This window comes from Streptomyces sp. NPDC005566 (assembly GCF_040605575.1).
Classification (GTDB): Bacteria; Actinomycetota; Actinomycetes; order Streptomycetales; family Streptomycetaceae; genus Streptomyces.
Window position 1 is genome coordinate 1 of sequence record NZ_JBEXDB010000021.1, and the last position, 56815, is coordinate 56815.

Here is a 56815-nt window from a genome sequence, read left to right on the forward strand (position 1 = left end):
GCGCCGGATACGGGCTGGGGGTTCCAGCCCGTATCCGGCGCCCATGCACTGCCCGGTCGGTTACGCCCAGAGCTGGCCGTGGAGGGTTTCGATGGCGGCTTCCGTCGTGGGGGCGGTGTAGACGCCCGTCGACAGGTACTTCCAGCCGCCGTCCGCGACGACGAACGCGATGTCGGCCTGCTCGCCCGCCTTGACGGCCTTGTTGCCGACGCCGATGGCCGCGTGGAGGGCGGCGCCGGTGGAGACGCCCGCGAAGATGCCCTCCTGCTGGAGGAGTTCGCGGGTGCGGGTGACGGCGTCGGCGGAGCCGACGGAGAAGCGGGTGGTGAGGACGGACGCGTCGTAGAGCTCGGGGACGAAGCCTTCGTCGAGGTTGCGCAGTCCGTACACGAGGTCGTCGTAGCGCGGCTCGGCGGCGACGATCTTGACGTCCGGCTTGTGTTCCCGCAGGTAGCGGCCGACTCCCATGAGCGTGCCGGTGGTGCCGAGGCCTGCCACGAAGTGCGTGATGGACGGGAGGTCGGTGAGGATCTCCGGGCCGGTGGTGGCGTAGTGGGCGCCTGCGTTGTCCGGGTTGCCGTACTGGTAGAGCATCACCCAGTCGGGGTGTTCGGCCGCGAGTCGCTTGGCGACGCGGACGGCTGTGTTGGAGCCGCCGGCCGCCGGGGAGGAGATGATTTCGGCACCCCACATGGCGAGGAGGTCCCGCCGTTCCTGCGAGGTGTTCTCCGGCATGACGCAGACGATGCGGTAGCCCTTGAGCTTGGCCGCCATGGCGAGCGAGATGCCGGTGTTGCCGCTGGTCGGCTCCAGGATGGTGCAGCCGGGCGTCAGGCGGCCGTCCTTCTCCGCCTGCTCGACCATGTGGAGCGCGGGGCGGTCCTTGATCGAGCCGGTCGGGTTCCGGTCCTCCAGCTTGGCCCAGATGCGGACGTCCTCGGACGGGGACAGCCGCGGGAGGCGGACCAGGGGCGTGTTGCCCACGGCCGCCAGCGGGGAGTCGTACCTCATCAGCGCATGCCGCCGGCGACGGCCGGGAGGATGGTGACGTTGTCGCCGTCGGTGAGCTTGGTGGAGATGCCGTCGAGGAAACGGACGTCCTCGTCGTTGAGGTAGACGTTCACGAAGCGGCGGAGCTGGCCGCCGTCGACGATGCGCTCACGGATGCCGTTGTGGCGGCTCTCCAGGTCGGCGAAGAGGTCGGCGAGGGTCTCCCCGCTGCCTTCGACGGCCTTGGCGCCGTCGGTGTAGGTGCGGAGGATGGTCGGGATGCGGACCTCGATGGCCATGGCGTGGGCTCCTGTCGGAAGCGGGGAGTGGCGTGGGGCGCGCGTCTGTGCCCCCGCGCTGGGGGTGGTGCGTCTGTGGTGGCGCTCGGGGCCGCGGCTCAGGCGGTCGGGCGGCTCACGGGCAGGCTGCAGCGGGACAGATCGCGCTGGACAGCCTGCACAGGTCGACGTGCAGCCGCGCGACGAGCAGCATGCCCGGCGTCTTGTCGCTCACGTCATGGGGAACCATGCGGTCATCGTATCGATTCCCGACCGGGAATCCGGAGTGTGATCCCACATCGTGGATGGTCAGCGTTCGCCATGTGGACAACAGCCTGGGGCGGCGCTCCTGGCGCCGCCCCAGCAGGGCTCAGGAGGCCGGGGCGTACGCCTCGACGACCTCGACGTCCTCCTCCGTGATCTCGCCTTCCACGATGCGGTACGAGCGGAACTGGAAGGGGCCCGACTCGTCGGTGTCCGCGGTGGAGACCAGGACGTAGTGGGCGCCCGGTTCGTTGGCGTACGTGACGTCGGTACGGGAGGGGTAGGCCTCGGTCGCCGTGTGCGAGTGGTAGATGATCACCGGTTCCTCGTCCCGGTCGTCCATCTCGCGGTAGAGCTTCAGCAGGTCCGTCGAGTCGAACTCGTAGAACGTGGGCGAGCGTGCGGCGTTGAGCATGGGGATGAAGCGTTCCGCGCGGCCCGTTCCGGCCGGTCCCGCGACCACGCCGCACGCCTCGTCGGGGTGGTCGGCGCGGGAGTGCGCGACGATCTGGTCGTAGAGCGCCTGGGTAAGGGTCAGCATGGCGCCAGGATAAGCAGACGGGCCCCTGCGTACCGAGGAGCGGTACGCAGGGGCCCGGATGCTGGACGGGCCGTTGGGGCAGCCGATGTCCTGAGGGCGCCTTCGCGCAGGTCAGCGCTTGGCGAAGGAGGTGTTCTCGGGGTTGCGGGACTTGAGCACCAGATACGAGACGCCCAGGATGAGGCCCCACAGCGGTGCGCAGTACAGCGAGATCCGGGCGTCCTTGTCGACGGCCATCATCACGATCACCAGGCCGATGAAGGCGAGTGCGAACCAGCTGCTGAACGGGGCGCCGGGAGCCTTGAACGTGGACTGGGGCAGTTCACCGCGGTCGGCCTTGGCGCGGTAGCGGAGCTGGCAGACGAGGATCATGATCCAGGCCCACATGCCGGAGATGGTCGCGAAGGAGACGACGTAGTTGAACGCCTCGCCGGGCCACTGGTAGTTGATCCACACGCCGACGAGCATCAGCCCGGCCGAGAAGGTGGTCCCGACGAGCGGGAGGCCGTTCTTCGTCAGCTTGGTGAAGGACTTCGGTCCCTGCCCGTTGAGTGCGAGGTCCCGCAGCATGCGTCCGGTGGAGTACATGCCGGAGTTGCAGGAGGAGAGCGCGGCGGTGAGGACGACGAAGTTGACGATCGCGGCGCCGACGCCGAGGCCCATCTGCTCGAACGCGGCGACGAACGGGGAGACGCCCGGCTTGAACGTGCTCCACGGCACCACGGACAGGATCATGATCAGCGCGCCGACGTAGAAGACGGCGATGCGCCACGGCACGGTGTTGATGGCCTTGGGGAGAACGGTCTTGGGGTCCTTGGACTCGCCGGCGGTGACACCGACCAGCTCGACCGCGAGGAAGGCGAACATGACGATCTGGAGGGTCATCAGCGTGCCGCCGATGCCTTCGGGGAAGAAGCCGCCGTCGTTCCACAGGTTGGCCACGGTCGCGGTGTCACCGGCGTCGGAGAAGCCGATCGTGAGGACTCCGGCGCAGATGAGGATCATGCCGACGATCGCGGTGACCTTGACCATCGAGAACCAGAACTCGAGCTCACCGAAGAGCTTCACCGAGATCAGGTTCGCGCCGTACAGGATGACGGTGAACACCAGCGCGGACAGCCATTGCGGGATATCCCACCAGTACGTCATATAGGTGGCCGCTGCGGTGACTTCGGTGATTCCGGTGACGACCCAGAAGAGCCAGTACGTCCAGCCGGTCACGAATCCGAAGAACGGGCCGAGGAATTCACGTGCGTACTCCGAGAAGGAGCCGGATACCGGGCGGTACATGAGGAGTTCGCCCAGGGCCCGCATGATGAAGAAGATGACCAGACCCGCGATGGCGTACGCCAGGATCAGACTGGGCCCTGCCCGGTCGATGGCCTTGCCGGCACCGAGGAAGAGCCCCGTGCCGATGGCGCCGCCGATGGCGATCATCTGGATCTGCCGGGCTCCCAGGCCACGCTGGTAGCCCTCACCCGTCGTACCCGTGTCCACGGCCTGGCGGCCGGGCTGTCCCTTGTCGTCGACCTGCGCCGATGTCATGGTGTTGCGCCTTTCTCCACGCCGATCCGCGCCCTCGTAGGCGTCGGATCAGGTCCTGATCCCCCCGGATATGGATGGAGTGCCGCCGGCGTTCGGCCGGCTTGTAGCGCCCCCGGGGACAGGGGTGGCGTCCCCGGGCGGTCGTGAAGATCTATCACGGGCGCCCGGGCGGGCCATCGGACATTATGTGGCGCACACCACAGGAAAAAGCGGACAAGGGTTTCCAGCCGCTGCAAAGAAGGCTATTCAGGTGACGGGATCGTTATTCGGATTTGAGCATCCGTTGAGCGAACGGAGCACGGCCGGAACACGGCTGCCGGAAGGCGGCCGTCCGAACAGGACGGCGCGCACGCGACCGGCCGGAACGCAGCCGGACACGACTCCGGCACGTGACACGTCAGTGGGGCATCAGTGTTTCGACGAGCGTTTCCTGGAGGGCGCCCAGCCAGAGATAGGCCATCACCATCGGCTTGCGCGGATCGCTGTCGGGAAGCCGGTAGAGCGAGCCGTCCTGCCCCTCGTCCTCGTCGGACACCTCGAGACGGGTACCGATCGTCAGCCTCAGGTCGTTGAGGGAGCCCAGCCAGCTGCGGCACTCGTCGGCGGTGAGGGTGAGCACCGCGCCGCCGTCCTCGGCCGGCGTGAGCGCGTCGAGCGTCCGCACGACCAGGAGGGCGTCGTCGCGCTTGCGGGTGCGCAGGTCGTTCTCGGTGAAGCGGCGGAACTCCGCGGACGCCTCGCGCAGTTCCTTGTCCTCGTTCCCGTACGCCTCGGGAAAGAGCCTGGCGAGAGCCGGGTCGGTGGGCGGTTCGCTCGGACCCTCGGCGAAGAGGGAGGCGAGCGGGTCCTCGCCGTCGGCGGGTTCGTCGCCGGGGCCGACCAGTTCCAGGAGCTGGACGGCGAGGGAGCGCAGGATCGCGATCTCGACCTCGTCGAGAGCGACGGCCGCGCCGCCGCCGGGGGTGGCCTCGAAATGGCCGGCCATGGATTCTCCGATGGATGGGTCGGGCGGAGGGACAGCGGTCAGGTCAGTTGCGGTCCTGGGTCAGCGTGGCCCAGAGCCCGTAGCCGTGCATGGCCTGGACGTCGCGTTCCATCTCCTCGCGGCTTCCGCTGGAGACGACCGCGCGGCCCTTCTGATGGACGTCCAGCATCAACTTGTGCGCCTTGTCCTTCGAGTAGCCGAAGTAGGCCTGGAAGACATACGTCACATAGCTCATGAGGTTGACCGGGTCGTTGTGCACCAGCGTCACCCAGGGGACATCGGGCTCGGGGACGGCGAAGGTCTCCTCGGCCGATTCGGGACGTTCGATCTCTACGGGGGCAGCAACGCTCACCTACCCCATGCTGCCACCAGGAGGGGCCCCGCGCACAAACGGAGCCCCTTCGCCGCCCCGGCAGCGCTAGATCTCGTCACTTTGACGAATAGGGGGTAGCATCCCTGCCATGAACTCAGCGGACCTTGGGCGACGGGTCGGTGTGCCGTCGACCGCACTCTTCACCGACCAGTACGAGCTCACGATGGTGCAGGCCGCACTGAAGGCGGGCACCGCCGACCGGCGCTCCGTCTTCGAGGCCTTCACCCGGCGGCTGCCCGAGGGGCGGCGCTACGGCGTCGTCGCGGGCACCGGCCGGGTGCTGGACGCCGTGGAGAACTTCCACTTCGACGACGAGATGCTCGGCTTCCTGCGCGACCAGAACATCGTCGACGCCCCCACGATCGACTGGCTGGCCGACTACCGGTTCAGCGGTGACATCTGGGGCTACCCGGAGGGCGAGGTGTACTTCCCGGGCTCGCCGCTCCTGCGGGTCGAGGGCTCCTTCGCCGAGTGCGTGCTGCTGGAGACCGTGATCCTCTCGATCCTCAACCACGACTCGGCGATCGCCGCGGCCGCTTCCCGGATGTCGGCCGCGGCCGGTGGCCGCCGGCTCATCGAGATGGGCGCCCGGCGCACCCATGAGCTGTCCGCGGTGGCGGCGGCCCGTGCCGCGTACATCGGCGGCTTCCACACCACCTCGGACCTGGCGGCCGGCTTCCGGTACAACATCCCGACCGTCGGGACGAGCGCGCACGCCTTCACACTGCTGCACGACAGCGAGCGGGACGCGTTCCGGGCGCAGGTGGACTCGCTCGGCCGTGGGACGTCACTGCTGGTCGACACGTACGACGTGACCGAAGCGGTGCGTACCGCGGTGGAGATCGCGGGGCCGGAGCTCGGGGCCGTGCGGATCGACTCGGGGGACCTGCTGCTGGTCGCCCACCGGGTACGGCAGCAGCTGGACGAGCTGGGCGCCACGCAGACGAAGATCGTGGTGACGTCGGACCTCGACGAGTACGCGATCGCCTCGCTGGCCGCCGCGCCCGTCGACGCGTACGGGGTCGGCACGCAGCTGGTCACCGGGAGCGGGCACCCGACGTGCTCGATGGTCTACAAGCTGGTGGCCCGTGCCGGCTCCGCCGATCCTTCCGACCCGCTGCTGCCCGTCGTGAAGAAGTCGCTGGGCGCGAAGTCGTCGAGGGGCGGCCGCAAGTGGGCGGCGCGCCGGCTGGACGAGTACGGGGCGGCCGAGGCCGAGGTGATCGGCACGGGGCCCGTTCCGGCGGAGCTGGCGGACCGGCAGCTGCTGGTGGAGCTGGTCAGGGGCGGCGAGGTGGTCGCCCGCGAGCCGCTGGAGGCCGCGCGTGAGCGGCACGTCGCGGCGCGCAAGGGGCTGCCGATGTCGGCGATCCAGCTGTCCCGGGGGGAGCCGGTGATCCCCACGGAGTACGTGTGAGGCGAGGCGGACGGGGGCCCGGTGGCGGCTTCGTTCCGGCCGTGCGGGGTACGGGGCGCAGACCCGCCGGGTGCGACCCCTCCCGCACGCTCCGTGGAGTCTCTAGGCTCGTCGGCGTCCCCACTGTCCCGTTTCGCCCGCCGCATCCCCGCCGGATCCCCGTCGAACCCCCACCGAAGGACACCCGTCATGCATCGCGCCTTGATCGTCGTTGACGTTCAGAACGACTTCTGCGAGGGCGGCAGCCTCGCGGTGGCGGGCGGCGCCGATGTCGCCGCCGCCATCACCGACCTGATCGGTGCCGCCCAGCCCGGGTACCAGCACGTGGTGGCCACCCGCGACCACCACGTCGACCCGGGTGACCACTTCTCCGCGCAGCCCGATTTCGAGCACTCCTGGCCGGTGCACTGCGTCGCCGGTACGGAGGGTGTGGGCTTCCACCCGAACTTCGCTCCCGCCGTCGCCTCCGGCGCGATCGACACCGTCTTCGACAAGGGGGCGTACGCCGCGGCGTACAGCGGGTTCGAGGGCCTCGACGAGAACGGCGTCGGGCTCGCCCAGTGGCTGCGGGACCGCTCCGTGACCGCTGTCGACGTCGTCGGCATCGCCACGGACCACTGTGTGCGCGCCACCGCGCTGGACGCCGTCCGTGAGGGCTTCACCACGCACGTGCTGCTGGACCTGACGGCCGGTGTCGCCGAGGGGACCACTGAGCGGGCCCTGGAGGAGCTCCGCACCGCGGGCGTGGAACTGTCCGGCAAGCCGGTCGTCTGACCGCTCCCGGGGCCTTCAGGCGGCCGGGCGGACCGGTCCCGCGTATCCGGTGGGTCCCAGCAGGGCCCGGATGGGGTGCCAGAGCTCCTGGCCGGTCTGCGGCGCGGTCCGCCAGAGCAGCCCGTCCGGGTGGTGCAGCACCGCCGTGACCTCGTCCTCGGTCGGCGGCTGGGAGTTGCCGCGGAGGTAGACGGCGCGCAGTCCCAGGTTCCGCAGCCTGGTCAGGGCACGCGCCCGGGTGGCCGCGTGCACCAGTACGCGCACCGGGCCTCCGGGCCCCGTTCCGTCCGCCGGCCGGTTGAGGGCGACCGCCACCACCACCGTGCCGTTGGGCAACCTGCAGAAACCTCCGCCTGCCATGCTTTGCGCTCCCCCGTGAGACATCGCGTCAATAAGGATCGAACAAGACGCACCTAAACACGATCGGCCGCCGCCCGCTAGAGGGCGACGGCCGATCATGTTCTGACCTGCGGTGTTGCTGACTACTTGGTCGAGGGTCCGACCTTCACGGTCATCGTGGAGCCGCTGATCGGCTCGCTGATGATCGAGATCCGGGTGTTGGTGTCAGAAACCTTGACACTTCCCGTCGGGTTCTCCGCGTACCAGTAGGTGCCCTTGCGGTCGTCGAAGACCGGGACGCCCAGCGAGGGCTTGATCTTGAGCGCCACGTCCGCGTTGTGCAGCGTGAAGCCCTTGTTCGGGTACCAGCTGAACGGTGCGTCGAAGGGCTGGATCTTGTTGCGCAGGAGCGAGCCGTTGGCCCACTTCAGCGGCTTGGCGTGCGAGTCCACCGGCAGGATCAGGCCCTGTCCGTGGTGGGCGGAGGTGTTGTTGTCCTTCTGGGAGGTGTCCCAGAGCCACACCATCAGACCGTTCTGGTACGAGTAGTGCTCGACCCAGTCGGGGCGGGTGGCGGAGAAGCCGAAGTTGTACGGCCCGACCTCGAGGGTCTTGTCGTACGACACGTACTGGCGGTTCTCGGCGATGTAGTACTGCGGGTAGTCGTTGGTGAACGACTCACCGATCCGCGAAAAGCCCTTGGCGGTCCAGCCGTTGTCGTCGCCCTCGGCGTTGTCCGTGAAGAGCGCGGCACCGTCGGCGTTGACCGTGATGGCGTCGGCCGCGAAGCCCTTGCCGCCCGCGCCGCCGTCCGTCTGGTAACGGAAGCGGAGGTCGAACTTCTTGCCCGCGTAGGCGTCCAGCGAGTACGTGAGCTTCTTGTACGCGCCCGAGACGTCGGTCAGGGCCGGCTTGTCGCTGGCGTCGCGCGGGATGGCCACGCCGTCGGCCTTGCCGTCGAGCGCGGTCCAGCTGGAGCCGCCGTTCTCGGACACCTCGGTGTAGAGGTAGTCGTAGTCGGCCTCGATGTCGTACCAGCCGGACAGGTCCAGCGAGGCGGACGTCTTGCCGGTCAGGTCGACCGAGCGGGTCAGGGTGTTCGACAGGTCGTCACCCATGTCGCTCCACCACTGCTTCGAGCCCTCGGCGGGCTTCGTGACAGTCGTGGTGACGGCCTTCTCGGGCAGCTCGACGACGAGCGCCTGCTTGTTCTTGGTGTTGTACTCCGAGACACCCAGCTTGTGGACGGAGTTCGTCGCGGCCTTGGCCGTGGCGTAGTCGAGCCAGCCCAGCTGCAGCTTGTCCCAGGCGGTCATGTCGCCCGGCAGGTTGCCGATCTCGCCCGTGCCGGTGCCGAGCCAGGAGCCCGCCGACATCAGGGACCAGAAGCCGACCGAGTTCTCGCCGCCACCGGAGGTGTCGTACAGGTCCGGCAGACCGAGGTCGTGGGCGTACTCGTGGGCGAAGACACCCAGGCCGCCGTTCTCGGGCTGCGCGGTGTAGTCGCCGACCCAGATGCCCGTGTCGCCGATCTCGGCGCCACCGGCCTTGTTGCCGGCCGGGCCGGTCGCGCCGGCGTTGGTGCCGTACGCGTACCAGCGGTGCGCCCAGAGAGCGTCGGTGCCCTGTGCGCCGCCGCCCGCCGACTCGTCCTCACCGGCGTGGACCAGCTGGAAGTGGTCGATGTAGCCGTCGGCCTCGTTGAAGTTGCCGTCGCCGTCGAAGTCGTAGCGGTCCCACAGGTCGTACTGGGCGAGGTCCGCCTTGATCTGCTCCAGCGTGCGGCCCTTGGCCTTCTGGTCGGCGACCCAGGCGTTGACGCCGTCGCGGACCGTGTCCCACACGTTGGCGCAGTTGGAGGAACCGCAGTAGTTGGAACCGTAACGGGCCTCGTTGTACGGGACCTTGACCCAGTCCGAGACCTCGCCGTCGACCGAGTAGCGCCCGGAGGACGTCTTCTCGTAGTACGTCTTCAGCGATTCCTTGCCCTTGCCCTCACCGAAGTAGAGGTCCTGGAAGTGCGCCTGGTCGTAGTCGGCCTGCCAGGCGGTGCTGTTGTCCTTCGCCGGGTCCGGCTCGGCTATCTGGTTGTGCTGCGGGCCGGGCGTGCCGCCGTACTTCTTGACGGGCGGCTTGGGGCCCTCGCCGTCCGGGTCGAACATCGTGGTGTCGTCGACCTTGTCGCCGAACTCCACGAGGACGGTGAATATCTTGTCGGTCTTCTCGCGGCCGAGCTCGACGTACTTGTTGCTGCCGAGCTTGACGACCTTGGAGCCGCCGCGGGTCGAGACCTTCTTGTCACCGGCCAGCACCTGCTCCAGCGCGGCCTGACGCTGGGCGTCCTGCTCCTTGCTGAAGGGGCCTTCCAGGTCGTGCTCGCTCGCCTTGACCGGTGCGGGATCCCGTCGGTCAACGATGGAGGCGCCGGATCCCGATGCCTTGTCATCCGCCTGGGCGGTGGCGAAAACCGACGCCGTCGCGGCGGTGGCGGCCAGCGCCACAGCTACCGCGGTGGCGCGTAGCGCTCGTCTCTGAGTGATCACTTGATGCAGTCCTCCCCGGCGTTTCGCGTCCGCGGCATGGGGGTTGAGCAAAGCCGCGCGCGTCAACGCGTCACAAGTGACGACATTCGATCGGAAGTATGAGAGAAAAGACAGATCTTGACTTGCACAGGCCAACTGCACTATGCAGGAGCCGAATTCCGCTATCCGGACGTTCGGCGCTTTGCCGTCGCCCCGTACAACCGGCGCGTCGCGCCGCCCGATCGGCGACAGCGTGATTCAGTGCGCCCCCCGTGCACCGGTACCGTGGGTTAGGTCACGCTTACTACGTGTTCCTCCCGGGCATCCACCGTCGTAGAGTCGATTGACAGTGCGACCGTGTTGAGAGACTCCCCCAGCCGATGCCCCGAGGACGGATACCGCCATGCCGCGTCCGACTGCCGCACAGTTCTCCTACGGTTCGGTCACCGTCGTCTTCGCGACCCTCGCCATGCTGCTGCTGTCCCGCACGGACTCGGGCATCGGTGTGGCCGTCATCTGCGCCGCGGCCCTGGGGCTCGGTCTGCTGGTGGCCGTGACCGTACCCCTGCCCAAGCGCCCGAAGGTCCGGACGGCACCGGCGCCCGCCGCCGCCCGTACCCACCGCACGATCGAGGACATCGAGATCGCCGCCGCGCACACGGAGCGCATCGGGGAGCATTCACTGCACCGCTGAACGGCCCCGCCCTCACGGGATGGCGACCACGACCGTCTTGGACGCCTTGTCCTGCAGCGCCTGCCGGTACGGCTTGTCCGTGAACATCAGCACGATGTTGATCAGCCACCACAGGCAGGGGCAGCACAGCAGCGCCGGGACCCACAGGACGACGGCCCGCATCAGCGCGGAGCTGGTGTCGGGCACCGAGCCGTCGTTGAGCATCGCCACGCGCATCTTCAGCAGCCGCTTGCCGAGCGTCCGCCCGTCCTTGTGCGTCAGATACGTGTCGTACGCGACGTAGGCCACCAGGCCGATCAGCGACCAGAGCAACTGATGCCCGCTGTAGGTGTTGCCGATGGCATCACCGAAATCGTCGTCGCCACCGTCCGAGGTGACATCGACCGCGCCGCCGAACGGCAGCGAGATCAGGTACAGCGGGATCGAGATGATGAGGAAGTCGATCAGCCGCGCCAGGATCCGCCTGCCCGGCTCGGCGAGCGGCGGCATCCCGGCCAGCGGATCCTGGCCGCCGTACTGCCCGCTGCCTCCGAACGGATCCCGGTCGTGCGGCGGAGGTGGCGGTGGCGGCCCGCTGCCGTAGGGCGAGCCGCCGGACTGCGGCTCGGAGCCGTGCGGCGGCCTCTTGGAGAAGGGATCGTCCTCGGGCGGCTGTCCCGGTGGCGGCGGCGGTTCGTTGCTCATGGGGGCAGTGCACCCCGCCCCGCACAGCCCCGCAACGGCTCAGGTGCTTTCGGGGGACGGGAGGCGGCACACGGCGTAAGCGGGGCCCGTCCCCCGCCGGCTGACCCGCCCTCAGCCGGCGACGAACGTACGCGCCGCCTTGTCGTGCCAGCACTGACGCCACGGGCGGTCGAACAGGCACCACAGCACGTTGACCACGCCGATGACGAGAAGGCCCAGCACCCCGTACACCAGCCAGCGGCGCAGCGCCGCCCCGATCGTGGGCGGCCCGTGCGACTCGATGTCCCGCACCTCGAGCCCGCAGATCTTCTTGCCCGGCGTGCTGCCCCACTTGGCGGTGGGCAGCGCCTCCAGTACGAAGCCGAACACCAGGAACACGCCGAGTACGGCACCGAACAGCCCGGCCGTGGTGGCGTCCAGCAGCCAGACGGTGACCGTCTCGCCGGACTGCTTCGCCGCCTCGATCTTCTCGTCGATGTGGTCCATCGCCTGGGTGACCAGCGGGAATCCGATCGCGCCGACGACCGCGCCGAGCAGGATCGTGTCCAGGATCCGGGCGGTCAGCCGCTTGCCGAGCCCCGCGGGCCGGGCGGACGCCTGGGCCCGGGCGAGCTGCTGGAAGGGGTCGTCGACCGGAGGCTTCCAGGGCACGACGGGCGGCTGCTGTTCGGGCCGGGCGCCCTGCTGCTGTGCGGGCATCGGGCGCTGCGGCTGGTGCTGCCGCGGCGGCTGTTGCTGCTGCGGGCGGGCCGTCTGCTCGGGCTGGGCCAGCTGATGCGCCTGCTGCGCCCAGGACGCGGACCCGCCGCCGGGACCGGGAGTCAGGGGCGTGTTCACCTGGGGCGCCTGCGGCTGGGACCGGGCCTGCGCCTGGGGCGGGTTCGAGGCCTGCGGCGGGGACCCGGCACCGGGCTGCACGGCGCGGATCGACATCGTGCCGTCGGCGGGCGCCGGTCCCTCCTCGCGCGGACGCGGCGGACGGCCGCCGCCGTCCCGTCCCACGGCACGGATCGTGACCGTACCGTCGGTCGGCGGAAGATCCGCGTCGCCGCTGCCGCCGGGCCGGTCGGCGACGGCGCCGTCGGCCACGTCACCGCTGCCGTCCCGCATGCCGGGAAGCGCGCCGCGCGTCGGGTCCGGCGCCCCGGACCGGCGCGGATCCTCGGACGCGCGGTCGGAACGGTCAGCCGGAGCGGCGGGGGACGACGGTGCGCCGTCGCCGGGCGTACGGGGATCCGGTCCGCCCCAGGAGACACGGCGGTCGCGGTCACCGCCGAAGCCGGTCTGCCGCGACGTGTCGGCCTGCCAGGCCGTCGCGGGTTCCGGGCGGCCGCCGGTGGCACCCGCCTCACCGCCCGCGCCGAGCCCGTCCTCGTCGAAGAACATCGGCCCGGTCTCGTCCACCGGGGCGGTCCGCCGCGCCGTCGGCTGCGGGGCGGCATCCTCCGCCGGGAAGGGCGCCGCAGGGGTCGCCTCCCCCTGCCTGGGTGCGGGCCGGCTCGTGCCGGGAACCCACGTCGCACCGTTCCAGTACCGGACATATCCGGGAATGGACGGGTCGGGGTAGTAGCCCTCGCGGGGGCTTTCGTCACCGGGTGCCGGGGTTGGGGCGCTCATCACCGTGGTCCCGTATCTCTTCGAGGCCTCAGACCGGCCGGCGATCGGAGGGTGGCGTGGCACCGTCCGATCGCCGGCCGGCCTCCATACAAGGGTCCACATCTATCAGACCGCCGTGCACCCCCGGGCCGGTCCTGCCGTTTGGACCACTTTCCGGGTCCGCGGAAGTTTTTCTGGGAAGTCGCGTCATGGATGGCCGGGAGGGCGCTCTCTCCTTGTGCGGACCGGTCGAGGGACCGGCCCTACGAGCATCGGAAGGTCGTGCACCCTCATGCAGAACATCGTGGAACGGGAACTGGAACTGAAGCTGGTCCTCTCGCCGGAGCGCTCGGTCCCCGTACCCGCCCGGCTGTCCTACCTCACCGACGACCCGTACGCCGTGCACATCACCTTCCACATCGGATCCGAGTCGCCGGTGCACTGGACGTTCGCCCGCGAGCTGCTCGTGGAAGGGGTGTTCAGGCCGTGCGGGCACGGGGACGTACGGATCTGGCCGACCAAGGTCGACGAGCACAGCGTCATCTGCGTCGCGCTCACCTCGCCCGACGGCAACGCCCTTCTGGAGGTGCCGTCGGCCGCCGTCACCGCCTGGGTCGAGCGGACCCTGCGGGTGGTGCCCCCGGGGTCGGAGAGCGCGCTGCTCGGCCTGGACGGCGCGCTCGCCGAGCTGCTCACCCCCCTGCCTGCCGACGACCTGTGGCTGAGCGACCCGTGGCCCTCCGACGAGTCCCAGGACGGCGACGCCTGAGTGCGGCGGGACAGAAGTGGGGCAGGGCAGGAGTACGGCGGGCAGGAGTGGGACGGGCGGAGGCGGACCGGCAGAGGCGGACGAGCAGGACGGGTCAGAACAACTTGCCCGGGTTGAGCAGGCCCAGCGGATCGAAGGCCGCCTTGATGCCGCGCTGCAACTCGACTCCCACCTCACCCAGTTCGCGGGCGAGCCATTCCTTCTTGAGCACGCCGACCCCGTGCTCGCCGGTGATGGTGCCGCCCAGTTCCAGGCCCAGCGCCATGATCTCGTCGAAGGATTCACGGGCCCTGCGGGACTCGTCGGCGTCGGTGTGGTCGAAGCAGACGACGGGATGGGTGTTGCCGTCCCCCGCGTGGGCGACGACGCCGATGGTGAGGCCGAACTTGCCGGCGATGGCGGCGGTTCCCTCGATCATCGCGCCGAGCCTGGAGCGCGGCACGCACACGTCGTCGATCATCGTGGCGGACTTGATGGTCTCCATGGCCGGGAGCGACAGCCGACGCGCGTGCAGCAGGAGTTCGGACTCGGCGGCGTCCTCGGCGGGCACGACCTCGGTGGCGCCGGCCTCGGTACACAGTTCGCCGACCGCGGTCAGGTCGGCCGCCGGGTCGGGGGTGTCGAAGGCGCAGAGCAGCAGCGCCTCGGTGGATTCGGGGAGTCCCATGGAAGCCATCGCGTTGACGGCACGGACGGTCGTACGGTCCATCAGTTCGAGGAGTGAAGGGGTGTGGCCGCGTTCCATGATCCGGCAGACCGCGTCGCAGGCGGCCGCCGCGGAAGGGAACTCGGCGGCCAGCACGAGCTGTTGCGGGGGCTGGGGCCTCAGTGCGAGGACGGCTTTGACAACGATGCCGAGACTGCCCTCGGAGCCGACGAAGAGACGGGTCAGGTCGTATCCGGCGACCCCCTTGGCGGTGCGGCGGCCGGTGTTCAGGAGGCGCCCGTCGGCGAGGACGACCTCGAGACCGAGTACGTACTCGGCGGTGACGCCGTACTTCACGCAGCACAGTCCGCCGGACGCGGTGCCGATGTTGCCGCCGATGGTGCACATCTCCCAGCTGGAGGGGTCCGGCGGGTAGTACAGCCCGTGCTCGTTGACGGCGCGGGACAGCACGGCGTTGATCACACCCGGTTCGACGACCGCGATCCGGTCGACCGGGTTGATCTCCAGGATCCGGTCCATCTTGACGAGGGAGAGCACGATGCAGCCGTCGGAGGCGTTGGCCGCACCCGACAGACCCGTCCTGGCGCCCTGCGGCACCACGGGGACGCGCAGCGCCGTGGCGGTCCGCATGACGTGCTGAACCTCCTCGACCGTGCGGGGGAGCACGACGACGGCCGGAGCGCCCGCGTCGCAGAAGCTCGCCATGTCGTGGGCGTACGTGGCGGTGACATCCGGGTCGGTGATCAGGGCATCGGCCGGCAAGCCCGCGCGCAGCTGTTCGAGAAGATCGTCCATGATCCAAGCGTGTCACCCGGGGCCAATGGTGTGAACCCGTCTGCGCCAGCGATCGCGCAGCGCGATGTGATCTTCGCACTGACGCAGAGTGAGGCGCATGGATGCCATGCCGCAGCAGAATCCGGAGCCACCCCCCTCCACCCTGCCGCCGGAGGGCGCGACGGCCGTGCCACCGCCTCCCACGCCGATGCGCACGACACTGCGCAGGGCGGCGTTCGGTGCGGTGGCGGGCGCCGTGCTCGTGGCCGGCGCGGTGGTCGCCGTACCGGACGGCGACCAGGAAGCGGGGCCCCTGCCCGGACCCGTCGCGCGGGCGGAGGCTGCGGCGGCGGCCGGCTCCCCGGCGTCCCTCTCCGACCTCACGGCACTGATCGGGGACCGGCAGGAGTGGGTGGAGACGCATCCCTCCGACGCGCCGTCCTGGGCGGTGCTCGGTACGGCGTACGTGGAATGGGGCCGGCGTTCCGCGGACGCGGCGTACTACACGCGGGCCGAGCAGGCCCTGCAGCGCTCGCTGGCCGCGCAGCCCGGTGAACGCGGCAACGCGGAAGCCTGGGTGGGGCTGGGGGCGCTCGCCAACGCACGGCACGACTACCTCGCCGCGAAGAAGTGGGGCGAGACGGTACGGGCCCGGCAGCCGAAGAACTGGACGGCCTACCCCGTCCTGATCGACGCCTACAACGGCCTCGGCGAGTACACGGCCGCGGGCAGGGCCACGGAGAAGTTCGGATCGCTGCGCAAGGGCGTTCCCGCACTCGCCAGGACCGCCGACATGTACCGCGGCCAGGGCTGGCGCGAGGACGCCCTGGCCACCGCCCAGGAGGCGGCGGACCGTGCCACCACCCCCGCGGAGAAGGCGGAGGCCCTGCACCGCCTCGGCGACCTGGCCTGGGAGCGCGGCGAGCCCGCGGAGGCCGCCGCACAGTACGAGGCGGCCCTGCGCACCGACGGCAACCACCTTGCCTCCCGCGCGGGCCGGGCCCGCGCCCTGGTGGCCCTGGACCGCACGGACGAGGCGCTGGCCGACTACCAGACGGTGAGCGCGAAGCTGCCCCGCCCCGAGTACGTACTCGAACTGGGCGAGCTGTACGAGTCCCTGAACCTGGACGGCGACGCCCGCACCCAGTACACGGAGCTCCGCAAGCTGCTCGCGCAGGCGAAGTCGGCCGGAGTGAACGAGTCCCTGACCGAGGCCCGCTTCGAGGCCGATCACGGCGACCCGGCGGCGGCGGTGGACCTGATGCGCGCCGAGTGGTCGGCCCTGCACCGCAGCTCGGCGGCGGCGGACGCACTCGGCTGGGCACTGCACCGGGCGGGCCGGTCGGAGGAGGCGCTGCAGTACGCGGAGCGGGCGGTGGGGACGGGCGTCCGGAACGCCTCGTACACGTACCACCTGGGTGTGATCGAGAGCGCCCTCTCCCAGAACGGCCCGGCCCGCAATCATCTGGAGGAGTCCGTCCGTACGAACCCGGTGTTCTCCCCGCTGGCCGCTCCCCTGGCGCAGGCCGCCCTGGACTCCCTGGGTGAACCGGCTCCGGGCGGCCCGGCGGACATGCAGCCGGACCCCGAACCGGTCCCCGAGCCGGAACCGGTGAAGCCCGAATCCTCCGAGTCCGAACCGGCGAAGCCCGAATCCCCCAAGTCCGAGGCCCCGAAGGGCGAGGCGTCGAGGGGCGAAGCGCCGGAACCCGATTCCCCGAAGCCCGAACCGGCTCCCGCACGGCAACAGGCGCAGGCGCAGGCCGCACCCTCCGCCTCCCCCGGGACGGCGGTGTCCTCCCCGCGTCCCTAGGAGGCTCCGCACGGCCCGTCCGGGGTCGCAAACGGGGCGGGGGGCCGGTTCCTCACCGGCTCCGCGCCCCGTTGTCGCGATCAGTGGCGCGAGGGTGTCACCGCACCGTGGTGCTGGTGCTCACACCGGTCGGCCTGAGGGGCTCGTAGCCCGTGGCCAGGAGTTCGGCCCTGACCTTCAGCCCGTCGCGCCCGCCCGTACCGCCGTCATCGCCGTCACGCCGCGGGTGGTCGCGGTGGGTGACGATCAGTGCGGTGCGGTAGGTGCCGTTCGGGCTCAGGCCGACGCTCGGTGCGGGCGACACGACCCCGGTGAGCGTCCGGCCCGGACCTGCGAGGAGGGCGAGGGGCCGGCCGTTCGCCGTCACGGTGAGGTCTCCCGGGACGAGTGCCCGTCCGTTCGAGAAGGTGAAGCGGGTGCCGACCGCCCGGTACTCGGGGCCGTCCGCCGGGTCGGTGAAGGAGACGAAGCCGCTCGCCGTGCCGCCCCGCGTGCGCGGGCAGGGGTGGCTCGCGTGGTGGCAGGGCCGGTCCTGGCTGCCGCGGTTCAGCACCATGAGGCCCTGGGCGAGCCCTTCGACGGCGAAGTCGTACGTGGTGCCGTTCACGGTCAGGTTGTCCACGAAGGTGTCGAGCGAGGCCTCGACGTCACCGAGCCTGCCCACGTTCGCGATGAGGCCGATGACCCCGTCCCCCGGGGCGTCGCACTCGGCGGCGTAGGTGCTCAGGGGCGAGTCGGATCCGGCGGGCAGTGCCGGGTCCGTCGGCAGCGCCCGTGAGGTGCGCCAGAGCGAGGCACCGGTGGACTCGAAGTGCTGCCAGGTGTCCGGCACCACGCCGGCGCGTCCCTGGCTGTCGGTGGCGAGCTGCGGCTGGAAGCTGAGGGTGGTGAACGCGCCCCCGCAGACCATCGGGAGCTGGAGGTTCGCGGCGGTGCCCGTGGCGCCCCCCTCCACGGTCCTCACGAAGGAGTCGTAGGACAGCTCGGCTGCCGCGACGGTGCTCAGCGGGACCTGGGCCGTGTAGTAGTGCGCCGCCTGGGCCTGCTGCCCGCCCGCGATCGCGAGGTGCAGGCTGCCGTTGAACCGGACCGGGTCGGCGAAGGGTGAGACCTCCTGGATGCCGTGCGGCCTGTTCACGTTGCTCGGGGCGTCCTGCAGCCGGATCCAGGGTCTCCCCGGTCCCAGGTCGGCGGCCCTGACCTGCTGTACGACGTTCGCCGCCGCCGCGCCCACGGCGGAGGGGGTGAGCATGGCGAGGGATGCGCCGGCCGCCACTGCGGCGGCGGAGAGGGACGCGGTGAGGCGGTTCATCGAGTGGAGCTCCCGTCGGAAGCTGCGGCGCGCTCGGCCGCAGACCGCGGTGTCGCGGCTCCCTCATCCGTCCCACGCGCGGCAGGGACAACTCCCGCCGCGCCTCTACCTCACCCGTTCAGCACGGTCAAGGACCCCGCCGGCCCGAGCGTGTCCCGCGGACCGCACGCGGCACCACGCAGCGGGCGGGGCCCTCCGGCTGTTCGAAGGCCCCGCCGACGCACGGTGGATCAGAGGTTGCCGCGCTTCTCCTGCTCGCGCTCGATCGCCTCGAACAGGGCCTTGAAGTTGCCCTTGCCGAAGCCCATCGAGCCATGGCGCTCGATCATCTCGAAGAAGACCGTCGGACGGTCCTGGACGGGCTTGGTGAAGATCTGCAGCAGGTAGCCGTCCTCGTCACGGTCGACCAGGATCTTCAGCTCGCGCAGCGTCTCCACGGGGACCCGGGTCTCGCCCGCCCACTCGCCGAGGGTGTCGTAGTACGAGTCCGGGGTGTCCAGGAACTGCACGCCGGCCGCCCGCATCGCCTTCACGGACGCGACGATGTCGTTCGTGGCGAGCGCGATGTGCTGGACGCCCGCGCCGCCGTAGAACTCCAGGTACTCGTCGATCTGCGACTTCTTCTTCGCGATCGCCGGCTCGTTGATCGGGAACTTCACCTTCAGCGTGCCGTCGGCGACGACCTTCGACATGAGGGCGGAGTACTCGGTGGCGATGTCGTCGCCCACGAACTCCTTCATGTTGGTGAAGCCCATGACCTTGTTGTAGAACGCCACCCACTCGTTCATCCGGCCGAGCTCGACGTTGCCGACGCAGTGGTCGATGGCCTGGAAGGTGCGCTTGGCGGCCGGTTCGACGATCGGGGCCGCCGCGGTGAAGCCGGGCAGGTACGGGCCGTCGTAGCCGGAGCGGTCGACCAGCGTGTGGCGGGTCGTGCCGTACGTGGCGATGGCGGCCAGGACGACCGTGCCGTTCTCGTCCTTCAGCTCGTAGGGCTCGGTGATGCCCTGCGCGCCGTGCTCGACCGCGTACGCGTAAGCGGCGCGGGCGTCAGGGACCTCGATCGCGAGGTCGACCACGCCGTCGCCGTGGGCGTTCACATGGTCGGTGAGGAAGGTGCCCCACTCGGTGGACGCCTTGATGACGGAGGTGAGGACGAAGCGGGCGGAACCGTTGGTCAGGACGTAACTCGCGGTCTCGCGGCTGCCGTTCTCCGGTCCGGAGTAGGCGACGAGCTTCATGCCGAAGGCGGTCGAGTAGTAGTGCGCCGCCTGCTTGGCGTTGCCCACGGCGAAGACCACCGCGTCCATTCCCTTGACCGGGAAGGGATCGGCCTGCCGGGCGGTGTCGGGGGTGGTGTGCAGAGTCTCAGTCATGTCCGAAGGTTCCCGCCGCTTCGCAAGGTGCGCAACAGTTCGCGGAATCGCTGGTCAATCTGTACAGGGGATGGCGATGATGGGCGGGCTATCCGTACAGGGTGCCCATCAGGAGGCGGATCATGGCGATCGATCATCTGGACGGCCGGCTCATCGTGCTGCTGGCCCGGGAGCCCCGTATCGGTGTACTGGAGGCCTCACGGCGGCTGGGAGTGGCGCGCGGGACCGTACAGGCGCGGCTGGACCGTCTTCAGTCGAATGGCGTCATCCGGAGCTTCGGCCCAGACGTCGACCCGGCGGCGCTCGGCTACCCCGTCACCGCGTTCGCCACGCTGGAGATCAGGCAGGGCCAAGGTGCCGACGTACGGGCCCATTTGAGTGGCGTGCCCGAGGTCCTCGAACTGCACACCACCACCGGGCAGGGCGACATGCTGTGCCGGCTCGTCGCCCGATCCAACGCCGATCTCCAGCGGGTGATCGACAGGGTTGTCGGTTTGGATGGCATTGTCCGGGCGTCCACGGCCATCGTCATGGAAAACCCGGTCCCCCTGCGTATTCTCCCGCTCGTCGAGCAGGCTGCACAGGACACCGACTGACCCGAGGAGCGTGATGTGAACTTCTGGGAGTACGTGAGCACCCGGCACCAGCAGCTGCTCACCGACGCGTTCCAGCACGTCAGCGCCGTCTTCCAGTGCATGGTCATCGCCACGTTGCTCGGCGTCCTGATCGGTGTGGTCAGCTACCGGAGCCGCTGGGGCGGGTCGTTGGCCGTCACGTCCACGGCCATGATCCTCACGATCCCGTCGCTCGCGGCGATCGGCCTGCTGATCCCCCTGGTCGGCCTCGGTGTCCCGCCGACCGTGATCATCCTGACCCTGTACGGGCTGCTGCCCGTCGTCCGCAACTCCATCGTCGGGCTGCGCGGTGTGGACCCTGCCCTCGTCGACGCGGCGAAGGGCATCGGGATGTCACGTACGGCGCAGCTGTGCCGAGTGGAACTGCCGCTCGCCTGGCCACCCATCCTCACCGGGATCCGGGTCTCCACCCAGATGCTGATGGGCATCGCCGCCATCGCCGCGTACGCCTCGGGGCCAGGTCTCGGCAACGAGATCTTCCGCGGTCTCGCCTCGCTGGGCAGTGCCAACGCGATCAACCAGGTCCTCTCGGGCACGCTCGGCATCGTCATCCTCGCCCTGCTCTTCGACGCCGCGTACGTCCTGCTCGGACGGCTCACCATCCCGAGGGGGATCCGTGTCTGAAACCGTCACCGGACCGACGGGGACTCCCGCGTCCGGCACCACCACCTCGGGTGCCACCATCCAGCTGGAGAACCTCACCAAGTCCTATCCCGGCAGTCCCGCTCCGGCTGTCGACAACGTCTCCATGGACATCAAGGCCGGCGAGACCGTGATCCTCGTGGGGCCCTCGGGCTGCGGGAAGTCCACCACGCTGAAGATGATCAACCGGCTGATCGAGCCGACGTCCGGGCGGATCAGGATCAACGACGAGGACGTCACCGACATGGACGGGGTGAAGCTGCGGCGCAAGATCGGCTACGCGATCCAGTCCTCCGGGCTCTTCCCGCACATGACCGTCGCGGAGAACATCGCCCTCGTGCCGAAGATGACCGGCTGGTCGAAGTCCGGGGTGAAGAACCGCGTCGAGGAGATGCTCGACCTGGTCGGTCTCGATCCGCGGGAGTTCCACGGGCGCTATCCGCGCCAGCTCTCCGGCGGCCAGCAGCAGCGGGTCGGCGTGGCACGGGCGCTGGCCGCGGACCCGCCGGTGCTGCTGATGGACGAGCCGTTCGGCGCGGTCGACCCCATCACCCGTGACCACCTCCAGGACGAGCTGATCCGGCTCCAGCACGAGCTGCACAAGACGATCGTCTTCGTCACGCACGACTTCGACGAGGCGATCAAGCTGGGCGACCGGATCGCGGTGCTGCGGGAGCGTTCGCACATCGCCCAGTTCGACACCCCGGAGGCCATCCTCACCAATCCGACGGATGACTTCGTGTCCGGGTTCGTGGGGGCGGGCGCGGCGCTGAAGAGGCTCAACCTCACCCGTGTACGGGATGTGGGGATCGCCGACTTCCCGACGGTGACCGTCGAGGACCCGCTCCAGTCGATCTTCGACAAGCTGCGCGACGGCGGACACAACGAGCTGCTGATGCTGGACCGCAGGAACCGCCCGTACAAGTGGCTTCGGCGCGGCGACCTGATGCGGGCCCGCGGCTCGCTGGCCCGGGCCGGGCAGTTGGTGCACGACACCGTGACCCGGGACGCGACGCTCCACGACGCGTTGGAGGCCGTGTTGACCGACAGCAGCGGACGGGTCGCCGTGACGGGGCGGCGCGGGGAGTTCATCGGCGTCGTGGACATGCACACGCTGATGAATTCCGTGCAGGAGCTCCTGGAGGCCGACCGGCTCACCGCGATGGAGCACCAGCACGATCTGGAGCACCTGCGGGTCCATCGGACCGAGGAGGAGCTGGAGGGGGGTGGCAGCGGGCTATGACCCCCAGTCATCAGGCACCCCCCGACGGGACACGGCCGCCCGGGGAGCACGATGTGCGAGGCCACGCCTTTCGCGACGAGGAGGCGGAGCCCTCCCCCGCGCCGGCCCGTCCGGCACGCCGGATCACCTGGCAGAAGCTCGTGGTGGTACCGGCCGTGTGCGCGGTCGTCCTCGTGGCGACATACCTGTGGATCTCCCACGTCGACCTCGACTCGATCGCGGAGAACTCGCTGGCCGGCGACATCGTCGAAGTGCGCTGGTGGCAGCACGTCAGACTGACCGCGATCTCCACCTTCTGGGTGCTGGTCATCGCGATCCCCCTCGGCATCGCGCTGACCCGGCGCGGCCTGAACAGGGCCGCCCCCGGCGTCACGGTCCTCGCCAACATCGGCCAGGCGACCCCGGCGATCGGGCTGCTGGCGCTGCTGGTGATCTGGCTGGGCATCGGCCCGTCCACGGCGATCGTGGGGATGGTGATCTACGCGGTACTGCCGGTGCTCTCCAACACGGTGGCCGGCCTGAAGGGGATCGAGCCGACGCTCGTGGAGGCGTCCCGGGGCATCGGGATGTCGCCCATGGGGACGCTGACCCGGGTCGAGCTGCCGCTCGCCGTCCCGCTGATCCTGGCGGGCGTACGGACGGCCCTGGTGCTCAACGTGGGCACGGCGACCCTGGCCACCTTCGGGGGCGGCGGCGGACTCGGCGACCTGATCACGTCGGGGATCCAGACGCAGCGGATGCCGGTGCTGATCCTGGGGTCCGTCCTGACGGTGGTGCTGGCCCTGCTGGTGGACTGGCTGGCCTCGCTGGTCGAACTGGCGCTCACACCGCGCGGACTGGAGGAAGCGTGAGGGTACGTACGGGCCTGGCATCGGCTGCCGCGCTCGCCCTGCTGCTCACGGGGTGCGGGCTGAAGAGCGGTTCGCCGCTGGTGGACGAGGTGGAACCGGGGTCGGTCGGGAAGGGGCAGCCGCTCAGAGGCGCGTCACTGACCGTGACCTCGAAGAACTTCAGCGAGAACATCATCCTCGGGCAGATCATGGGCCTGGTCTTCAAGGCGGCCGGTGCCGAGGTGCTGGACCGGACGAACCTGCCGGGGTCGATCAGCGCGCGCGAGGCCGTCGTCAAGGGCGAGGCCGATGCCCTGTACGACTACACGGGCACGGCATGGATCACCTACCTGGGCCATGCCAAGCCGGTCGTCGACCCGAAGAAGCAGTGGGAGGTCGTTCGGGACGAGGACAAGGGCAACGGGGTGACCTGGCTCCCGCCGTCCACGCTCGACAACACGTACGCCCTGGCCATCAGCAAGGAGAACAACGCCAAGTACCACCTGAAGACCCTGTCGGACGTGGCCGCGCTCGCGAAGAAGGACCCGAAGGCCGTCACGGTCTGCGTCGAGAACGAGTTCGCCTCCCGCGACGACGGCCTGCCCGGCATGCAGAAGCTGTACGGCATGAACCTGCCGGCCGCGAATATCAAGAAGATGGACGCCGGAATCATCTACACCCAGGTGTCCAAGTCCGACTCCTGCCTGCTCGGCGAGGTGTACACCACGGACGGCCGCATCAAGGCGATGGATCTGGACGTCATGGAGGACGACAAGCAGTTCTTCCCCAACTACAACGCGGCCCCCGCCATCCACACGGCGACCCTGAAGAAGTACCCGGAGATCGCCGGACTGCTGGCCCCGGTCACCGAGATGCTGACGACGCAGCTCGCGCAGGAGCTCAATTCGAAGGTCGACGTGGACGGGCAGGACCCGCACGAGGTGGCGCTGGACTGGCTGGTGGACGAGGGGTTCATCCGGGAGGGCTGAGCAGGGCACCAGGACTTCCAAAGAAGTCGTTGCAAAAAACCGGTTGCAAAGCAATCTTTGCAACTCTATGGTCGTGTCATGCCACCGAACGAGCCCGAGAACCGGCCGGTCCCGTACGCCGACGACCCGAAGATCCACCACGTCGACGCCCGCACCCTGCGCGGCCTCGCCCACCCCCTGCGCATCCGGCTGCTGAACACACTGCGTGAGTTCGGCCCCGCCACCGCCTCCCGTCTCGCCGACCGGCTCGGCGAATCGAGCGGCGCCACCAGCTACCACCTGCGCCAGCTCGCCTCGTACGGCTTCGTCGAGGACGACCCCGAGCGTGGCAAGGGGCGCGAGCGGTGGTGGAAGGCCGTCCACACGGGCACGGTCTTCGAGCGCAGCGAGAACTTCATGCAGCACCCGGACCCCGAGGTGCGCGGCGCCATCGGAGTCGTGCTGCACGAGGTGGCGACCACGCACGCCCAGGAGCTGAACACCTGGCTCGGCACGATGCACGAATGGCCCGAGGAGTGGCGTCGCTCCTTCGAGCTCAGCGACTTCAAGCTGCGCCTCACCCCCGAACTCTCGATGGAGCTCGCGGAGAAGATGCTCGACCTCGTCAACAGCTACCGGGGCCGCGTCCCCGACGACACCGAGGGGTCGGCCGTCGTCCGCACCCACCTGCACATGTTCCCGCGTCCCACCGACTGAGGGGATCACCGTCATGCACAGCGACGTCCACCATCTGCTCCACTCCTACCGCGCCACCGAACTCCGCCGCGAAGCAGTCCGGTTCTCCCCCGTACGCCCCGGGCTGCGCCACCGCATGGGCTGGACGATGGTCGAGCTGGGCCTGCGTCTGGCACAGGCCCACCCGGCCCCGGTACGCGCCACGCGAACGGCCTGAGCGTGGACGGGGGGAAACCGGCATCGCGGAACCGCACGCCACTCGCAGCCGTCCTGGCGGCCAGCTCCATATCCACGGCAGGCACGTCGCTGACCCTCATCGGGGTGCCGTGGTTCGTCCTGGAAACCACCGGAAGCGCCGGCCGGGCCGGTGTCGTCGCCTTCTGCGCGACCCTGCCGATCGTCGTCGCCGCGCTGATCGGCGGGCCCGTCATCGACCGGATCGGCCGGCGCCGGGTCGCCGTCGCCTCCGACACGGTCTGCGCCGCGGCCATCGCCACGATCCCGCTGCTGCACCACACGGGCGCACTCGAATTCTGGATGCTGTGCGCACTGATGGCGCTGAACGGGCTGGCCCACACACCCGGCAACACGGCGCGCTACGTCCTCGTACCCGATCTCGCCGCGCACGCCGGCACCACGCTCGCCCGCGCAGCCAGCCTCTTCGACGCGGTGTCGCGCGGTGCCCGCATGGTCGGCGCGGCGCTCGCGGGCGTACTGATCGCGGTCGCCGGCGCCGAGACCGTACTCCTGCTGGACGCGGCGACGTTCGCACTGTCCGCGCTGCTGGTCGCAGCCGGTGTACGAGGGGTCGGGGCGGCCGAGCCCCACAAGGCCGCGGCACCCGTCTCGCTGCGGACGTACCGCGCCGAACTCCGCGAGGGCTACACCTACCTGCTCGGCAACCGGCTGCTGCTCGCCGTGGTCGTCATGGTGATGTTCATGAACGGCACGGACCAGGGCTGGAACGCCGTTCTGCTGCCCGTGCACGCCGAGGGCGAGCTGGGCGGAGCCACCGATCTCGGGCTGCTCACCGCGCTGTTCGGCGCGGGCGGCCTCACGGGCGCACTGCTGTACGGGGCGGTGGGGCACCGCCTCTCGCGGCGGGCCGTGTTCACGGTGTGCGTGATGCTGTGCGGGGCGCCGAGGTTCCTGGTCGCCGCGCTGACCGGGACGACACTGCCGCTGGCGGTCACCATGGCGCTGGGCGGTGTCGCGGGCGGCATGCTCAACCCGATCCTGACGACGGTGACGTACGAACGCGTCCCCCAGGAACTGCGCAGCCGGGTGTCCGGTGCCCTCACCGCGGGCTGTGAGCTCGCCATGCCGGTGGGCGGTCTCGCGGCGGGCCTGCTCGTCGAGGGCATGGGAGCGACGGGGGCGCTGCTGGCGATGGGCGGGGTGTACTTCCTGGCGACGCTGAGCCCTCTGGTGTTCCCGGCCTGGCGAACCATGGAGGGGCCCGGGGAGCCGGTCAGCAGCTCGGTACCTTGTTCCCCTGCTCCAGAGCCTTCAGCGAGGACACCGCGTTCCTCAGTGTCGTGACGGGGATCAGCCTCAGGCCCTTCGGCTGCTCCGCCTTCGCTTCCTTGCACTCGGCCCGGGGAACGAGGAAGACGGTCGCACCGTCGCGCCGGGCGGCCTGCGTCTTCAGGGACACCCCGCCGACGGCGCCGACCGTGCCGTTGGCCTCGATCGTCCCCGTACCGGCGACGGTACGGCCACCGGTCAGGTCTCCGCCGGAGCCGTCACCCGCGAGCTTGTCGATGATGCCGAGTGAGAAGAACAGGCCCGCGCTGGGGCCGCCGACGTCCGCGAGGTGCAGGGTGATGTCGACCGAACCGGGGGCCTTGCCGAGGTACTTCAGAGCCGCGTCGACGGCGACGTCCTGGGACTCCTCCATGTCCTGGAGATTGTGCTGCTCGATCTCCTTCTCGGAACCGCCGGTCGGGTAGACGGAGTCGCGGGGCATGACCGCCCGGTCCGTCCTGAACCAGCTGTCGACCACGTCAGCGATCCCGACGTCGGCCGTCGGCCCGGTGGCGACGATGGTCGTCATCCGCAGCTCGCCGTCCGTGGGGCGGGTCGGCGCACCCTTGATCGTGATGACCGGCTTCCCCTGGTCGTCCCCGAGGACGTCCGCGGTCGTCCCGGGCTGCGCCAGGGTGAACGGCAGCGGCGCGAAGGCGGCCGTACCGAACAGGGCGAGGACCGGCAGCGCGCAGAGGGCGAGGATGCGGGGGCGCGAGAGACGAGTGAGCACCCGCCCAATCTAACCGCCGCCGCACGCCCCCCGTTCCGCAGGACTGCGCCGGGGGGCCGGGTCTCCCCGTCCGCCCGGCGCAGCCCCGGGGCGGAGCGGCTCCGCCCCTACGTGCTGTCAGCGCAGCGCGTCCGCGACCTCCCGGGCCGCGTCGAGCACGCGCGGGCCCACCCTCTCCGGCACGGCGTCGGCGAGCATCACCACACCCACGCTGCCCTCCACGCCGGACACCCCGACCAGCGGAGCAGCGGCGCCGCAGGCGCCGGCTTCCAGCTCGCCGTGGGTGAGGGTGTAGCCGGGATGGTCGGCGACCGTCTTCTGCCGGGCGGTGAGGATCGCCCGGCCCGCGGCGCCCCTGTCCAGTGCGTGACGGAAGCCGGCCCGGTAGGCGACGTGGTAGTCGGTCCAGGTCGGTTCGACGACCGCGACCGCGAGCGCATCGGCACCGTCGACGAGGGTGAGGTGGGCGGTCGCCCCTATGTCCTCGGCCAGGGAACGCAGCGCGGGCAGCGCCGCCTCCCTGACGAGCGGATGCACCTGGCGGCCCAGTCGCAGCACTCCCAGGCCGACTCTGGCCCGGCCACCCAGATCACGGCGGACGAGCGCGTGCTGTTCCAGAGTGGCGAGCAGTCGGTAGACCACGGTGCGATTGACGCCGAGTTTGTTGGACAACTCGGTGACGGTCAGGCCGTGGTCGGTATCGGCGAGCAGCTTGAGGACACGCAGTCCCCGGTCGAGCGTCTGAGAAGTCTCCGCGGTCACGACGCCCTCTCCCTCTTGGTGAGCGGGGCGGTTCTCCCGGAAGTGAGACGCCGGTCCCAGCGGCGACGCACGGAGAGGCCGCCGACTGGCCATGGCACCGGCTGCGCTCCGCGGCCACACTGCCACGGGGCGTTTCATGTTTCGGGGACATTAGCGACCGGGTCCGCTCAGCGGAAGCCCTCGTCCAGAATCCGGGCGCCGCCAGATACGCGATGACATAACCGCCGGTCAGCGCGGAACCGTCCGGAACTCGAACATCTACGCGCGTTCAAGTCGGGTGACGTCATGACAACGCTCCGTAGACCACACGTGAACGATTGTTAACTCACCGTAAATGGATTGGCAAAAAACTTTCCGTCCCCGGCGCCCGACGCGCCCTCGCGCGCCCCTCGGCGTCCGGCGTGCGCACCCCCACGCCGGACGCCGGGACAGGCGCGAGCGGCCTCGCGCACCGTGCCGACGCACCGTGACGAGCGATACATCGAGGCCTCGCACACTCAAACCCCCTGCACCAGGTGTCACAGGTTCTCCACGCCTGGATTGCAATTGATCATTTCAATTCATGGTCAACTCTTGAGGAAACTCTCGGGCTCGATAAGTGGATCGACCCGCCGCATACCACCGCAAGAGGGCATACAGGTAATTATCGGTGCTACGGGCCGACTCCGGGGACGCCAACAAGTCCCTGTCGAGGTCGGGGGACTGGATCGGCCTGGGCGCCGGCATCGTCGTGGGAGGAGGCATCGCCGCCCTGCCCGTGCCCGGCACCACCGTCGCGGGCGTGGCGATCGCTCCGCTCGTCACCGAAGCCGTCGGCGAGGCCGTCAACACCTTTATCGGGCAGGAGGTCGACAAGGGTGTCGACGCAAGGGAAAAAGACCCCACGGAGGAGGCTCAAATGACCAGCGAAAATTTCTACGACAAGGGATTCGACCAGCTCGGTCGCGCCTACGACACCTATGTCAAGGAAAATCCCGAGCTGGGTGAAACCGGTGACGAGCAGAACTGGGCAGAGGGCATCAAGAACAGCTACGACCTGGGCTCAGGCCAAGACGACTATCGCGGGCGTGCCCCGTACGAGGACTGATCGGCATGCGAAGAGCAGTCACCCGTACCAGGAACGAAACGCATGTACGGGCGTCGGTGCGCTGGGTCGTCTGCGCGGTGCTCGCGGGAGGCGGGGCCACCGCATGCTCCGACAGCGACGGGGACCGCGTGAAGCCTCCTGAGGTCCTCTCGGCATCCCAGGTCTGCGGCGGAACGCTGTCTGCGGCGGGCGTGGCCGCACTGGAGCGCATCGGGGGAAACGGGTACACCGAGCTGAAAGATCCGGAAAGGTGGTCGCCGGATTCAGCCGCGAAGCGCCTTGAGGATTCCGCGGTCTCCCACTACGAGTGCAACCTGTACCGGGAGGGCGACGAGAGCGGACGCCCTCTGATGACCATCGGGTTCATGGCGAGGAAGAGCCACCCGGATCCGGCTGAGGCAGCCAAGGACAAGGACTACGACCAGCTTTTCTACCCGCTCGGGTTGTATGCGTCGGCAACTGGAGACCTCGCCACCTCCTTGTTCTTCGCCTGCCCCACGGAGCGGGCCGAAGGCAGTACTCCCTACGTGAAGGCCGACATGTACTCGGCGAAGAACAAAATGAACGCCGGCAGCACCGGCAAGGACCGCATGACGATCCTCAATGACGTGTCCCGCGCCCTAGCCAAAGAACTGGGCTGCACCGCACAGGCGAACCTGCCCGCCGAAGTGCCCGACGCCCTGCCCGAATGACACCGCGGCCCCGGTGCACACGCGGATCACGCCGCCCGTGCACCGGGGCCTGTCGGGCCGCCGGGCTCACCGCATCCGGGTGGCCCACTCCTGGACCTTCTTGATCCGGTCCTGGATCTGCCCGGCCGTCGCCTCCGCGCTCGGCGGCCCGCCGCACACCCGCCGCAGCTCCGTGTGGATCACACCGTGCGGTTTGCCGCTCTGATGCGTGTACGCCGAGACCATCGTGTTGAGCTTCTTGCGCAGCTCCAGCAGCTTCTTGTGCGTGACCACCGGCCGGTTCTCGGCCGCCTTCTCCAGGAGGTCGGCCTCCGCGGCCGGCTTCTGGCGGCTGTGCGCGATCTGCCGGGTCTGCCGCTTCTGGAGGAGCAGCTGCACCTGGTCGGGTTCGAGCAGTCCCGGAATGCCCAGGTAGTCCTGCTCCTCCGCACTGCCCGGGTGCGCCTGCATGCCGAACTCGGCACCGTCGTACAGCACCCGGTCGAAGACCGCGTCGGACTCCAGCGCCTCGAAGGGCAGCTGCTCCTCGGTCTCCTCGTCCTCGAGCTTCTCCGCGTCCGCGAGGAGCTGGTCCTCCTCGGCGAACGGGTTCTCCTCGTCGCTGCCCTTCTTCGGCTTGTCGAGCACGTGGTCGCGCTCGACCTCCATCTCGTTCGCGAAGTCGAGCAGCATCGGGATCGTCGGTACGAAGACGGAGGCGGTCTCGCCGCGCCGCCGCGACCGTACGAAACGGCCGACGGCCTGCGCGAAGAAGAGCGGCGTCGAGATGGTGGTGGCGTACACGCCGACCGCGAGGCGCGGCACGTCGACGCCCTCCGACACCATGCGGACCGCGACCATCCAGCGCGAGCCGTCCTCGGTGAACTGGTCGATCCGCTTCGAGGCGGCCTTCTCGTCGGAGAGGACGACGGTCACCTTCTCGCCGCTGATCCGCTTGAGGATCTTGGCGTACTCGCGCGCCGACTCCTGGTCCGTCGCGATGACGAGGCCGCCCGCGTCCGGAATACCCTTGCGCACCTCGGTCAGCCGCTTGTCGGCGGCGCTCAGCACGTTGGGGATCCAGTCGCCGGTGGGCGCCAGCGCGGTGCGCCAGGCCTGCCCGATGGCGTCCCTGGTCATCGGCTCGCCGAGCCGGGCGGCGATCTCGTCACCGGCCTTGGTGCGCCAGCGCATGTTGCCGCTGTAGCTGAGGAAGATCACAGGGCGGACGACGCCGTCGGCGAGCGCGTTGCCGTAGCCGTACGTGTAGTCGGCCGAGGACCGCCGGATGCCGTCGTTGCCCTCCTCGTACGCCACGAAGGGGATCGGGTTGGTGTCCGACCGGAACGGCGTACCGGTGAGCGCGAGCCGCCGGGTCGCCGGGTCGAACGCCTCCTGGCACGCCTCGCCCCAGGACTTCGAGTCACCGGCGTGGTGGATCTCGTCGAGGATCACGAGCGTCTTGCGCTGCTCGCACCGGTTGCGGTGCAGCATCGGACGCACGCCGACTCCCGCGTACGTGACCGCGACCCCGTGGTACTCCTTGCTCACGGGACCGGCGCTGTAGTCGGGGTCGAGCTTGATGCCTATGCGCGCCGCGGCCTCCGCCCACTGCTTCTTGAGGTGCTCGGTGGGTGCGACGACGGTGATCTGCTGCACGACGTGGTGGTGCAGCAGCCATGACGCGAGCGTCAGCGCGAAGGTGGTCTTCCCCGCGCCGGGGGTCGCGACGGCGAGGAAGTCGCGCGGCTGTTCCTGGATGTACCTCTCCATGGCGCCCTGCTGCCAGGCTCGCAGCTTGCCGGCCGTGCCCCAGGGGGCGCGGCCGGGAAAGGCGGGTGAGAGGTGGTGGGAGGCGGTAGTAGTCACGGTCTCCGGTTCGGGTCTCTCGGGTACGTGGTGCGGCGTCGATAGGACAACCGGGCCACCATACGGCGCTCCGGACGGATCCTTGTACGAACAAACCGAGGGTCCGTGCGGGTGCGACTCAGCTCACATACCTGAGTGCAGGGAACGTAGCCGTTGGGCGATCTGCCCGACGTCATCAAGACTGCCCATCGCAACCTCGATGACGAGCTTGTACGCCTCGTCCTGGTCGACGTCGACCATTTCCGAACCGTTGAAGTCGAGGAACACGACTGTGCACATCCACGCCATGCGTTTGTTTCCATCCACCAGGGGATGGTTCACGGCTAGCGACTGGAGCAGTGCGGCAGCCTTTTCGAAGAGATCCGTGTATGCCTCGATGCCGAACATCTGGGACTGGGGGCGGTGGACCGCCGAACTGAGAAGCCCGAGGTCGCGGACCGCCACCTGCTGCCCCCCGCAGGCAATCTCCGCCAGGTCCAGGACCTCCTGGACCGTCAGGTACTTCACTACTCCCCCAGCCTCCGAAGCAGGTCGGCGTGGCGCGCCGCATACTTGGCACCGAGCCGGCGGACCTCATGCATGTCCGCTTCCTGGGCGAGGTACCGGTCGACCGCCTGAAGCACTATGGCGTGCATGCTCCGCCCCTCTTCTTCCGCGCGGAGCTTGAGCGCCTCCTGCTGGTCGTCACGCAGACGCAGATTCATAGCCATACCGACACGGTACCATTAGTGGGGTCACATCGGTACCACTATTCGGTCCGCACCCGCGTGGCCACCCACGCCCCCACCAGCGCCACCCCCGCCATCGGCAGGAACACCGCCGCGAACGCCCCCGGGTGCGACCCGGCGGTCCCGCTCCCCACCGCCCCGTGCACGGCCGCCCCCACCGCACCGCCGCCGAGCGCTGCGAACGCCGCACCGCCGCCGGTGAGCAGCAGCACGTTGGATAGCCCGTCCGAGATCTGCAGTGCGGCCGAGTTGCCGCCCGCCTCCTGCGGGGCCGACAGCTTCAGCAGCAGCACGCTCGTCGACGCGATCACCATGCCCATGCCGAAGCACCCGAAGGCCCACGCCACCGCCACGATCCAGACCGGCACCGACTCGATGAGCACGGTCGGCGCCGCCGCGATCGCCAGGGCGACGAGGACCATGCCCGCGACCATCAGGGACTCCCTGCGCGCTTCCAGGCGGGGCCGGGCCAGTACGTACGAGCCGAGCGCCCACGTCAGCCCCCCGGCCGCGAGCGACAGCCCGGCCATCGTCGGGGACATCCCGCGCTGGGTCACCAGCATCAGGGGTACGAAGGACTCTGCGGCGATGAACGACCCCGCCGACACGCCGCGCAGCAGGATCACGGCGGGCAGCCCCCGCGCGGCCCGCATCGTCCCGCGGGGCAGCAGCCCGCGCACGGCGGGTACGAGCAGCGCGGCACCGGTCACGGCCGGGATGAGTGAGAGCCAGCGCAGCTCCTGCCCGGCGAACTGGAGCAGTCCCGCACCCAGCGAGATCCCCAGCGCGAGCCGGATGCGCCGCCCGTCGAACGGCTCCGCCCCCGCCGCGGCGTCCGTGGGCCCGGCCGCCATCCGCCGGATCGCAGGCAGCGCCAGGCCCAGCGGCAGCACGATGAGCACCGGGATCCCGACGAAGACCCAGCGCCAGCCCAGGTGCTCGGTCACCGTCCCCGACGCGAGCGGCCCGACGACGGACGGGACGATCCAGGCGGCCGAGAACGCGGCCATGATCGCCGGGCGGATCCGTTCCGGGTAGGCGCGCCCGATGACGACGTACAGAGCCACGATCACGAGCCCGCCGCCGACGCCCTGGACGGCCCGCCCCAGGATGAACATCCACATGCTCCCGGCCGTCCCGGAGAGCAGCAGCCCGGCCCCGAACGCACCGATCCCGGTGGCGAGCGGCGCGAGCGGCCCACGCCGGTCGGCCCACTGCCCGGAGAGCACCATGGCGAAGAGGCTGGTCGTGAAGTACGCCGAGAACGCGAACGCGTACAGCGGAATACCGTGCAGCTCACGGGCGGCGACCGGCATCGCGGTACCCACGGCGGTCGCCTCGAAGGCGATCAGCAGCACGACGGAGACGATGCCGATGCTGAGCGCCCGGTAGGTCCGGCCCAGCACGCCCTCCGCCGGGGCGGCGTCGACGCTGACTTCGAAAGGGATCGTGACGTCGGCGTCACGCGGTTCCAGGGCGCTCATGGAGCCAGAGTAAGGGGCAAACAACCAACTGAACCCTGTCGGTGGACGGGCTCCCACTCGTCCCTTGGTCGTAGGACCGCCCGCGGAACATGAACGCGGTATGGCAGTCGCGTTGCAGCGGGCCCGACACCCTTGAGGCCCGTGCGTCCCGCGCCTAACGTCGACAACGCAACGAAGAAGAGGCACATGGCCGTGTGCCCGAGTGGTTTAGGGGCTCGACTGCAACTCGAGTTACATCGGTTCGATTCCGGTCACGGCCTCCAGCGGGAGAACCCGACAGGGAACGGCCGCCCCCATGGTGCGGGGGCGGCCGTTCCTGCGTGCGCAGGCCCAAGGGGCCTCCGGACGCTGGGTCAGGTGACCGAGCCGGTGTACACGGCTACTTCGGGAGGCCGCCACTGTTCTCACAGCCGAGTTCATCCACCGACTTGAGCGAAACCGCACGCAGGATGGTCACGTTCAGGTTGCGAGTGCCGGAGGTCGGCCTCCCCGGTGGCAGACATCCCACGTTACGTAGCCGCAGGCAGTACGGAGGGAATGACGGGAGGCGTCGTGCACCCCATCTCTTCCGTCACCGACTGAGCAAACGCTCTCAGCAACTCCCATCGAAGTTCCGCTCCGAGGCTCGCACCCGACACCTCGAACTGGAGCGGCAGATCGGACGACTGCGATGTAGTTGCTCCGGGCACCGCGCATGCCGCGAGCAACTGCATCCGGGCCGGCCCAGGTTCAGGTGCCACATACACCGATTCGTTCACCTGACGCCACGTCCGTCTGTTCTTCGGATTATCCATCAGGCCGAGTGAGAGAACGGACCACTTCACCGATACATCAACGGTGCCGCTCAGTTGGTCCCCCTCGAACACATCGATTCGGCAACCGGTGTAGGAGTTGTGTAGCAGATCCGACTTCTGCCACTGCTTCGCCTCCCGTACGAGACCGTCCGCCAGCACATCCGCCTGAGGTGTCCCGCTCACCTCGACATTGCTTCCGCCTGTCGTCTTGACTGCCGCGTCCACGTTCCCCGCACCGAGCAACGACTTGCACCGCCCCAGTTCCGGGGGTTCTGCGCGGTCCTCACTCCCGGAACACCCCGAAAGAAGACCGCCGATAACCAGAACCGCGATAACGGTCAGCCGGTTCGAGTTGCGCAGCATCATCACTTGACCCTCCCCTGATCGCCGGCGGCAGTTTTGCCGTTCCCGTAATAGGTCTCGATATCCAAGGAAAGCTGCTGCTTCTCGTGCGCCGACATGCCGACCTCGTCCGCGTAGTTGAGCAGGGGGGTGACAGCGCCTTGCTCCCCTACAGCCTTGAACTTGTCAATCCCTGTCAGGGCGACGTCATTATTGTCATATTCGCGCTCCTTCAGGTAGTCCATCGTCTCGCCGGCGTATCCGGTGTCAATGGCCGCAGTCGCGGTATCCATGACGAGAGGAACTGCTGTAGCGGCTACTACGCCTGCGGCGGGACCCAGGACCACCGCAGTACCGACACCCACCACAGCTCCTACGCCGGAACTGACACCGAATTTCCTCCACTCGGCATCTTTTTCCATCTCAAGTATTTTGGCATCCTCTTCACCCTTGAACTGTTGATGGATCCCGTCAATGCGCGATTCGTCGAGAATCCCATGCACCTTCGCCCCGTTGGCCCCGAAGATCAATGCGGAATCCTGGTGCTCAGCCCCGAATGCCTTCAGCCCGCTCGCCTCGTAGACCTGTTGTGCTGATGACAACGACTTCCAGCCCTCTTCATCTGCTGCCACCACACCCATAAACCGGCGACTCGCGGCTTCGCCGAAGTCAGTCCGCCCGGAACCATCACTGCTGTTCGCAAACAGCGAGTCACGCCCGAGTTCGTCGCCGGCCGACCCGAAGTTGTACGTGGAGTAGTTCAGGTCGTCGATATACGCGGCACCCATACGCCCCAGGTTGTCCTTCAGCGCTTCGTGGCGGCCCAGCAGACCTGAATCCGAACCGTAACTGTCGATGACCTCCTTCATGATGCCCGCCGTCACCTCGTCCCGCTTCAGCGTGGGCATGGGGTCGTCCCAGGCATGTCCGGTAGTCGCCGCTTCCAGAGCCTTTCCGAGCGCATCGGGCATGTAAGCCATCGACTTCTTCGCGTCATCAGGGTCGTGACCCGTGACGTCGTAGAACGGGTCATAGTCCTCGTTCTGGAAGAAGTCCAGGTAGCTCGATATCGTCTCCCCGTCCTTGTTCTTACCGAGGTCCGCAGCTCCACCCTTCGGAGTACCGTCCTCGTTGTAAGCCGTGGGGTCGGCGGAGAAGAACTCCTTCGCGGCTTCCGGGCTGTGTCCCAGGGCTTCCATCATGCTGATCACCGGGTCGTAGCCGGAACCGTTGACACCCGAGGGGTTCAGCGGATTCTCGGGCCCGCCGGGCAGCCCCTTCGACCCGTAGAAGAAGTCGTGGTCCTTCTGCCGCAGCTGGATCACGTGTTCGGCGATGGGGTTGAGGAACTTGGGGTCGTAATTCCCGTACCGCATGATCCCGCCGAGCAGCTGGTACCCGTACGGCCCAGCGTTGTCGTACTTGGCCAGCGGGATGCGTTCCGTGCCCATCTTGCGGAGTTCCGGGCCCCACTCCGTAGTGAACGCCTTGTCATGGGAGGCGGTGGCCAGGTTGAGCCCCAGGTTCTTCTGGAGTTCCTGGATGTCCTTGAGCCGTGCCTTGTCGACCTGGCCGGACCGGTAGGTGTCCGTGGAGAGCTGGCCGAAGAACGCGAGCGACTTCTCAGGGCCGAGCTTCTCGTAGAAGTTCTTGGAGAACTCTACCGAATTGCTGTTGTCCTTCAGCAGTTCATTGAGCGACTGAAGTTCGGTGTGCGTGAGGTCGCGGCCCTTGGCTACCAGGGCGGCGGCCCGGGCGGCCTCCTCCTGGTCCAGCTTGGTGTACTTAGGAGCGTTGAAGTCCTTGCGGTCGGTGACGTTTGCCTCAAGGGAGTTCTTGAATGACACATCGGTGTCGTTGCAGTTGTCGACGATGAGGTCGATCTTCTTCTGCCATGACTCGATGTTCTTCCTCTCCTGCTGCAGGAACTGGGAGTAGTCGGGGTCGTGCCGTGCCGTGTTGTCTTCGGACAACGGGTGCAGCGCCGTGACCTTGCCGTGGCCGCCCACCCGGATACCGGCCGCGGGCCCTTCGTGGTCCCTGATGTTGATCAGGGCGTCCTTGGCCTTCTTGATGGCCTCGTGACCCTCTTCGAGGATCTGTTTCACACCCTTGGCCTCGGCCGCAGCGTCCGCGAACTCCTTGGCCGTCTTGCCGACGAACGCCTTGGTGACACCCGCGTTGAGCCCTTCCCAGGCCGCCTTGTCCGCCTTGGCCTTCATCCCGTCGGTGGCTTGGGTGGCGAGCTTGTCCAGCTTGCCCGCCATTTCCGACCAGTCGTCGGCCGCGGCCTTCAGTTTCCCCACCGGGGCATCAACTATGTCCTCGTAATTCAGCATGTGCGTACTCCCCCGAGCCCTACTTCATGTATTCCGTGAGCTTGGAGATCGGCGCCAGATCTCCCTCGATCTTCACTTCGTCCTTTGCGTGCTGGGCCTTGGTGTAATCCAGGTGATTCGAGATATGGGCGCAGGAATCCAGCAGCGTCTTCAGATGGGTCTGCCAGTAGTCGTGCACCTTGAGCACCGCCGCACCACTTGCGAAGTTGCCGTTGGTGAGCGCGATCGCCGCGTCGAAGGTGGAAGGACGGGCGCTGTCACCCTCCTTCGACAACCTCACCCTCAGGTCATAGGCATCATTTCCGATAGCACCGAGGTCGTCCCGGTTCACCACCAGATCGGGTGCACCGCCCCCACCCCCGCCGCCCTCGGCCGGAACGCTGTTGATCCGCATAGCACTCCGCGCGGCCGCCGCCGCGCGCAGTTCAGCCCATTCTTCATCGAACGTCACAAATTTCCCCAAGTTCATCCGCGCAGACCGCTTCGTCCGAATCACGCGGCCACCGACCTACTCACCGTATCGGTTTCATTTTCCCCCGCGCCGAGCGGACGAAGAAAGGCGTTCGTAATTCCGGGCGAAAGCGGCCGAGTGTCGGTACACCGGCACCCCTTGGACGGGACGGGCGCGGGGCCCTCGCTGAAGGCCCGCAGCGTAGGATCTGGCGCCTTGTCCGGCCGGGTCCACGGGGAGTGCGTGCATGGGTGTCGTCGTCTTCTTGTTCGTCATAGCCGCCGCGTTTCTCGTCGTGGCGTCGGTCGGCCCGTACCGGCTGTACTGGCGGGCCCGGCCGCGGGCGGCGCGGCAGCCGTCGGACGGGGCCCTCGCGTTCGGGCGGGTGGCCGCGTTCGGGGTCGCCGGGGTGTTCGTCTTCGGCGGCTGTTCGGTCCAGGCCGGCATCGACAGGGGGACCTGGAGCGCGAGCGAGGTGCGGGAGGCCGCCGAGGACGCGGCCGGGGCCATGGCCGCCGACACACAGATCCGCCGGGACCCGACGGAGGGCTACGCCTCACTGATCGAGGCGGACGTCCTGAGGGCGGGTGAGGACCAGGGGCCCGCGCACCGCATCTCGGTGGAGCGGGCCGGGGGCGGGCACGACTACGAGATATCCGGGGGCGGTGCCGGCACCACCGTCTGCATGCACGTCACGGAGGAGAAGTCCGCACAGGGCGGGATCTTCGTCCCGGGAGCGGACGGCGACAGCGGCTCCATCCCTGAGTACGACCTGACCGCCACCGTCGACGACGGCGCCTGCTGAGCCGGCAGGCGCCGCCGGATCAGGACTTGGGGGAGGCCACCGCCGCCTGCGGGCGGATCGGGAGGCGGTTGACCGGGCGGCCCGTGGCCGCGCGGACGGCCGCGGCCACCGCTGCGGGGGACGTCACCACCGGTACCGCCGAGGCCGCCTTGGCGCCGAAGGGGGCCACCACGTCGCGTTCCTCGATCAGCTTGACGATGCGGATGTCCGGAGCGTCCAGGGACGTCGGAAGCGCGTACCCCGTGAGGTCCGGGTGGCGGATCAGGCCACGGGCCGTGCGGAGGTTCTCCGTGAGGGCCGCGCCGATGCCCTGGGTGACTCCGGCCTCGATACGGGTCGCCAGCTGGGACGGGTTGAGGACCCGGCCGACGTCCTGGGCCACCGCCATCTCGACGACACGGATCGACCCGAGTTCGATGTCGACGTCGACGACCGCGCGGACCGCGCAGAAGGCCAGGCCGACGAACGCGTCTCCCTGCCCCGACGCGTCCAGGGGTTCGGTGGGGTGCGGGCGGCACTGGGCCGTGGCCCAGAGTTCCTTGCCGTCCATGGCCTCCATGACCGTCGTGGAGAGCACACCGTCGTACGAGGTGATCTTGCCGTCGGCGATCTGGAGGAGCTCCGTGGACATGCCGAACTTGTGGGCCAGGGGCTGGAGGAGCTGGGTGCGGACCATCTTGGCCGCGCGTTCGACCGCACCGCCGGAGACCCAGGTGTGACGGCCGTGCGTCGCCGGGCCCGCGGGGGGCTGGTCGGTGTCCACCGCCGCTACGTGAACCTCTTCGACGCCCAGGGTCTCCTGGACGATCTGGCGGGCCAGCGTGGTGAAGCCCTGACCGGTTTCGACGGCCGCGCAGATGACCGTGGCGACGCCGTCGTGGACCCGCACGGTGGCCGTGGAGACCTCGTCCGTGCCCTCGGCGCCGAGCATGTGGACCATGCCGAGCGCGTAGCCCACGCCGCGGCGTACGGCCCCGGGCTCGCCCGCGCCCTCGGGGCCTCCCGGGAGCAGCCAGTCGTCCTCGGGAGCGTCCTTCGGGAGGGCGGGCAGCGGGAAGTCCCGGACCTCGCGGAGCAGTTCCGCCACCGGTGCCGGGCACGTCACGGTCTGGCTGGTGGGGAGGATGTCGCCGGTGGACAGGGCGTTGCGGAGGCGGAGTTCGACCGGGTCGATGCCCAGTTTCGCCGCCAGCTTGTCCATCTGGCCCTCGTAGGCCGCGCAGACCTGCATCGCACCCTCGCCGCGCACATGGCCGGAGGGCGGGTTGTTCGTACGGACCGCCCAGCCCTCGATGAAGGCGTGCGGAACGACGTACGGGCCGCAGGCGAAGGCCACCGCTGCGGCCAGCGACTCGGACGAGGAGTCGGCGTACGCGCCGGCGTCCAGGAGGATCTGGGCCTCGACCTTGACCAGCCTCCCCTCCGTGTCCGCGTGGTGGCGGTAGCGCAGCAGCGTCGGGTGGCGGTGGGCGTGGCCGAGGAAGGACTCCTCGCGCGTAGCGGCCAGTTTGACCGGGCATCCGGTGCGCAGGGCGAGCAGGCCGAGCGGGATCTGGAAGCCGGGGTCCTCCCGGTCGCCGGTCGCCCCGGGGACGCCGGTGACGACGACCTTGACCCGGTCGGGCTCCAGGCCGAAGCAGGCGGCGGCGAGGTCGCGGTCGGTGTGCGGGTCGGTGGACGCCGTGTACAGCTCCACGCCGCCGTCGGGGCGGGGCACCGCGAGTCCGGCCTCGGCCCCGATCGGGGCGGGGTCCTGGCGGCCGATGCGGTACAGGCCCTCGACGATGACCTCGCCCACGGTGTCCGGGTCGCCGTAGCGCAACGGGATGTGGCGGATGAGGTTGCCGTCGGGGTGGAGCGGTTCGGCCGCGAAGGCCTTCTCCGGGTCGGTGACCGGTTCGAGCACCTCGTACTCGACGGCGATCGCCGCCGCGGCCAGGCGAGCGGTGTCGGGATGGTCGGCGGCGACCGCGGCGATCGCCTCGCCGTGGTGGCGTACCAGCTCCGAGGCGAAGACGGGGCGGTCGACGACACTGCGGCCGTACGCCCCGTCGCCGGGGATGTCCTCATGGGTGACGACGGCCCGGACACCCGGCATCTCGGCGGCGGCCGAGGTGTCGATCGACAGGATGCGCGCATGGGGGTGCGGGGAACGCAGCACGGCCGCCCACAGCAGGCCCTCCGCCCAGAGGTCGGCCGCGTACGGGAACGTGCCCTCCGTCTTGGCACGGGCGTCGGCGGGCGGGAGCGACACGCCCAGACCGAGCGCGGGCACTTCCTCGTCCGGGCCGGTTCCCTCGGTCGGCGGGGGGTTCGTGCGGCTGGTGCTGGTCGCGGTGGCTGCGTCGTTGCTCACGCCGCCTCCTTGTCGTTCGCCCCGCTGCGGCTGCAGCTGATGGTGGAGGTGTGGGTGGTGTGGGTGACCGGTGCTGAGGGAGGCGCGGTGCTCACCGGCTGTCTCCCTCGTGGGGGTGTGTCCGGACGCTGCCCGCGCCGGGGGCTGCCTGCTGCGGGATCCGCGGCTCCTCGGCGTCGGCGGCGTGGGCCGCTTCCGCGGTCGCCTCCCGGCCGGCGACGACCTCGCGTACGGCGTCGAGCACGCCCCGGTAGCCGGAGCAACGGCAGAGGTTGCCGCACAGGGCCTGCCGCGTCTCCAGCTCGCTGGGGGCGTGGTTGCCCTCCAGGAGGTCGTGGACGGTCATGGCCATCCCCGGGATGCAGAAGCCGCACTGGACGGCCCCGCACTCGGCCAGGGCCCGCTGGACGTCGGACGGCTCCCCGTCCACCGCGAGGCCTTCGACCGTGCGGACCTCGCTGCCCGCGGTGGTGGCTGCGGGAACCAGGCAGGAGGCCACGAGCCGGCCGTCCACCTGGACGTTGCAGGCGCCGCACTCGCCCTGCGAGCAGCCGTCCTTGGCACCGGCGAGGCCGAGGCGCTCGCGGAGCACGTACAGGAGGGACTCGCCGATCCAGGCGTCGGTGACGGGGCGGTCCACGCCGTTCACGTGCAGGACGTACGAGGCGGCGGGGTGCTCACTGGGGGCGTCCGGGAGGGCCGTTGCGGGCTCGTCGAACGCCGGGGCCTGCGCGCTGGCGTCGTCGGACACCTCGGCCGCCTCGGGGGCATCGGGTGCCCCGGGATCGTCGTGCTCGTTGCCCGGAGCGCCGGGCATGCCGAAGAGGGTGTCCTCCCCGGGAGCCCCGGGAGCCTGCGAGGCGGCCTCGTGCTCCACATCGGCTGCCGGCTCGTGCGCGGCGGCCCCGGTCTCCTGCCCGGGCTCAGGCGAAGGCGTAGCCGGTTCCGCGGGCGACGGCTCGTGCGGCTGCGTGGCCCACGGTGCGGGCGCACCACCGGGCAGCGTGGCCGGGGGCGCGTCCGGGTACCACTGGGAGGCGAACGCCGAGGTCGCGAACTCACCGGACTCCTCCGGGAGGTCACCGTTCGCGACCGGGATCGTCCACTGGCCGGTGTGCCCCGCGGGTTCGGCGGGGACGGAGGCGGAGTCCGAAGCGGGGGCGGAGTCCGGCGGGACGGCCTCGGAGAAGTTCCACTGGGCGGTCGTCGACGACGTCTGCCCGTAGTGCGAGGTCTCCGGGTACTGCTGCCGGTACGGCTCCTGCTGCTGGTTCGGGTCCGGCCAGTGGACCGCGTCCGGTGCGGGTTCTGCGCCCGCCGCGTCGTCCCGGCTCTGCGTCCGCACGACCCAGCTGCCCGTCGCGGCGGGGTCCAGCCCGGCGGCCGGGGTCAGCGGAAGGATCATCGGCGGTACGTAGCTGTGGCCGGGCGCTGCCAGCGGGTCGTTCCCGAGGTTGGCGAGGTCCTCGGGGGGCAGCTGGACGAACGCGGTCGCCTCGGCGTCGTACTCGCCGCTCTGCGGGGTCGGCTGCCAGCCGCCGTACGGGTCGGGCTGCCCGTGCTGCTGCTCGGGGTTCTCTTCATTGCTCACGACAGTGCCCTCCCCAGCGCGCGTCGGGCGAGCGCGGCGACGGTGCGCCGCAGGTGGAGTACGGCCGGGGGCAGCGGCGGTGCCTCTCCCCCGTCGTCAGGTGGTGCCTGGTCGGGGATGCAGGCCGCGGCGACGTACTCGCCGAAGGCGGCCAGCGCGTCGGCGGCCAGGCCCCGCTCGCCGTCCCAGTCGATCAGGGAAGCGATCCAGCGTTCGGCCTCCAGCGGCCGCAGGGGCATCGGGGCGATCGCGCCGACCGCGCAGCGCACCCCGCGCCGGGCCGGGTCGAGGACGATCGCGACGGAGGCGGTGGCACGGCCCGGGCCGGTGCGGCCGGTCGCCTTGAGGAAGACCTGGGGTGCGTGCAGCAGCGGTACGCGGACGAAGCCGATCAGCTCGGCGGGCCCGAGCATCGCGCGACCGGCCAGCAGGTGCGACACGGGCAGCTCGCGGCGCGAGCCGTCCGGTCCCGCGATGACCAGTTCGGCCTCCAGGGCCGCCAGCACCGGCAGGGCGTCGCCAGTGGGGGCCGCGGTGGCGATGTTGCCGCCGAGCGTGCCGGCGTTGCGGATCTGGGGCGGGCCCGCTGCACGGGCGGAGGCGGCCAGCGCGGGGATGAGGGCGGCGAAGTCGGGCCGCCCCATGCGCGCGTGGGTGAGACCGGCCCCGAGCAGGGCGTGGCCGTCCTGGTAGTGCCAGCCGCGCAGCTCGCTGATCCGGCCCAGGCCGACCAGTCCCGAGGGGCGCAGGAGCCCCTTGTTGACGGCCGACATCAAGTCCGTGCCACCGGCCACAGGAACGGCTGCAGGCATGGCGCCGAGAGCCGCCACGGCCTCGTCGAGCGAGGCCGGCAGCGTTACCGACTGCATCGCCTGCGGTGCGTGCGTGGTCAACCCAGCTGCCCCTTCCCGGTGTCCCGGCAGTCCCGCCTGTCCGCCGTACGGTACGTGCTCACGGCCGGGACGTGGCAACTCTGGCACATCTTCCGGGCGGACCGGCGCGAGGGTCCACGAAGGGTGTATCTGTCCCTGACCAGCGGAAAAATAACCTTTCGCACAACTTCTGCTCTGCGCACGAATTGACACTCTTCAGCGAGTTCGTACGACTTGTTCGTTTCGCGCCGGCACGGGCCCGGACGGAACTCACACGTTCGGGGGCGCTCCCTCGATCGGGCGACCCAGGACGCCGGGGCGCCGTTGCCACGGCAGTGGGCCGCCCGGCGGGCGGTAGTCGACACCCAGGGCGTCGAGCCGCGCGTAGTGCGTGCCCATACGGCGTTCGAAGTCGGCGAAGTCCCGCTCGCCGGGGGCCGGGAGCCGGGACCAGGCGACCTCGGCGAAGGCGGCGAGCCGCGGGAAGACCTGGTAGTCGACGCGGGCCCGGTTCTGCATGACCTCGGTCCAGACGTTGGCCTGGGTGCCGATGATGTGGCTGGCCGCTTCCTGGGAGAGCCCCGGGGGTACGGGTTCGAAGCGGTAGACGTCCTGCAGGGTGCGCACGAATCCGATGGGCATCGGTTCGTCGGGGCCGCCGTCCTGACGGTGGTCCAGGTAGACCTGCTGCTCGGGGCACATGACGACGTCGTGACCCGCTTCGGCGGCGGCGATGCCGCCCGCGTAACCCCGCCAGGAGGACACGGCGGCGCCCTCGGCGAGTCCGCCCTCCAGGATCTCGTCCCAGCCGATGAGGCGACGTCCCCGGGCGGTGAGCCAGCCGTCGAAGTGCCGGATGAACCAGGACTGGAGTTCGTTCTCGTCCTTCAGGCCGAGTTCGGCCATCCGGGCCTGCGCGGCCGGTGACTCCTTCCACTGGTCCTTGAGGCATTCGTCGCCACCGATATGGATGAACGGCGATGTGGCGGCGGGAAAGAGGTCGAGCACCTCTTCGAAGACGCCCTCGAAGAAGCGCAGGGTGTTGTCGGTGGGAGCAAGTACGTTCGGGTTGATGCCCCAGGTGTCCCACACGGAAAGCGCGGAGGTGTCGACGACGTCGGTGTTGCCCAGTTCCGGATACGCGCTGATGGCTGCCTGCGAGTGCCCCGGGATGTCGATCTCGGGGACCACCCGGATATGCCGCTCGGCGGCGTACGCGACGATTTCGCGGATGTCGTCCTGGGTGTAGAAACCGCCGTGCGGGGTCTCGTCCCACAACTCGGAGGCCCGGTGACCGTATTTGGTGCGTGTGCGCCAGGAGGCGTTCTCCGTGAGCCCGGGACAGCGCTTGATCTCGATGCGCCAGCCCTGGTCGTCGGTGAGGTGGAAGTGGAAGACGTTGAGCTTGTGCGCGGCCAGCAGGTCCAGATAGCGCAGGACGTCTTCCTTGGGCATGAAGTGCCGTGCCACGTCGAGCATCAGGCCCCGCCAGGAGAAGCGGGGACTGTCCTCGATCTCCGTGTACGGGATGCCCCGCTGCGTACCGGGGCTGACGGGCGCCCGGCGGAAGGCCTCGGGGCCCAGGAGCTGACGCAGGGTCTGCGCACCCCAGAACACTCCGGCGGCGCTGCCTCCGGTGATCCGTACGCCCCAGGTGGGCGACACACCCAGCCGGTATCCCTCCGGCTCCAGGGAGGGATCGACGCGCAGCTCGATGGTGTTCGCGCCGTCGCCCGTCCCGGGAGCGAGCGGCAGGCCGAACGCGGCGCCGAGGGTGGCCCGGAGCCAGCGCTCCGCGGTTGCGGTACCCGCCTGTGCCGTGATGGTGGTGGCCTGGTCCAGGAGGAATCCGCAGCTGCCCGGGTCGCCGATGTGTACGGGTGCCGGAATCAGGTTGTGCACGTCAGTCCTTAACCGCTCCGCCCAGTCCCGAGACCAGACGGCGCTGTACGAGTACGAAGAAGACCAGTACGGGAATGGTCATCACCGTCGAAGCGGCCATGATCCCTCCCCAGTCGTTCTCATCGGGTTTGAAGAAGACCAGCAGCGCCATGGGGAGCGTCGACTGGGACGTGTCGCTGATGATGAACGATTTCGCGAACAGGAAGTCGTTCCAGGTCGAGATGAACGAGAAGACACTGGTCGCCACGAGTCCCGGGAAGACCAGCGGGAAGAGGATCTGCCACAGGAAGCGGGTGCGGCTCGCCCCGTCGATGTAGGCGGCCTCCTCCAGCGCCTCGGGAACGGCCTTGACGAAACCGCGCAGCATCCAGATCGCGAACGGCAGCGAGAAGGCCAGATGCGGGAGGATCAGCGCACCCAGGGTGTTCAGCTGTCCGAAGTCCCGCATGAGGAAGAACAGCGGAATGGTCAGCGCCTCGACGGGCACCATCTGCGCGACCAGGAACATGATCAGCAGGGTCGTGCGGAACTTGAAGCGGAATCTCGTCACCGCCGTCGCGGCGAGGAAGGCGATCAGCGCGGACGCGATGACGACCGTGCCTGCGACGAGGAGGCTGTTGAGGAAGTACCGGCCGAAATCCTGCTGTTCGAAGACCCGGCGGAACGAGTCGAGGGACGGGGAGAGCGTCCAGGGCCGTGCTTCGGTGGACTGGATCTCGCCCGCCGGCTTGAACGCGGAGAGCACCATCCAGTACAGGGGGAATGCGACGACGACGGCGATGACGAGGGCGGCCGCCTCCGCCGCCAGCCTGCCGGGGCGCCGGATGCGCAGACGGGTGGTCATCGGCGTGCTCACAGTTCCTCCCCCTGGCGTCGCACCAGGCGCAGATAGACCAGCGTCACGGCCAGCAGGATCACCAGCATCACGACGCCGATCGCCGATCCGAGGCTGTACTGCGAGGACGCGAACGCCTTCTGGTACGCGTACACGTTGAGCACCAGGTTCTGCCCGGCTATGCCGCCGCCGTTGGTCATGACGTAGATCTGGGTGAAGACCTTGAAGTCCCAGATGATCGACTGGATGGTGACGACGATCAGGATCGGCCGCAGCATCGGCGCCATGACCGACCGCCAGATCCTCCACTGCGAGGCGCCGTCGAGCGAGGCCGCCTCCAGCACCTCCGTGGGGATCGCCCGGATGCCCGCGTACACGGTCACCATCACGAACGGGAACGAGCACCAGAGCACTTCGAGGAGCACCAGGGCGAAGGCGCTGTAGCGCCCGTACGTCCAGGAGAAGTCGCCGATTCCCAGCACCTTGTTGACCGGTCCGAAGTCCGGGTCGAAGAGGAAGACCCAGACGGTCGAGCCCGTGATCGCCGGCGTCGCCCAGGCCCCCAGTGCGGCCATCATGAGTGCGAGGCGGGGCAGGGCCCGGATGCGGGTCAGCAGGACGGCAAGGGCGCAGCCGACGAGCAGGGTGGCGAGGACGCAGGCCGTGGCGAAGAGCACGGTCGCGAGGAGCACCTGCCAGAACTGGCTGTCGCCGAAGAGCGTCGCGTAGTTGCCGAAGCCCTGGAAGGTGGTCGGTTCGCCGCCGCTGACCTGGGCCTGGGTGTACTCCAGGAAGGAGATCAGGCCCAGCTGGTAGATCGGGTAGACGAGGAGTCCGCCGAGCAGGACCAGCGCGGGCAGCAGGTACAGCCAGGGGGTCCAGCCGGAGCGCCGCGCGGGAGATGCCGGGCGGCGCCGGGGCGAGCGGGCCGGTGTGCCGCCCGCCCCGGCCTTCTCGGGGGCTTTGTACGCCGTTGTGTTCGCGGTCATCGTCAGCCCGCGTCGGCGAACGCCGCGTCCATCTTCTTCGCCGCGTCGTCGGAGGCGGCTGCCACGTCCTTACGGCCGCTGACGATCTCCTGGAACATCGTCGGCAGGACCAGCGAGGCGTCGATCTGGCCCCAGGCCGAGGAGGCGGGGACGAACTTGGCGCCGGAGCCGAGCGTGGTGACGAACGGCGCGACGAAGGGCTCCTTCTCCGCGACCGAGGCCCGCACGTCCGTGTACGTCGGCAGCCAGCCCATCGCGTCGAACATCTTCGCCTGGGTCTTCTTGCCGGTCAGCGACTTCATCAGGTCGACGGCGAGGGTGCGGTGCGAACTGCTCTTCAGGACACCGATGTTGTTTCCGCCGGCGAACGCCGGGGCGATCGAGCCCTCCGCCACACCGGGCAGTGGCACGACGGCGTACTTGCCCTTGACGCTGCCCGCCTCGACGGCCGCGTGGCTGAAGTCGCCGCCGATCGCCATGGCCGCCTTGCCGGACGCGAAGGCGGTGACGGTCGCGTTGCCGCCCATGGAGGCGCACTTGGCCGCGGGGCAGTTGTCGTCGCCGAAGAGGGAGGTGTAGGCCTCGATGCCCTTGCGTGCCTTCTCGCTGTTGATGGCCGACGCGTAGGTCACCCCGGTCTCGTCGGCCAGTTCGCCGCCGTGCGCCCAGATGAAGGGCATCGCGCCGTAGGTGTACGCGCCGCCGACCGCGAGGCCGTACAGGTCCGGCTTCTCCTTGTGGACCTTCTTGGCCGTGGAGATCAGCTCGGCCTGGGACTTGGGGGGCTCGATGCCGAGGTCCTCGAAGATGTCGGTGCGGTAGTACAGCGCCCGGACGCCGACGAAGAGCGGCGCCCCGTACACCTGTCCGTCGACCGTCACGGACTGCTTGGCGGTCGGGTCGGTGTCCTTGGCGTCACCCCAGGCCGCGAACTCCTTGCTCACATCGGCCAGCCCGCCGTCCTTCACGTAGCCGGCCGTGTCCGTGTTGCCGTACTCGATGAGGTCGGGGGCGCTCTTCGGGTCGTTGAAGGCGGCCTTGATGCGCTGGGCGCGGGTGTCGACGGGTATGTACTCGACTTCGACGTCCGCCCCCTCGTGGGACTTCTCGAAGTCGGCGACCGCCGCGTCGACGACCTTCTCCTTGGGCTTGTTGCCGACTTCCTGGAAGAGCCAGACGCGAAGCGTGCCGCTCTTCTTGTCCCCGTCGGCGCCGGTGTCGGAGGTCTGGGGCGCGCAGGCGGTGGCGGTGAGGCCCGCCAGCACAAGCGCGGCTGCCGGGGCGGCAATTCGGGCAGAAAGCTTCATCCGGAACCCTTACCGGTCAGTCGTTGCATCATGTGCAACGCACGTTTCGTTCTGCACAACTTGCAGGAGAGTAAGGGCGCACCCGGACGCCGACAAGTGGTCTCAACCACTCTGTGACCACCCGGAGCACCCCGTGCAACGCACCCCCCACGCGCCTGCCCGTCCCGGGCACGGGAAAGACCCCCGGCAGACGAAAGACCCCCGGGGCGCGCATCGCTGCGTGCCCCGGGGGTCAGGTCCCGGAGGGTGAAAAAGGCCGCGGACTACTTCTTGCTGCTGTCCTTGCCGCCCTTGCCCTTGTCCTTGTCGCCGCCGGCGCCCATGGACTCGTAGATCTCCTTGCACATGGGACAGACCGGATACTTCTTGGGGTCGCGCCCCGGTACCCAGACCTTGCCGCAGAGTGCCACCACGGGAGTGCCCTCCAGGGCGCTCGCCATGATCTTGTCCTTCTGGACGTAATGGGCGTAGCGCTCGTGGTCGCCGTCGCCGTTCGACACCTGTGGCGTCGGCTCTACGAGGGTCCCCGTACCTGCCCCGCGCTCGGGCTCAAGAGTGCTCATAACTGCCAAGCGTACTGAAAGCCCGGGGCATCAGTTCAGCGAAGGGTCGTCGGCATACGTGGCGATCATGGCGAGCTCACTGCGCTGGCGCCGCAGAACGGCCCGCCAGAGGCGCTCCGGACGCGGCGACGACACATCGCCCGGCTCCGACTCGACCACGTACCAGGCGCCCTCCGTCAGCTCCGTCTCGAGCTGCCCGGGGCCCCAGCCCGCGTACCCCGCGAAGATCCGCAGCGAACCGAGCGCCGCGGCGACCAGCTCCGGCGGCGCCTCCAGGTCCACCAGGCCGATCGCCCCGTGGACCCGGCGCCAGCCCAGCGGGCCCTCGTCCCCGGGGATCACCGCCACTCCGAGGGCGGAGTCGAGCGAGACCGGACCGCCCTGGAACACCACGTCCGGCTCACCGGTCAGACCGGCCCAGGACTCGAGGATGTCACCGACGCCGACCGGGGTCGGGCGGTTCAGGACCACGCCGAGCGAACCCTCCTCGTCGTGGTCGAGGAGGAGCACCACCGCGCGGTCGAAATTCGGGTCCGCCAGGGCGGGCGCGGCCACGAGCAGCCGCCCTGTGAGCGAGGACACCTCGGTCATGGCAGAAATGATCCCGCATCTTCGCCCTCCGTGGGGACCAACGGGCCCGCCCGGCCACCGAAGGCCGTGCTCCGCAGCTCAGGGGCGCACAGCCGCGCCACAGGCGCACGGGGAGCGCACGAATCCGACCGGATCGGACCGCTTCGCGGACGGTAACCCTCCGCAAGGCTTGTGGGGCAGAACGTGTTGTGGCGGATTCATGACGTTCGTACACCCCCCTGTGACTTACGGAAGGGGGGTGGGGGGCCATTACCCTTTTCGATGGCCCCCCGCCCGACCACTCCGGAACGCGAGATACATGACCGGCACAGACGATGTCCTGCTTGTCCACGGCGGCACCCCGCTGGAGGGCGAGATCCGCGTCCGAGGCGCCAAGAACCTGGTGCCGAAGGCAATGGTCGCCGCGCTGCTCGGCAGCGGGCCCAGCCGGCTCCGCAACGTGCCCGACATCCGCGATGTGCGGGTGGTCCGGGGACTGCTGCAGCTGCACGGTGTGACCGTCCGCCCCGGTGACGAGCCGGGCGAACTCATCCTCGATCCCTCGCACGTCGAGAGCGCGAACGTCGCCGACATCGACGCCCACGCGGGCTCGTCGCGCATCCCGATCCTCTTCTGCGGCCCACTGCTGCACCGCTTGGGCCACGCGTTCATCCCGGGGCTCGGCGGCTGCGACATCGGCGGCCGGCCGATCGACTTCCACTTCGAGGTGCTGCGCCAGTTCGGCGCGACCATCGAGAAGCGGGCGGACGGCCAGTACCTGGAGGCCCCGCAGCGACTGCGGGGCACGAAGATCCGGCTGCCGTACCCGTCGGTGGGCTCCACCGAGCAGGTCCTGCTGACGGCCGTACTCGCCGAGGGCGTCACCGAGCTGTCCAACGCGGCCGTCGAGCCGGAGATCGAGGACCTCATCTGCGTACTGCAGAAGATGGGCGCGATCATCTCCATGGACACCGACCGGACCATCCGGATCACCGGTGTCGACAAGCTCGACGGATACACCCACCGGGCGATCCCGGACCGCCTGGAGGCGGCCTCCTGGGCGTCGGCGGCGCTGGCGACCGAGGGCAACATCTACGTGCGCGGCGCCCAGCAGCGTTCGATGATGACGTTCCTCAACACCTTCCGCCGGGTCGGCGGCGCCTTCGAGATCGACGACGAGGGCATCCGCTTCTGGCACCCCGGCGGCGCTCTCAACGCCATCGCGCTGGAGACGGACGTCCACCCCGGTTTCCAGACCGACTGGCAGCAGCCGCTCGTGGTCGCCCTGACGCAGGCCGCCGGCCTGTCGATCGTCCACGAGACGGTGTACGAGTCCCGGCTCGGCTTCACCTCGGCGCTCAACCAGATGGGCGCGCACATCCAGCTCTACCGCGAGTGCCTCGGGGGCTCCGACTGCCGGTTCGGGCAGCGGAACTTCCTGCACTCGGCGGTCGTCTCGGGGCCCACGAAGCTCCAGGGCGCGGATCTGGTCATCCCGGACCTGCGGGGTGGCTTCTCGTACCTGATCGCCGCCCTGGCGGCGCAGGGAACGTCCCGGGTGCACGGCATCGACCTGATCAACCGCGGCTACGAGAACTTCATGGACAAGCTGGAGAAGCTCGGCGCGAAGGTCGAGCTCCCGGGCGGTTCACTCGTCTGACACCGCGCCGGACGCGCTCCGGCGCACGCACAGTGGTGCCGCACACACCACTGCGCACCCCGCGCACCACAGTCCGCCGCCCCGGCCCCTCACAAGGGTCCGGGGCGGCGGACTGTTCGCCGCCCCGGACAGCCCCACCCCGGACGCATTGCCTCACAGACACCCCAGGGCGCCCGTACAGGCCCGTACGGTCCCCAACCGCCCAACTCCGTACACCTGGGGCTCACAGCGGCTGTACGGGCCCTGTGCGGGCGCCGCAGGTGCCGCCGCTCTCCTGCCGCAGGTGCCATCGCTCCCCTGCCGCCGGTGCCGCCGCTCCCCTCCGGACATGCCGAAGGGCGGCCGTCCCGGTCAGGACGGCCGCCCTTCTTGATGCCTACGGGGCTTACTTGCCCTTGGCGGCTTCCTTGAGCTTCGAGCCCGCGGAGACCTTCACGCTGTAGCCGGCCGGGATGTTGATCGGGTCGCCGGTCTGCGGGTTACGAGCGGTGCGAGCGGCACGGTGGGTGCGCTCGAAGGTCAGGAAGCCGGGGATGGTGACCTTCTCGTCGCCCTTGGCGACGATCTCGCCGACGGTCTCGGCGAGGGCGGCCAGAACGGCGTCGGCGTCCTTGCGGGTCACCTCGGCACGGTCGGCCAGGGCGGCCACCAGCTCACTGCGGTTCATGTTGTTACTCCCGTGTTCTTCTTGCCTGTGAGGCGTGAGATCGAAGCCGATGCTGCCAGGGCCCTCTGACAGTCCCCGGACCCGGGTCTGATGTCAGACCCTCGCGCCCGAATACGCATCCTGCCCCCACCTGCGGCGGTAACGCCAATCCGGAACCCCTCGACGTCACACGAAAAGCACCACTGATTGCCCGTGGTGACGTTCCGTCGACTTCTTGAAGCGGTCCGCAGCGGAGGCCGGGCCTGTGGGGCTCGCTGCCCGCCCACCCTAAAGGGGCGTTTGGGACGTCGCGACCCGCGACGCGCCGTACGGGGCGCGCGGACGTGAGGTACGGCACCGTCCGCAGGAGCCGTGGCCGACCCCCGCGGACGGCGTGTGCTAGGCGGGATCCGGCGTCGCTCCGGAGGCGCCGGCCGCCTTCGCGGCGTTGCGGACCGCGCCCGCGACCGCGCCCGCGACCTTGTCGTTGAAGACCGACGGGATGATGTAGTTCGCGTTCACCTCGTCCTCGGCGACGACACCCGCGAGGGCGCGCGCCGCGGCGAGCATCATCTCCGTGTTGACGGTGCGGGACTGAGCGTCCAGCAGGCCGCGGAAGACTCCCGGGAAGACCAGGACGTTGTTGATCTGGTTCGGGAAGTCGGAGCGGCCGGTGGCCACAACTGCCGCCGTCTCGCGGGCGATTGCCGGGTCCACCTCGGGGTCCGGATTGGCGAGTGCGAACACGATCGCACCGTCGGCCATCGCGGCGACGTCGTCGCCGTTCAGGACGTTGGGGGCGGAGACGCCGATGAAGACGTCGGCGCCGGTGACGGCCTGCTTGAGGGTGCCGGTGACGCCCTCGGGGTTGGTGTTGTCGGCGATCCAACGCAGCGGCGAGTCGGGGTCGGCGGAGACGAGGTCCTCGCGGTCCGCGTGCACCACTCCGTGGATGTCGGCGACGACCGCGTGCTTGACGCCCGCGGCGATGAGCAGCTTCAGGATGGCCGTACCGGCGGCGCCCGCGCCCGACATGACGACCCGTACGTCACCGATCGCCTTGCCGACCACGCGCAGTGCGTTGGTCAGTGCCGCGAGGACGACGATCGCCGTGCCGTGCTGGTCGTCGTGGAAGACCGGGATGTCCAGCGCCTCGCGCAGCCGTGCCTCGATCTCGAAGCAGCGGGGGGCGGAGATGTCCTCGAGGTTGATGCCCGCGAAGCCCGGGGCGATCGCCTTGACGATCTCGACGATGGCGTCGGTGTCCTGGGTGTCCAGGCAGATCGGCCAGGCGTCGATGCCGGCGAAGCGCTTGAACAGGGCCGCCTTGCCCTCCATCACGGGGAGCGCCGCCATCGGGCCGATGTTGCCGAGGCCCAGCACCGCGGAGCCGTCCGTGACGACGGCGACGGAGTTGCGCTTGATGGTCAGGCGGCGCGCGTCCTCGGGGTTCTCGGCGATCGCCATGCAGACCCGGGCCACACCCGGGGTGTAGATCATCGAGAGGTCGTCACGGTTGCGGATGGGGTGCTTGGACGCCATCTCGATCTTGCCGCCGAGGTGCATCAGGAACGTACGGTCGGAGACCTTGCCGAGGATGACACCCTCGATGTCGCGCAGCCCTTCGACGATCTCGTCCGCGTGCGAGGTCGAGGATGCCGCGATGGTGACGTCGATCCGCAGCTTCTCGTGGCCGGAAGCGGTCACATCGAGGCCGGTGACCGAACCGCCGGAGGACTCCACGGCCGTGGTGAGCTGGGAGACCGCTGTGCCGCTCGCGGGCACCTCCAGCCTGACCGTCATCGAGTACGAGACGCTGGGCGCCGTTGCCATGGCCGAGTCCTTCGCTTTCCTGAGCTTCATTGCTGCCGCACGCACATGGGATCGACCCCGTACGCGCGTTCCGATCGTCGCACCTACCGGCCGGTAGCCGGTAATGACTGCCACCTTTCGGAAAGTTCTTTCCACCATACGAGAAGTTACTCGTTCGAGGGAACCCCTCGCCGGTTCCGCGCACCCCGCGGAAACGACAACAGACCCGCGCCACCATCAGGTGACGCGGGTCTGTCTTCTTCACTCAGGTGGCACCGACCCGCCATGCTCGCCTCGCGGCAAGTGGTCGCTCGAAGCGACGAAGGTTGGGCCCGGGGGCTTGGATCGAGCCGGTGCCAACACCAGGCTAACAAACACCCTGGAGAAGTGATTCCTGCGCGACGGGTTGACTCGGAAAAGAACCGCCGCCCGCACCGGCCCGCCGCTCCGCAGCCCCTCGGATCAGTCCCTCAGAAGGTCGGGAACACCGTCCCCGTCCGGCAGATCACGCTCCCCCGAGACCACGGTCAGCTGCTGCGTCGCCCGGGTGAGGGCCACGTACAGCACCCGCAGGCCGGCCGGGGACTCGTCCGCGATCTCCGCGGGCGATACGACGACCGTGGCGTCGTACTCCAGGCCCTTCGCCTCCAGGCTGCCCAGCGCCACCACCCGTTCGCCGAGCTCCGCCAGCCAGGCACGGGCCTCCGCGCGCCGGTCCATCGCCACGACCACGCCCACTGTGCCGTCCACCTCGCCGAGGAGTCTGCGCGCCTCCTCGCGGACGGTTCCGGCGAGATCCCCGTCCCGTACGGTCTCGAAGCGCGGCTTCACCCCCGTCGAACGGACCGCGGTCGGGGATTCCATTCCCGGCATGGCGAGCGCCAGCACCTTCGCCGCGAGCTCGGCGATCTCCGCCGGGTTGCGGTAGTTGACCGTGAGGGTGAACCGGCGCCGCGGCCGGTTGCCGAGCGCCTCGTCACGGGCCGCCGACGCCTCGTCCGGATCGGACCAGGACGACTGTGCCGCGTCGCCGACGATCGTCCACGTGGCGTGCCGGCCACGGCGGCCGACCATGCGCCACTGCATGGGCGTCAGGTCCTGCGCCTCGTCGACGATGACGTGCGCGTACTCGGTGCGCTCCGCCGCCAGCCGCTCCGCCCGCTCCCACTGGGTCTCCTCGCGCTGCGGCATCAGCTCCTCAAGACCCGTGAGCTGGTCCAGCGGGTCGAGCTCACGCTTCCGCTTCGGGCGGTGCGGGGTTCCCAGCAGCGTCTGGAGCTCGTCCAGGAGCGCCACGTCATGGACGGAGAGCGGGCCCTTGCCGTCCCCGTCCAGCCGCTTCAGCGAACGGGCGAGGCGGCGCACCTCACCCTGGTTGAGGATCCTGCGCGCCCAACGGCCGAGCCTGCGCTCGTCGGCCATCGCGGCCAGCACCCCGCGGGGGGTGAGTTCCGGCCACCAGGCGTTCAGGAACGTGAGGAACGGGGTCTCCGTGGAGACGTCCTCGTCGAAGGACGAACGGAGCTCCGCGGCGAGCTCGGGGTCGGTGTAGCGGCCCCGGCCCGACGACTTGTTCCACAAGGCGTCCAGGAGCAGTTTGCGGGCGCGCGGGCGCAGCAGGTTGACGGGCGCGGTGCCGCCGAGCACGTTGTGCCGGATGCGCCGGAGCTCGTCCCCGTTCAGCTCGACGCGGGCGCCGAAGGCCACCACCCTCAGCTGGGTGGGGGTGACGGCCGCGTCCGGGGCCTCCGCCTCTCCGAACGCCAGTTGCCCCTCCTGGGAGGTGGACCGGGGTGCGGGCTGCTCCAGTGCCCCGCGGGCCACCTTGCGCAGCACGTGGAGCATCCGGGAGGAGCCCTTGATCCGGGCCACGGCCGGCTCGTCGTACGTGGTGGCGCCCTCGATGCCCGCCGCCTCGTCGGACAGCGAGCCGACGGCGCGGATCGCGACCTGGCCCTCCTCGCCGAGCGAGGGCAGCACCCCTTCGGTGTACGCGACCAGGAGCGGCGTCGGCGAGACGACGAGGATGCCGCCCGCGTACCGGCGCCGGTCCTGGTAGAGCAGATACGCGGCCCGGTGCAGGGCGACCGCGGTCTTGCCGGTCCCGGGCCCTCCGGAGACCTCCGTGACGGAGGCGGCGGGGGCGCGGATCACCATGTCCTGCTCGGCCTGGATCGACGAGACGATGTCCCGCATGGTGTGGCTGCGGGCCTGCCCCAGCGCGGCCATCAGGGCGCCGTCGCCGATGACGGGCAACTTGTCGCCGCCCAGGTACGCGGTCAGCTCCGGACGCATCAGGTCGTCCTCGACCCCGAGGACCCTGCGGCCCTTGGAGCGGATGACCCGTCGGCGTACGACCCTGCCGGGGTCCTTGGGCGTCGATCGGTAGAACGGCGCGGCGGCCGGGGCCCGCCAGTCGATCACCAGGGGCGCGTAGTCGGAGTCGAGTACTCCTATGCGGCCGATGTGCAGCGTCTCGGCGACATCGGCGGTGCTGTCCTCCCGTACGGCGTCGTCGGCGGGCTCGACGGAGGTGAAGGCGCCGTCCGGGCCGCGTTCGCCGTCCTTGCCGTGGAGGAGGTCGATCCGCCCGAAGAGGAAGTCCTCGAACTCACTGTTCAGCCGGTTGAGGTGGACCCCGGCACGGAAGACCTGGGCGTCCCGCTCCGCGAGCGCGCCCGGCGTACCGACCTGCCCCCTCTTGCCGGCGTCGTGCATGAGAAATTCCGCCTCGTCGATCTTCTCTTCGAGACGGTGGTAGACCCGGTCCAGATGTACTTGTTCGACACCGATTTCCCGGTCCCGCAACGAATCGACAGCGGCATCCTGCGCGGCCACCGAGGCCCCCTTCTGACGTGCATTGGGCAGCCGTCAACCGTACGCGAAGAGGGGCCCCCGGCGCACCTGCCGCCCGTATTGCGTTTACGCGTCGATCTCCACCAGCCGCTCGCCGTCGAAGGTCCGCACCTCGAAGTGATCGATGTCGTTGCGCGCCATCGCCGCGCCGCCGTGCACGTACAGCGGGTACTTCGCACTCGCGTGGGTTGAATTCTCGATCCCGTACCCCCACTTCGGAACGGACCAGGAGGTGACGATCTCCTCCTCACCGGTCTTGGACACGGCGATCAGGCTGCATTTCTGCGGGCCCTTGACGTTCTTCAGCTGCAGGACCGTGTGCGTCCCCCAGGCCTTGGGCTCCATACCGACCGTGGCGTCGACCCGGGTGGTGGGATCCGTCGCCTGCAGCTTCTCCGTCATGTGCTGGAAGAAGGCGTCCTCGGCCGGGCTCGTCGGATGGGGATCGGCCGCCTGGACCGACTTCCCGGCGGTGTCGTCGCCCGTGGCCGTGACCGCGACCACGGGGCCGCCGATCACGAGGACCGCGGCCGCCGC

General features: G+C 69.5%; 53 protein-coding genes and 1 tRNA gene (1 of these 54 cut by a window edge). 18 read left to right on the forward strand and 36 right to left on the reverse strand.

The window, feature by feature from the left end; translation table 11 throughout:
- Positions 1–60: 60 nt before the first annotated feature.
- The 7 genes from ABZS61_RS28675 to clpS all read right to left on the reverse strand — a co-directional run bounded on the left by ABZS61_RS28675 (position 61) and on the right by clpS (position 4955).
- On the reverse strand, positions 61–1011 hold the full coding sequence (locus tag ABZS61_RS28675) for a cysteine synthase (RefSeq protein WP_356427352.1): 951 nt from the start codon (positions 1009–1011) through the stop codon (positions 61–63).
- Positions 1011–1289, reverse strand: a complete 279-nt coding sequence (locus tag ABZS61_RS28680; protein ID WP_356427355.1) for a MoaD/ThiS family protein — start codon at positions 1287–1289, stop codon at positions 1011–1013. The genes ABZS61_RS28675 and ABZS61_RS28680 overlap by 1 nt, the downstream gene beginning before the upstream one ends.
- A 115-nt stretch (positions 1290–1404) precedes the next feature.
- Positions 1405–1518 carry a putative leader peptide gene (locus ABZS61_RS28685; protein ID WP_329210556.1) on the reverse strand — a complete coding sequence of 38 codons (114 nt, stop codon included), beginning with the start codon at positions 1516–1518 and terminating at the stop codon, positions 1405–1407.
- A gap of 120 nt (positions 1519–1638) precedes the next feature.
- Complete coding sequence (locus tag ABZS61_RS28690; protein WP_356427359.1) at positions 1639–2073, reverse strand: M67 family metallopeptidase; 435 nt, start codon at positions 2071–2073, stop codon at positions 1639–1641.
- 111 nt (positions 2074–2184) lie between these two features.
- On the reverse strand, positions 2185–3618 hold the full coding sequence (locus tag ABZS61_RS28695) for an amino acid permease (protein ID WP_356427362.1): 1434 nt from the start codon (positions 3616–3618) through the stop codon (positions 2185–2187).
- Between the two features lie 397 nt (positions 3619–4015).
- Positions 4016–4603, reverse strand: coding sequence for a DUF2017 domain-containing protein (locus ABZS61_RS28700; protein WP_356427365.1), 588 nt, complete (start codon positions 4601–4603; stop codon positions 4016–4018).
- 43 nt (positions 4604–4646) lie between these two features.
- Entirely contained in the window at positions 4647–4955 is a 309-nt protein-coding gene (gene clpS / locus ABZS61_RS28705; RefSeq protein ID WP_031100168.1) for an ATP-dependent Clp protease adapter ClpS, read from the reverse strand.
- A 109-nt stretch (positions 4956–5064) separates the two neighbouring features.
- Between clpS and ABZS61_RS28710 the strand changes: the two genes are divergently transcribed.
- The gene (locus ABZS61_RS28710) at positions 5065–6393 is read left to right on the forward strand and encodes a nicotinate phosphoribosyltransferase (protein ID WP_356427368.1); all 1329 of its coding nucleotides are present in this window, start codon (positions 5065–5067) and stop codon (positions 6391–6393) included.
- 189 nt (positions 6394–6582) lie between these two features.
- Positions 6583–7167: an isochorismatase family protein gene (locus ABZS61_RS28715; RefSeq protein ID WP_356427371.1), complete on the forward strand. Its 585-nt coding sequence runs from the start codon at positions 6583–6585 to the stop codon at positions 7165–7167.
- Between the two features lie 15 nt (positions 7168–7182).
- Here the strand turns inward: ABZS61_RS28715 and ABZS61_RS28720 are convergent, their stop codons facing one another.
- Both ABZS61_RS28720 and ABZS61_RS28725 read right to left on the reverse strand, forming a co-directional pair.
- Entirely contained in the window at positions 7183–7527 is a 345-nt protein-coding gene (locus ABZS61_RS28720; protein WP_356427374.1) for a hypothetical protein, read from the reverse strand.
- A 122-nt stretch (positions 7528–7649) separates the two neighbouring features.
- Positions 7650–10049, reverse strand: a complete 2400-nt coding sequence (locus ABZS61_RS28725) for an immune inhibitor A domain-containing protein (RefSeq protein ID WP_356427377.1) — start codon at positions 10047–10049, stop codon at positions 7650–7652.
- Between the two features lie 382 nt (positions 10050–10431).
- Here ABZS61_RS28725 and ABZS61_RS28730 point away from each other — a divergent pair, with 382 nt between their 5' ends.
- A complete protein-coding gene (locus tag ABZS61_RS28730) occupies positions 10432–10722 on the forward strand; it encodes a hypothetical protein (RefSeq protein ID WP_356427380.1) in 291 nt (96 codons plus the stop codon).
- Positions 10723–10734: 12 nt separating this feature from the next.
- Here ABZS61_RS28730 and ABZS61_RS28735 read toward each other — a convergent pair whose 3' ends face one another.
- Positions 10735–11406 carry an RDD family protein gene (locus tag ABZS61_RS28735; RefSeq protein ID WP_356427383.1) on the reverse strand — a complete coding sequence of 224 codons (672 nt, stop codon included), beginning with the start codon at positions 11404–11406 and terminating at the stop codon, positions 10735–10737.
- A 111-nt stretch (positions 11407–11517) separates the two neighbouring features.
- The gene (locus ABZS61_RS28740) at positions 11518–13023 is read right to left on the reverse strand and encodes an RDD family protein (protein ID WP_356427386.1); all 1506 of its coding nucleotides are present in this window, start codon (positions 13021–13023) and stop codon (positions 11518–11520) included.
- 271 nt (positions 13024–13294) lie between these two features.
- On the opposite strand from ABZS61_RS28740, the gene ABZS61_RS28745 reads away from it, so the two are divergent.
- Positions 13295–13771, forward strand: coding sequence for an SsgA family sporulation/cell division regulator (locus ABZS61_RS28745; protein WP_356427389.1), 477 nt, complete (start codon positions 13295–13297; stop codon positions 13769–13771).
- Positions 13772–13865: 94 nt separating this feature from the next.
- Here the strand turns inward: ABZS61_RS28745 and ABZS61_RS28750 are convergent, their stop codons facing one another.
- A complete protein-coding gene (locus ABZS61_RS28750; protein WP_356427393.1) occupies positions 13866–15233 on the reverse strand; it encodes an FAD-linked oxidase C-terminal domain-containing protein in 1368 nt (455 codons plus the stop codon).
- A gap of 97 nt (positions 15234–15330) precedes the next feature.
- Here ABZS61_RS28750 and ABZS61_RS28755 point away from each other — a divergent pair, with 97 nt between their 5' ends.
- Positions 15331–17025: a tetratricopeptide repeat protein gene (locus tag ABZS61_RS28755; protein ID WP_356427396.1), complete on the forward strand. Its 1695-nt coding sequence runs from the start codon at positions 15331–15333 to the stop codon at positions 17023–17025.
- 97 nt (positions 17026–17122) lie between these two features.
- On the opposite strand, the gene ABZS61_RS28760 is transcribed toward ABZS61_RS28755, so the two are convergent.
- Both ABZS61_RS28760 and hppD read right to left on the reverse strand, forming a co-directional pair.
- Positions 17123–18337 (reverse strand): hypothetical protein, encoded by a 1215-nt coding sequence (locus tag ABZS61_RS28760; protein ID WP_356427399.1) that lies wholly within the window; start codon positions 18335–18337, stop codon positions 17123–17125.
- A 230-nt stretch (positions 18338–18567) separates the two neighbouring features.
- Positions 18568–19713 carry a 4-hydroxyphenylpyruvate dioxygenase gene (gene hppD, locus ABZS61_RS28765; RefSeq protein ID WP_356427402.1) on the reverse strand — a complete coding sequence of 382 codons (1146 nt, stop codon included), beginning with the start codon at positions 19711–19713 and terminating at the stop codon, positions 18568–18570.
- A 122-nt stretch (positions 19714–19835) separates the two neighbouring features.
- On the opposite strand from hppD, the gene ABZS61_RS28770 reads away from it, so the two are divergent.
- From ABZS61_RS28770 to ABZS61_RS28805, 8 genes are all read left to right on the forward strand, one after another.
- Positions 19836–20309, forward strand: coding sequence for an Lrp/AsnC family transcriptional regulator (locus ABZS61_RS28770; protein WP_351175531.1), 474 nt, complete (start codon positions 19836–19838; stop codon positions 20307–20309).
- A 15-nt stretch (positions 20310–20324) separates the two neighbouring features.
- Positions 20325–20972 (forward strand): ABC transporter permease, encoded by a 648-nt coding sequence (locus ABZS61_RS28775; RefSeq protein WP_351175533.1) that lies wholly within the window; start codon positions 20325–20327, stop codon positions 20970–20972.
- Positions 20965–22233, forward strand: a complete 1269-nt coding sequence (locus ABZS61_RS28780) for a betaine/proline/choline family ABC transporter ATP-binding protein (protein ID WP_356427408.1) — start codon at positions 20965–20967, stop codon at positions 22231–22233. The genes ABZS61_RS28775 and ABZS61_RS28780 overlap by 8 nt, the downstream gene beginning before the upstream one ends.
- Positions 22230–23084 carry an ABC transporter permease gene (locus ABZS61_RS28785; protein WP_356427411.1) on the forward strand — a complete coding sequence of 285 codons (855 nt, stop codon included), beginning with the start codon at positions 22230–22232 and terminating at the stop codon, positions 23082–23084. The genes ABZS61_RS28780 and ABZS61_RS28785 overlap by 4 nt, the downstream gene beginning before the upstream one ends.
- A complete protein-coding gene (locus ABZS61_RS28790) occupies positions 23081–24052 on the forward strand; it encodes a glycine betaine ABC transporter substrate-binding protein (protein ID WP_356427413.1) in 972 nt (323 codons plus the stop codon). Before ABZS61_RS28785 ends, ABZS61_RS28790 begins: the two co-directional genes overlap by 4 nt.
- 78 nt (positions 24053–24130) lie before the next feature.
- On the forward strand, positions 24131–24748 hold the full coding sequence (locus ABZS61_RS28795) for a winged helix-turn-helix domain-containing protein (protein ID WP_356427416.1): 618 nt from the start codon (positions 24131–24133) through the stop codon (positions 24746–24748).
- Positions 24749–24761: 13 nt separating this feature from the next.
- A complete protein-coding gene (locus ABZS61_RS28800) occupies positions 24762–24944 on the forward strand; it encodes a hypothetical protein (protein ID WP_356427419.1) in 183 nt (60 codons plus the stop codon).
- A 2-nt stretch (positions 24945–24946) separates the two neighbouring features.
- On the forward strand, positions 24947–26269 hold the full coding sequence (locus ABZS61_RS28805) for an MFS transporter (protein WP_356427422.1): 1323 nt from the start codon (positions 24947–24949) through the stop codon (positions 26267–26269).
- On the opposite strand, the gene ABZS61_RS28810 is transcribed toward ABZS61_RS28805, so the two are convergent.
- Complete coding sequence (locus tag ABZS61_RS28810) at positions 26199–26987, reverse strand: S16 family serine protease (protein WP_356427425.1); 789 nt, start codon at positions 26985–26987, stop codon at positions 26199–26201. The two genes, ABZS61_RS28805 and ABZS61_RS28810, sit on opposite strands and share 71 nt — an antisense overlap.
- Before the next feature lie 117 nt (positions 26988–27104).
- Positions 27105–27749 carry a helix-turn-helix domain-containing protein gene (locus ABZS61_RS28815; protein WP_069173008.1) on the reverse strand — a complete coding sequence of 215 codons (645 nt, stop codon included), beginning with the start codon at positions 27747–27749 and terminating at the stop codon, positions 27105–27107.
- A 649-nt stretch (positions 27750–28398) separates the two neighbouring features.
- Between ABZS61_RS28815 and ABZS61_RS28820 the strand changes: the two genes are divergently transcribed.
- Together ABZS61_RS28820 and ABZS61_RS28825 are read left to right on the forward strand one after the other, a co-directional pair.
- Positions 28399–28836, forward strand: a complete 438-nt coding sequence (locus ABZS61_RS28820; protein ID WP_356427429.1) for a hypothetical protein — start codon at positions 28399–28401, stop codon at positions 28834–28836.
- Between the two features lie 191 nt (positions 28837–29027).
- Positions 29028–29528: a hypothetical protein gene (locus tag ABZS61_RS28825; protein WP_356427432.1), complete on the forward strand. Its 501-nt coding sequence runs from the start codon at positions 29028–29030 to the stop codon at positions 29526–29528.
- A 66-nt stretch (positions 29529–29594) separates the two neighbouring features.
- Here ABZS61_RS28825 and ABZS61_RS28830 read toward each other — a convergent pair whose 3' ends face one another.
- The 4 genes from ABZS61_RS28830 to ABZS61_RS28845 all read right to left on the reverse strand — a co-directional run bounded on the left by ABZS61_RS28830 (position 29595) and on the right by ABZS61_RS28845 (position 33588).
- The gene (locus tag ABZS61_RS28830) at positions 29595–31376 is read right to left on the reverse strand and encodes a DEAD/DEAH box helicase (RefSeq protein WP_356427435.1); all 1782 of its coding nucleotides are present in this window, start codon (positions 31374–31376) and stop codon (positions 29595–29597) included.
- Positions 31377–31499: 123 nt separating this feature from the next.
- Positions 31500–31883 carry a type II toxin-antitoxin system death-on-curing family toxin gene (locus ABZS61_RS28835; protein WP_356427438.1) on the reverse strand — a complete coding sequence of 128 codons (384 nt, stop codon included), beginning with the start codon at positions 31881–31883 and terminating at the stop codon, positions 31500–31502.
- Positions 31883–32086, reverse strand: coding sequence for an Arc family DNA-binding protein (locus tag ABZS61_RS28840; RefSeq protein WP_356427441.1), 204 nt, complete (start codon positions 32084–32086; stop codon positions 31883–31885). Before ABZS61_RS28840 ends, ABZS61_RS28835 begins: the two co-directional genes overlap by 1 nt.
- 38 nt (positions 32087–32124) lie before the next feature.
- The gene (locus ABZS61_RS28845; RefSeq protein ID WP_356427444.1) at positions 32125–33588 is read right to left on the reverse strand and encodes an MFS transporter; all 1464 of its coding nucleotides are present in this window, start codon (positions 33586–33588) and stop codon (positions 32125–32127) included.
- Positions 33589–33776: 188 nt separating this feature from the next.
- Here ABZS61_RS28845 and ABZS61_RS28850 point away from each other — a divergent pair.
- Positions 33777–33851 (forward strand) — tRNA-Cys (locus ABZS61_RS28850).
- A 246-nt stretch (positions 33852–34097) separates the two neighbouring features.
- On the opposite strand, the gene ABZS61_RS28855 is transcribed toward ABZS61_RS28850, so the two are convergent.
- Genes ABZS61_RS28855 through ABZS61_RS28865 form a run of 3 tightly spaced genes read right to left on the reverse strand, consistent with a single transcriptional unit; the run spans position 34098 to position 37514 of the window.
- Entirely contained in the window at positions 34098–34751 is a 654-nt protein-coding gene (locus tag ABZS61_RS28855) for a hypothetical protein (protein ID WP_356427447.1), read from the reverse strand.
- A complete protein-coding gene (locus ABZS61_RS28860; RefSeq protein ID WP_356427450.1) occupies positions 34748–37063 on the reverse strand; it encodes a hypothetical protein in 2316 nt (771 codons plus the stop codon). Before ABZS61_RS28860 ends, ABZS61_RS28855 begins: the two co-directional genes overlap by 4 nt.
- Positions 37064–37082: 19 nt before the next feature.
- The gene (locus tag ABZS61_RS28865) at positions 37083–37514 is read right to left on the reverse strand and encodes a hypothetical protein (protein WP_356427453.1); all 432 of its coding nucleotides are present in this window, start codon (positions 37512–37514) and stop codon (positions 37083–37085) included.
- A 247-nt stretch (positions 37515–37761) separates the two neighbouring features.
- On the opposite strand from ABZS61_RS28865, the gene ABZS61_RS28870 reads away from it, so the two are divergent.
- Positions 37762–38319 (forward strand): hypothetical protein, encoded by a 558-nt coding sequence (locus ABZS61_RS28870; protein ID WP_356427456.1) that lies wholly within the window; start codon positions 37762–37764, stop codon positions 38317–38319.
- 19 nt (positions 38320–38338) lie between these two features.
- Here the strand turns inward: ABZS61_RS28870 and ABZS61_RS28875 are convergent, their stop codons facing one another.
- The 9 genes from ABZS61_RS28875 to ABZS61_RS28915 all read right to left on the reverse strand — a co-directional run bounded on the left by ABZS61_RS28875 (position 38339) and on the right by ABZS61_RS28915 (position 49325).
- Positions 38339–40675 (reverse strand): xanthine dehydrogenase family protein molybdopterin-binding subunit, encoded by a 2337-nt coding sequence (locus ABZS61_RS28875; RefSeq protein WP_356427459.1) that lies wholly within the window; start codon positions 40673–40675, stop codon positions 38339–38341.
- Positions 40676–40766: 91 nt separating this feature from the next.
- The gene (locus ABZS61_RS28880) at positions 40767–42266 is read right to left on the reverse strand and encodes a 2Fe-2S iron-sulfur cluster-binding protein (RefSeq protein ID WP_356427462.1); all 1500 of its coding nucleotides are present in this window, start codon (positions 42264–42266) and stop codon (positions 40767–40769) included.
- Positions 42263–43159 (reverse strand): FAD binding domain-containing protein, encoded by an 897-nt coding sequence (locus ABZS61_RS28885; protein WP_356427464.1) that lies wholly within the window; start codon positions 43157–43159, stop codon positions 42263–42265. The genes ABZS61_RS28880 and ABZS61_RS28885 overlap by 4 nt, the downstream gene beginning before the upstream one ends.
- A 249-nt stretch (positions 43160–43408) precedes the next feature.
- Positions 43409–45040 (reverse strand): beta-N-acetylhexosaminidase, encoded by a 1632-nt coding sequence (locus tag ABZS61_RS28890; protein ID WP_356427467.1) that lies wholly within the window; start codon positions 45038–45040, stop codon positions 43409–43411.
- A 1-nt stretch (position 45041) separates the two neighbouring features.
- The gene (locus ABZS61_RS28895; RefSeq protein WP_356427628.1) at positions 45042–45884 is read right to left on the reverse strand and encodes a carbohydrate ABC transporter permease; all 843 of its coding nucleotides are present in this window, start codon (positions 45882–45884) and stop codon (positions 45042–45044) included.
- A gap of 8 nt (positions 45885–45892) precedes the next feature.
- A complete protein-coding gene (locus ABZS61_RS28900) occupies positions 45893–46864 on the reverse strand; it encodes a sugar ABC transporter permease (protein WP_356427470.1) in 972 nt (323 codons plus the stop codon).
- 2 nt (positions 46865–46866) lie between these two features.
- Complete coding sequence (locus ABZS61_RS28905) at positions 46867–48171, reverse strand: extracellular solute-binding protein (RefSeq protein ID WP_356427473.1); 1305 nt, start codon at positions 48169–48171, stop codon at positions 46867–46869.
- A gap of 263 nt (positions 48172–48434) precedes the next feature.
- Entirely contained in the window at positions 48435–48734 is a 300-nt protein-coding gene (locus ABZS61_RS28910; protein WP_329210492.1) for a DUF3039 domain-containing protein, read from the reverse strand.
- Between the two features lie 30 nt (positions 48735–48764).
- Positions 48765–49325, reverse strand: coding sequence for a YqgE/AlgH family protein (locus ABZS61_RS28915; RefSeq protein WP_356427477.1), 561 nt, complete (start codon positions 49323–49325; stop codon positions 48765–48767).
- A gap of 298 nt (positions 49326–49623) precedes the next feature.
- Here ABZS61_RS28915 and murA point away from each other — a divergent pair, with 298 nt between their 5' ends.
- A complete protein-coding gene (gene murA / locus ABZS61_RS28920) occupies positions 49624–50964 on the forward strand; it encodes a UDP-N-acetylglucosamine 1-carboxyvinyltransferase (protein ID WP_015608864.1) in 1341 nt (446 codons plus the stop codon).
- A 385-nt stretch (positions 50965–51349) separates the two neighbouring features.
- Here the strand turns inward: murA and ABZS61_RS28925 are convergent, their stop codons facing one another.
- The 4 genes from ABZS61_RS28925 to ABZS61_RS28940 form a co-directional block, all read right to left on the reverse strand.
- Positions 51350–51631 (reverse strand): HU family DNA-binding protein, encoded by a 282-nt coding sequence (locus ABZS61_RS28925; protein ID WP_003968811.1) that lies wholly within the window; start codon positions 51629–51631, stop codon positions 51350–51352.
- 378 nt (positions 51632–52009) lie between these two features.
- The gene (locus ABZS61_RS28930; protein ID WP_356427481.1) at positions 52010–53443 is read right to left on the reverse strand and encodes an NAD-dependent malic enzyme; all 1434 of its coding nucleotides are present in this window, start codon (positions 53441–53443) and stop codon (positions 52010–52012) included.
- Between the two features lie 441 nt (positions 53444–53884).
- Positions 53885–56260: a UvrD-helicase domain-containing protein gene (locus tag ABZS61_RS28935; protein WP_356427483.1), complete on the reverse strand. Its 2376-nt coding sequence runs from the start codon at positions 56258–56260 to the stop codon at positions 53885–53887.
- 84 nt (positions 56261–56344) lie between these two features.
- On the reverse strand, positions 56345–56815 hold the 3' portion of the coding sequence (locus tag ABZS61_RS28940; RefSeq protein ID WP_356427486.1) for a zf-HC2 domain-containing protein. Its footprint extends 405 nt past the window's final position; only the last 471 of its 876 coding nucleotides appear in the window; the start codon falls outside the window, past its right edge; it ends in the stop codon at positions 56345–56347.

Excerpts from the sequence above, each read along its gene's own strand:
- ABZS61_RS28845 (WP_356427444.1), bottom strand. The coding sequence starts at position 33,588 with ATGAGCGCCCTGGAACCGCGTGACGCCGACGTCACGATCCCTTTCGAA.
- ABZS61_RS28700 (WP_356427365.1), bottom strand. The coding sequence starts at position 4,603 with ATGGCCGGCCATTTCGAGGCCACCCCCGGCGGCGGCGCGGCCGTCGCT.
- ABZS61_RS28710 (WP_356427368.1), top strand. The coding sequence starts at position 5,065 with ATGAACTCAGCGGACCTTGGGCGACGGGTCGGTGTGCCGTCGACCGCA.
- ABZS61_RS28795 (WP_356427416.1), top strand. The coding sequence starts at position 24,131 with ATGCCACCGAACGAGCCCGAGAACCGGCCGGTCCCGTACGCCGACGAC.
- ABZS61_RS28740 (WP_356427386.1), bottom strand. The coding sequence starts at position 13,023 with ATGAGCGCCCCAACCCCGGCACCCGGTGACGAAAGCCCCCGCGAGGGC.
- ABZS61_RS28930 (WP_356427481.1), bottom strand. The coding sequence starts at position 53,443 with ATGGCAACGGCGCCCAGCGTCTCGTACTCGATGACGGTCAGGCTGGAG.
- ABZS61_RS28685 (WP_329210556.1), bottom strand. The coding sequence starts at position 1,518 with ATGGTTCCCCATGACGTGAGCGACAAGACGCCGGGCATGCTGCTCGTC.
- murA (WP_015608864.1), top strand. The coding sequence starts at position 49,624 with ATGACCGGCACAGACGATGTCCTGCTTGTCCACGGCGGCACCCCGCTG.
- ABZS61_RS28730 (WP_356427380.1), top strand. The coding sequence starts at position 10,432 with ATGCCGCGTCCGACTGCCGCACAGTTCTCCTACGGTTCGGTCACCGTC.
- ABZS61_RS28695 (WP_356427362.1), bottom strand. The coding sequence starts at position 3,618 with ATGACATCGGCGCAGGTCGACGACAAGGGACAGCCCGGCCGCCAGGCC.
- ABZS61_RS28715 (WP_356427371.1), top strand. The coding sequence starts at position 6,583 with ATGCATCGCGCCTTGATCGTCGTTGACGTTCAGAACGACTTCTGCGAG.
- ABZS61_RS28690 (WP_356427359.1), bottom strand. The coding sequence starts at position 2,073 with ATGCTGACCCTTACCCAGGCGCTCTACGACCAGATCGTCGCGCACTCC.
- ABZS61_RS28750 (WP_356427393.1), bottom strand. The coding sequence starts at position 15,233 with ATGGACGATCTTCTCGAACAGCTGCGCGCGGGCTTGCCGGCCGATGCC.
- ABZS61_RS28895 (WP_356427628.1), bottom strand. The coding sequence starts at position 45,884 with ATGACCACCCGTCTGCGCATCCGGCGCCCCGGCAGGCTGGCGGCGGAG.
- ABZS61_RS28785 (WP_356427411.1), top strand. The coding sequence starts at position 22,230 with ATGACCCCCAGTCATCAGGCACCCCCCGACGGGACACGGCCGCCCGGG.
- ABZS61_RS28755 (WP_356427396.1), top strand. The coding sequence starts at position 15,331 with ATGGATGCCATGCCGCAGCAGAATCCGGAGCCACCCCCCTCCACCCTG.
- ABZS61_RS28770 (WP_351175531.1), top strand. The coding sequence starts at position 19,836 with ATGGCGATCGATCATCTGGACGGCCGGCTCATCGTGCTGCTGGCCCGG.
- ABZS61_RS28760 (WP_356427399.1), bottom strand. The coding sequence starts at position 18,337 with ATGAACCGCCTCACCGCGTCCCTCTCCGCCGCCGCAGTGGCGGCCGGC.
- ABZS61_RS28900 (WP_356427470.1), bottom strand. The coding sequence starts at position 46,864 with ATGACCGCGAACACAACGGCGTACAAAGCCCCCGAGAAGGCCGGGGCG.
- ABZS61_RS28905 (WP_356427473.1), bottom strand. The coding sequence starts at position 48,171 with ATGAAGCTTTCTGCCCGAATTGCCGCCCCGGCAGCCGCGCTTGTGCTG.
- ABZS61_RS28735 (WP_356427383.1), bottom strand. The coding sequence starts at position 11,406 with ATGAGCAACGAACCGCCGCCGCCACCGGGACAGCCGCCCGAGGACGAT.
- ABZS61_RS28910 (WP_329210492.1), bottom strand. The coding sequence starts at position 48,734 with ATGAGCACTCTTGAGCCCGAGCGCGGGGCAGGTACGGGGACCCTCGTA.
- ABZS61_RS28915 (WP_356427477.1), bottom strand. The coding sequence starts at position 49,325 with ATGACCGAGGTGTCCTCGCTCACAGGGCGGCTGCTCGTGGCCGCGCCC.
- ABZS61_RS28800 (WP_356427419.1), top strand. The coding sequence starts at position 24,762 with ATGCACAGCGACGTCCACCATCTGCTCCACTCCTACCGCGCCACCGAA.
- ABZS61_RS28860 (WP_356427450.1), bottom strand. The coding sequence starts at position 37,063 with ATGCTGAATTACGAGGACATAGTTGATGCCCCGGTGGGGAAACTGAAG.
- ABZS61_RS28675 (WP_356427352.1), bottom strand. The coding sequence starts at position 1,011 with ATGAGGTACGACTCCCCGCTGGCGGCCGTGGGCAACACGCCCCTGGTC.
- ABZS61_RS28840 (WP_356427441.1), bottom strand. The coding sequence starts at position 32,086 with ATGGCTATGAATCTGCGTCTGCGTGACGACCAGCAGGAGGCGCTCAAG.
- ABZS61_RS28925 (WP_003968811.1), bottom strand. The coding sequence starts at position 51,631 with ATGAACCGCAGTGAGCTGGTGGCCGCCCTGGCCGACCGTGCCGAGGTG.
- ABZS61_RS28745 (WP_356427389.1), top strand. The coding sequence starts at position 13,295 with ATGCAGAACATCGTGGAACGGGAACTGGAACTGAAGCTGGTCCTCTCG.
- ABZS61_RS28720 (WP_356427374.1), bottom strand. The coding sequence starts at position 7,527 with ATGGCAGGCGGAGGTTTCTGCAGGTTGCCCAACGGCACGGTGGTGGTG.
- ABZS61_RS28870 (WP_356427456.1), top strand. The coding sequence starts at position 37,762 with ATGGGTGTCGTCGTCTTCTTGTTCGTCATAGCCGCCGCGTTTCTCGTC.
- hppD (WP_356427402.1), bottom strand. The coding sequence starts at position 19,713 with ATGACTGAGACTCTGCACACCACCCCCGACACCGCCCGGCAGGCCGAT.
- ABZS61_RS28680 (WP_356427355.1), bottom strand. The coding sequence starts at position 1,289 with ATGGCCATCGAGGTCCGCATCCCGACCATCCTCCGCACCTACACCGAC.